Source organism: Jatrophihabitans sp. YIM 134969, assembly GCF_054456675.1.
This window is the reverse complement of sequence record NZ_JBTJEQ010000005.1, coordinates 1-56,480: the sequence shown is the minus strand read 5'-3', so window position 1 is coordinate 56,480 and position 56,480 is coordinate 1. Positions and strand designations below refer to the sequence as shown.

The window sequence follows — 56,480 nt, the reverse complement described above, 5'->3', positions numbered from 1 at the left end:
CCCGCGACCAGGCGGTGCTGCTGCGCGCCCTCGAGGCCGACAAGGCCGTGTACGAAGCGGTCTACGAGGCCCGCAACCGGCCCAGCTGGCTGGGTATCCCGCTCGCGTCGCTCGGGCGCATCGCCGACGCCGCGACCACCGACACCCCGGAGGGGTAGGAACCACCATGAGCGACAAGGACGGCAAGTCCTCGAAGAAGAAGGCCGACAAGTCCGAGAAGGGCGGCGGCAAGGCGGCGGCGAAGGCCGCGTCGCCGGAACCGACCGCGACGCCCGCGGCCGTCGTGCCCGCGACGCCCGGCGCCGACCCCCACTCGCTCGACCTGCTCGTGGGCGGCGCCCACCACAACCCGCACGCGCTGCTCGGGCCGCACGCCACCGGCGACGGCCACACGGTGATCCGCGCGTTGCGTCCGAACGCCACCGCGGTGTCGGTGGTCCTCGACGGTGAGCCCGTCGCCATGGAGCAGGTGCACCCGTCCGGCGTCTGGGGTGTCGTCGTCCCCGGCGACCCACGCGACTACCGGTTGTCGGTCAGCTACGAGAACGGCGACACGTTCACGGTCGACGACCCCTACCGGTGGCTGCCCTCGCTCGGCGAGATGGACACCTACCTCATCGGCGAGGGCCGGCACGAGAACCTCTGGGAGGTCCTGGGCGCGCACGTGCGCACCTACGAGACCCCCGGCGGCGTCGAGGCGTCGGTCACCGGCGTGACCTTCGCGGTGTGGGCGCCCAGCGCCCGCGGCGTCCGGGTCGCGGGCGACTTCAACTGGTGGAACGGCGCCGCGCTCCCGATGCGGTCGCTGGGCTCGACGGGCGTCTGGGAGTTGTTCGTCCCCGGCATCGGCGAGGGGGCCCACTACAAGTACGAGATCCTCGGTGCCGACAGCGTGTGGCGCGAGAAGGCCGACCCGATGGCGTTCGCCACCGAGGTCCCGCCCGCCACCGCCTCGGTCGTCGCCACCGACCACCACCGGTGGGGCGACTCGGAGTGGATGACCACCCGGGTCGACAAGCCGTGGCACGCCTCGCCGATGAGCGTCTACGAGGTGCACCTCGGGTCGTGGCGCCAGGGGCTCTCGTACCGCGAACTGGCCGACGAGCTGGTCGCCTACCTGGACGAGACCGGCTTCACGCACGTCGAGTTCCTGCCGGTGTCGGAGCACCCGTTCGGCGGGTCGTGGGGCTACCAGGTGTCGTCGTACTACGCGCCGAGCTCGCGCTTCGGCTCCCCCGACGACTTCCGGTACCTCGTCGACACCCTGCACCAGAACGGGTACGGCGTCATCGTCGACTGGGTGCCGGCGCACTTCCCGAAGGACGAGTTCGCCCTCGCCCGCTTCGACGGCACGCCCCTCTACGAGCACGCGGACCCGCGCCGCGGCGAGCAGCCGGACTGGGGCACGTACGTCTTCGACTTCGGCCGCACCGAGGTGCGCAACTTCCTCGTCGCCAACGCCCTGTACTGGTGCGAGAAGTTCCACATCGACGGGCTGCGGGTCGACGCCGTCGCCTCGATGCTCTACCTCGACTACTCCCGCAAGGAGGGCGAGTGGCTGCCGAACATCTACGGCGGCCGCGAGAACCTCGACGCCGTCGCGTTCCTGCAGGAGATGAACGCGACCGTCTACAAGCGGGTGCCCGGCGTGGTCACCATCGCGGAGGAATCCACGTCGTGGCCGGGGGTTTCGCGTCCCACCCACCTCGGCGGCCTCGGGTTCGGTTTCAAGTGGAACATGGGCTGGATGCACGACACGCTGGACTACATCTCCAAGGAGCCGGTCTACCGGCAGTACCACCACGGCGAGATGACCTTCTCGATGGTCTACGCCTACTCGGAGAACTTCGTCCTGCCGATCAGCCACGACGAGGTCGTGCACGGCAAGGGTTCGCTGCTCAACAAGATCCCGGGCGACCGCTGGCAGCAGATGGCGACACTGCGCGCGCTGTACGCCTACATGTGGGCGTTCCCCGGCAAGCAGCTGCTGTTCATGGGTCAGGAGTTCGGGCAGGGCGCGGAGTGGAGCGAGTCCCGCTCGCTGGACTGGTGGCTGCTCGACGCCCCCGACCACCGCGGCGTGCAACGGTTGATCAGCGACCTCAACCGGGTCTACAAGGACACCAACGCGTTCTGGAGTCAGGACATCGACCCGGCGGGCTTCGCGTGGATCGACGCCAACGACGCCTCGGGCAACACGTTCTCGTTCCTCCGGTACGGCACCGACGGCTCGGTCGTGGCGTGCGTGGCGAACTTCTCGCCCGTGCCGCACGAGGCGTACCGGCTCGGGCTGCCGAAGGCGGGTGCGTGGGACGAGGTCATCAACACCGACGCCGAGGCCTACTTCGGCTCCGGGGTGGGCAACTTCGGCCGCGTGCAGGCGTCCGACGAGTCGTGGCACGGCCAGCCCGCGTCGGCGCTCGTCCGGGTGCCCCCGCTGGGTGCGGTCATCCTGCGTCACGCGGGCTGAGGCACGTCGCACAGCACGCGGGAACATCGGACCGGTAACCTGGGTTCAGAGCGATAGTTGAACGCTTGACCATCTTGCGTTCGCCGATCCGAGGAGCCGCGTCATGCCTGCCGTCACCGCCGACACCGTCACCCTGCCCCGCGTGCCCGGCGCGTCGCTCGGCGACACCGACCGACCGGTCCGCTCGATCACGTCCGGTCCGCGTGGCTACGAGGGCGAGGGTTTCCCGGTCGTCCGGACCATGGCGGGCGTGCCCGCCGGCGCCCTCGACCCGTTCATCATGATGGACGAGATGGGCGAGGTGGACTACGCGCCGGGCGAGCCCAAGGGGACGTCGTGGCACCCGCACCGCGGTTTCGAGACCGTCACCTACATCATGGAGGGGACGTTCCTGCACCAGGACTCCCACGGTGGTGGCGGGGTCATCTCGAACGGCGCCACCCAGTGGATGACGGCCGGCGGCGGCATCCTGCACATCGAGACGCCCCCCGAGGACCTCGTGATGTCCGGCGGGTTGTTCCACGGCGTGCAGTTGTGGGTGAACCTCCCGGCCGCCCGCAAGTTCATCGAGCCCGCCTACCAGAACCTCGAGCCGGGTCAGGTCGCGTTGGCCGCGAGCGCTGACGGCGGCGCGTTGCTGCGCGTCATCGCCGGTGAACTCCCGACGGCCGACGGCACCCCGGTGCGCGGTCCGGGCTCGACCCAGACGCCGATCACCATGGTGCACGCGTCGATCTCCCCCGGCGCCTCGCTCTCACTGCCGTGGCCCGCGGAGTTCAACGGTCTCGCCTACGTGCTGTCCGGCTCCGGCACCGTCGGTCCGCAGGCGTCGGCCATCCGCGGTCAGCAGTTGGCGGTGTTCGGCGCGGGCGACCGCATCACGCTCACCGCGGACAGCAGCCAGGAGTCGCGTCACCACGCGCTCGAGGTCCTGCTGCTCGGCGGGGAGCCGATCCGCGAGCCGGTCGTGCAGTACGGCCCGTTCGTCATGAACACGCGGCAGCAGCTCATCGAGGCCGTCGAGGACTACCAGGCCGGGCGCCTCGGGGTCATCCCCGAGGGCGCCCTCATGCCCCACACCGGGCGCTGAACCCCCGAATCCTGTGTGGTCCTGCGGCCTGAGGCCGCAGGACCACACAGAATTCGCGCCTTCCCGGCGTGTCGGCACCGGATCGCGGGCGGGGTGCGTGATGCTGAAGGGTCCGCTGGTGCGGTTGTGACTCGTGGGACCAGCCCGTACGGTGACCCCGTGACCGATCCGCGCCCCCACGCGTCCCCCGGCTTCTTCGCCTCCGACTTCGACGCCTGGGCGGCCACGCCCGAGGCCCCGGCCGACGACGCCCCCCGTCGTCGTCGTCGCGGGCCGATGGTCGTCCTCGCGCTGGCAGCAACCCTCCTCGGCGCCACCCTGCTGGGTCCGGCGGCGGCCAACGCCGACCCGTCGGCCGATTCCTGGTACCGGCTGCGGATGTGCGAGTCGAGCAACAACTACCGGATCAACACCGGCAACGGCTACTACGGCGCCTACCAGTTCGACCTCGCCACCTGGCGCAGTGTCGGCGGCTCCGGGTACCCGAACCAGGCCTCGGCCGCCGAGCAGGACGCCCGCGCGTTGCAGCTCTACCGCAACCGGGGCTGGCAGCCGTGGACGTGCGCCCGCATCCTCGGCCTGCGTGAGGACGGCGACGCCCGCTCCGGCCGCCCGGTGACGATCCCCGGCACGCCGGGCACGCCGACGACCCCGCCCCGCCCGCCGGCGAGCTCCACCGCACCGGCCTGGCCCGGCGTGTACTACTCCTACGGCGACCGCACGGCCGGCATCGCCACGTTCCAGCGGCAGATGGCCACACGCGGCGCGCCGCTCACCGGGACCGGCCAGTTCGGCCCGAACACCCTGGCCGTCGTCAAGCGGTTGCAGGCGGCCAACGGCATCGCCCAGACCGGCCTGCTCGGCCCGGTCACCTGGAAGCTCGCCTGGAACGGCCGGTACTGACCGCGCCGCTCAGCCCTGGACCGGCGGCGCGACGAGGAAACTCCACGCGTTGACCACCCCGCCGACCAGCGCGGCGAGGACGGCCGGGACCAACCACGCGAGCCCACCGCCCGCTCCCGCGATGACGGTGACGCCCGCGACCGCCGTCAGCGCGGTGGTGGTGACGTTGGGGGTCCGACGGTCGACCAGCCGCCAGGCCACCGAGTCGGCGTGCCGGTCCGCTACCGGCCGGTGGTGCCGGTGCGCGACCTCGCGCTGCTTGCGGCGGTCGTTGACGAGCAGGACCACCCCGGTGAGCACGGCCGCCCCGAGCAGTTCGGTGCCGAGCGCCCACGACGGTTGACCCGGGACCAGCACCAGCACGCAGAGGACCAGCGGCAGCGTGAACAGCGTGAGCGTCTGGGCCGCCGCGGCGAGCAGGGACGGGTGACGCCCGATCACGTCACGGTTGAGCGAGACACCGACGAACAACAGCCCGGTCAGGGCTGCACTCGCGCCGCCGACCATGACCGCGAAGTCGTGCCAGCTCTCGGTCACCGGGTGCGGCGCTCAGGTCTGCGGCGGCGGGGACGGCGCAGCGGTCAGAACAGGGCGGCGGCGAGGCGACGGCGCGCCGGCCCCACGCGGGGGTCGTCGGGGCCGAGGATCTCGAAGTACTCGACCAGCCGCGCCCGGACGGCGTCGCGCTCGTCGCCGGACAACCGGGCGAAGGCGTCGAGCAGGGTGTTCAGGGCGTCGTCGACCTTGGCCGCGGCCAGGTGGGTGTCGGCGGCACCGAGGACGGCCTCGACGTCGGTGGGGTCGGCGGCGGCGCGGGCCACGGCGTCCGGCGGGAGCGTCGCCAGGCGGCTCATGACCCGGACCTGGGCGATGGCGTCCTTGGCCTCGGCGTTCGCGGGTTCGGCGTCGAGGATCGCCTGGTAGCGGCTGATCGCGAGGTCGTAGTCGCCGTCCTGCAGCGCCTGCTCGGCCGCGTCGAAGCGGGGATCGGCGGGCGGGCCGGCAGGTACCTCGGGCTGCTCACCCTCGGGCGCAGCGCCCGGACCGGTCAGCCCCTGCTGCTCCCCCGCCTGCAGCACCGCGGCCACGAACTCGCGCAGCTGCGCCTCGGGCAGCGCGCCCTGGAAGCCGGGGACGAGCTGGCCGCCGATGACGGCGAACACGGTCGGGATCGACTGCACCTGCAGCGACTGGGCGATCCGCGGGTTCGCGTCGACGTCGATCTTGGCCAACACCCACGAGCCGTTGCCCTCGTGCGCGAGCTTCTCCAGCGCGGGCGAGAGCTGCTTGCACGGCTCGCACCAGTCGGCCCAGAGGTCGAGCAGCACCGGCACCTGGAAGGAACGGTCGAGCACCTCGGCCTGGAAGGTCGCCTCGCTGACGTCGATGACGCTCGCCGCCGCGGTGGGTGGCGGTGCCGAGGCCGCACGGGCCTGGGCCTCGGACCGGGCCTTGACGGCGGCGAGGTCGACGGCGCCGGACATCGCGGCGGTCATGGCCGAACTGGGGGCCGCGCCGCGGCCGGACGGGGACGGAGCTCCGGGACGCATGTCGTCCATTGTTCCAGCCCGGGGCCCCGCCACCGCGTCGCGTTCGCCGTCAGCAGGCCTTGCGGGTCAGGTCGCAGGTGATCGCTGCGATCCTCGGAGTGCCGAAGCCGGTCACGTAGTCCCAGCCCGGCTGGGTGACGTACGCGCCGTTCGAGGCCGGCAGCCCGGTGGTGGGGTCGGTCGAGCTGACGTCGAAGAAGTCCCGGGCGTACGTCGTCGGGTTCTTGCCCAGGCGGTACAGCGCATAGTTGGCGAAACCGTTGCCCGCTGCACCCTTCGCGCCCTGGACCCGGGCCCACATGCCCTGCCAGAGCGGCGCTGACAGCGACGTCCCGCCACCGGCGCTCGGACCCGACGCCGTCTGGATGGCGTAGCCGTTGCCCACGACGTCCCCGGACTGGGCGGCGACGTCGGCGATCCCGCGGCACACCTGGGTCGGGTCGGTGAGGCAGGAGACGTAGAGGCCCTGGGTCCCGCGCTGGTAGTCCGGAGCCGGGGTGAACAGGGTCGAACCGCCGCCGGAGAACGCCCAGCCGTACTCCCGGCTCCGCGCTCCGGCACCGTCGGTGTACAGCACGGTGCCACCGACCGCGGTCACGTACGGCAACGACGCCGGCGAGTTGGTGATCGGCACGCCCTGGTTGAGGACGCCGTTGCCGGCACCGATGACCGCGGCGAACGCGACCGGGCACGACGACCCGGTGTCGCCGGTCGAGACGAACACCGTCTTGCCCTCGAGGGCGGTCTGGCGGGTGATCTGGCCGAGGGTGTAATCGCTGTTGTTGCCCAGTCCCTGCCCGACCGGCAGCGACGGGTTGAGCAGGGGGATGCCCGCGATCGGACTCACGACCGGCACCGTCTCGCACTCGCCGTAGCTGGCCGACGCCTGCTTCGGGCCGTTGGCGTCGTCGGTGAACTGGCTGAACACCGCCTGGACGTCGGCGTCGGAGAGGTCGTGGCCGAAGTACAGCGTCAGCTTCGAGGCGTTCGGCGCCATGCCGCTGCTCGCCTGGGTGTCGATGTTCCACTCCTCGGCACCCGCGTCGTCGGTGAAGTCGGTGTCGCCCGCGGGGTGTTTGACCGCGACCGGGATCGTCGGCAGGCCGTGGGCCCGCTCGAAGGTGCGCAGCTCGGTGATGACGTGGTCGCTCTGCCCCTCGCCGAACACGGCGAGCTGCTGCCCCTTGCCGGCGTACCCCGCCGGCTGGTCGTAGACCGACCAGAGGTCCTGCGGGGTGGTGAGGCCCGTGCACGTCGTCGAGACGCAGGTGTCCTGCGCCGGCGTCGCCTTGGACGGGGTCGAGTAGTGCTGCAGCGTGTTCAGGCCGCTGATGTTCACGATGCCGAGCGATGCGGGTGAGATCGGCGCGGAGGTGTTGGCGACGAACGTGGTGCCATCGAGGGCGTAGGAATGGAACGTTGTCGCGAACAACGATCCGATCCGAGCCGTGGTGCCGTGGACGCGGACGATGTCCCCCGCCACCGAGGTGCTGTCGACGCTGAGCCCACCACCCGTGAGGTAGCTGCGCACCGCCTGCTGCCGACCGGCCGGGACCCCGAACCGCGCGGCGAACTGTGCCGGCGTCAGGTAGGTGCCGTACGCCGACGACCCCGGCGTGTGCTCGGCGGTGAGCAGCGCCTGCTCCCCGGCGGCGTCCGGCCGGGCCAGGGTGATCGTCAGGGTCAGCGGCGTCGAGGCGGCGACGGTGCCGAGGTCCGTGGCGTTGGCGAGACCCGGCAGCACGTTCTGGGTCACGGTGGACAGGACGGACGCCGAGGCCGGGGCCGCGACGACCGCCACTCCACCGACGGCGACTGCGGTGACCAGCAGGCCCGTCAGGGCGGGGCGAGGGATCGGCATGCCACCCCAACGGGCCGCCCGGCGCCCGGTGACGAGTCGACCAGAAGTTTCCGCAACCCTGACGGGAACCTGATCGCGGTGAGGTCCGGGTCAGGTCGCCGCGGTCCAGCCCTCCGGTCCCACCCCTCCGCCCGGTACCGGCGCGCTCGGGTCGTACGGCTCACGGGTGAAGACGAACGAGCCGAGGTCGAGGTGGGTCGGCACGCCGTCGGCGTCGCGGAGCACCTCGAGGGTCTCCCGGCGGTAGTAGCCCTCACGGCCGGTCCAGACGTCGTCGGTGCCGGTGGGGAGGAAGCGGGACTCGCGTCCGCCGCCGCGCAGCGCGACGATCTCCAGCTCGCGACCCGCGAGGATCCGGACGGCGAAGGGGGTCGGTCCCCAGTACCAGGGGCCCGCCACGGCGAGCAGCCGCGGGTCGGCGTCGGAACGCGGCGCCCACGTCTCGGGCAGCCGCGGTTCGGCCACGGCGACCAGGTCGATCAGGTCCGCGACCAGCCGGGAGATCTTCGGGCCCGAGGTCGCGTTGGCCATCGCCACCGCGGCCAGCCGGTCGTCGGGCGAGACCCAGAGTGTGGCGACGAACCCGGGCATGGAACCGGTGTGACCGGCGAGCCGCCTCGGGGACTTCCCGGCCCGGCTGCCGGCGGGGTCCATGAGCAGTTGCAGCCCGAGGCCGTGGCCGCCGTTCCAGCCGTGCGGGTCGTCGCCGACGGCCGCGAGCCCGCGCATCTCGGCGGCGGTGTCGGCGGCCAGGACGTCCGGCCGTTCCCCCGCGAGCACCCTCGCCCAGGTCGCGAGGTCGGTGAGGGTCGACCACAACTGCCCGGCCGGGGCGAGGACGCCCGCGTCGTGCTCGGGTTCGGGGAGCACGAGGTCCGCCCACGGGTGGACGGCGAGGCCGCGGGCGTGCGGCACCTCCGGGCGCAGGGTGGTGCGCCGCATCCCCAGCGGCTGCAACAGGTGCTCCTGCAGCGCGGCGCGCCACGACGTACCGGTGAGGGCCCCGACGATCTCGCCGAGCACGCCGAAGCCGGTGTTGGAGTAGTGGTACGCCTCGCCCTCGCGCGACACCGTCGCCCGCTCGCCCAGCACGTCCCCGAGCGAGCGGGGGGTGCCGTCGGTCCGTTCCCACCACGGCGGGGTGGTCTCGGCGGCGAGGCCCGCGGTGTGCGCGAGCAGGGCGGCGATCGTGCGGTCCCCGACCGCCGTGCCGGGCAGGTGCTGCTCGACGGTGTCGGTGAGAGCGAGCCGCCCCTCGTCGCGCAGTTGCATGATCAGCGCGGCGGTGAAGGTCTTGGTGATGGAGCCGATGCGGAAGCCGAGGTCGTCCGCCCGGCCGGAACCCTCGAGACCCGTGGTGCCGCGGCCGTCGGACCAGGTGAGGGTGCCGTCGCGCACGACACCCGCGACGATCGCGGGCGCGCGACCTTCGGCCTGCTCGCGGGCGAGGCGGTGCTGCAACGCAGCGATGGTCGGGGGCAACAGGGGCATGGTGACGATCCAACACGAACCCGGTTGTCGGGCGTGTCAGGCTCGGGGAATGCCGATCCGACCACCGGTCCTGCGTCCGGGCGACACCGTGGCCGTCATCTCGCCCTCGGCCGGTCTGACCCAGGTCTTCGCACCCCGCTTCGGGCGCGGCCTGGCCGCACTGCGGGCGAAGTTCGACGTCGAGGTCGTGCTCGCACCGAACGCCGGGCGTGACAACGCCTTCCTGCACGACCACCCGGAGGCCCGGGCCGACGACGTCCACTGGGCGCTCGGCGAGCCGTCGGTGACGGCGCTGGTGTGCGCCATCGGCGGTGACGACGCCGTGCGGCTCGTCCCGCACCTCGACCTGACGCTGATCCGTGAGAACCCCAAGGTCCTCATGGGGTACTCCGACCCGACGATCCTGCACCTGGCCTGGCGCGCCGCGGGCGTCGTCAGTTTCTACGGTCCGGGCATCCTGGCCGGCTTCGACGAGAACGGCGGGTTGTGGGAGCACACCGAACAGTCGGTGCGGCAGACCCTGTTCTCGACGGAGCCGGTCGGACCGTTGCACCCTGCACCGGAGTGGACCGAGGAGTTCCTCGACTGGCACGACGAGTCGCTGCAACGTCCCCGCCGACGCGTCCCGAACGGTGGGTGGACGTGGCTCGGTGGTGACGCCGTCGTCGAGGGTCCGCTGGTCGGCGGTTGCCTCGAGGTGCTCGCGATGGCGCTCGCGTCGCCCGTGTGGCCGGCCGCGGAGTCGTTCGACGGCGCGGTGCTGTTCTTCGAGACCAGCGAGGAGGCGCCGTCGGTCGACCAGGTGAAGTACTTCCTGCGGGCGATCGGGGGCGGGGGTGTGTTCGAGCGGCTGGGCGCCGTCGTGGTCGGGCGCCCGATGCACTACCCGCTGCGCGACACGTTCGCCCAGTACGAGGTGACCGCAGCGGTCGCCCGGGAGTTCGGACGTCCGGACCTGCCGATCGTGGCGGGGTTCGACATGGGCCACACCGTGCCGCACACCGTCCTGCCGCTCGGGATGCCGGTGCGGCTCGATCCGGTCTCCCGCACGGTCACGCTGCCGGAGGCGGCGGTGGTCAACCGCTGAAGTCGCCGGCGTCGACCCGCAGCTTGCGCAGCAGGGCGAACAGCGTGCGCAGGTCGTCGGCGTCGAGGGCGTGCAGTCCGAAGACCCGCTCGTTGAGCACGGCCGTCGACCGCTCCGCGACGGTCCGGCCCTCGTCGGTGATCGTGGCGAGCACCCCGCGACCGTCCTGCGGGTTGGGTCGGCGCACCACCAGGCCGGCACCCTCGAGGCGGTCGATGACGTTCGTGACCGAGGTCGCGTGTACCTGCAGCCGCTCGCCGATGCGCGACAGCGACAGCGCCCCGTCGCGCGAGAACGTCAGCAGCACCAGCGCCTCGTAGCGGGAGAAGGTCAGCCCGAACGGCCGCAGCGCGCCGTCGAGGTCGGCGAGCAACACCTGCTGGGCCCGCATGATCGAGGTGACCGCGCGCATGGCGTCGTAGACCTCGGGCTTCTCCCCCGGCCAGTGCCGCTCCCACAGCTCACCCGCGCGGGCCACGGGATCGAACGACAGCGGCATGGTCACAACCCTAGGCGGTGGTGCGGAACGGCCGCGCGTCGCGAGCGGTCGGGTCAGAAGCCCTGGTCGTTGCCGGGGCGGTACTCGGCGACCTGCTCGAGCAGGTGCGCGAGGTCGTCGGCCGATCCGGGCGGCGCGGCGACCACCGGCGTGCCGACCCGTTCGGCCTCGGCGCACTCGGCCGCGGTGCCGTCGGCCGGGACACCGGGCGGCGTCAGGTCGATCATGACGTCGGCCATGTCGATCGCGGCGTCGTTGACCGACTGCGCCGCCTCGTGCCACGCGCCCTGCCACGCCCGGTGCGGCGAGTACACCAGGCACCCGTCCTTGACGAGCGCGACCCGGACGGCGTCGCGCCAGGTGGTGTACTCGACGTGGCGGGGGCTCTCCCACTCCACCCACCAGTGCTTGATGGGGCCGGCGAGCATGACCCGTACCGGGAGGTCGGTCGCCTCGTCGACCTCGACGGCACCGTGGCCCTCGATCGCGAGCTGGGCGGGATCCAGACCGGACGTCATCAGCTACTCCTGATCAGTGGTGGGTGCAGGGTGGTGGCGGGCCCCCGACGGTAGAGCGCGGCCGGTCGACCCACCTCACGGGTGGTGGTCTCCCCGGTCGCGACGAGGAAGCCCTCGGCGCCGGTGACCTTGCGGTGGAAGTTGCGGGGGTCGAGCGGTCGCCCCCAGACGATCTCGTACACGCGCCGCAGCTCGGCGACCGTGAACGTCTCCCCGCAGAAGGCCGTCGCGAGCGGGGTGTACTCGAGCTTGGCCCGCGCGCGCTCGATGCCGTCGGCGAGGATCCGGGTGTGGTCGAACGCGAGTGACCGGACCCCGTCGACCGGCGTGTAGCGGGCGGACGCGGCGTCGGTCCCGGCGACGGCCTCGGGCAGGTCGGGCACGAAGGCCAGGTAGGCGACGGTCACGACCCGGCCGCGGGGATCGCGGCGCGGGGTGCCGTAAGTCTGCAGTTGTTCGAGGTGGGCGGGCGCCCGCAGTCCGGTCTCCTCCCGCAGTTCCCGCCGGGCCGCGGCCGGGAGGTCCTCACCGACCAGGACGAACCCGCCGGGCAGGGCCCACTTCCCGCGGTGGGGCTCGACTCCTCGACGCACGAGCAGGACCTGCAGCGCGTCATCGCGCACGGTGAGCACGACGACGTCGACGGTGAGCGTCACCACGCTTTGCGTCATGGTGACGACAATAGCAGGAGGTCGGCGTAGCGTCTGAGTTGTCGTCAAGTCGACGACAAAGCGAGGCGGCTCTCCAGCCGTCCACGAGAGGAAGGCCAGCCGATGGCCGACATCAGCCGGTACCCGTTCACCCGTCACCTGCGTGCCACCGCGACGACCTGGATCCGGCACACGCGCCGCGGTCAGGTGGTCCACGAGGGCCGCGAGCAGTCCTTCTGGTTCCGGCCCCTGTCGGCCGTGCTCTCGGAGGTACCGGTCGACGACCGCGAACTGCCGATGCTCTTCCACGCGCGGACGCTGGACTTCCAGGACGTCACCGTGCAGGCCACGGTGACCTACCGCGTCCACGCGCCCGAGCTCGCCGCCGACCGCCTCGACTTCGGGCTCGATCCGGAGACCGGCCGGTGGCGGGCCGATCCGTTGTCGACGCTCGCCGGGCTGCTGACCGAGAGCGCGCAGCAGCACGCCCTCGAGGTGCTGGCCCGGATGCCGCTCGCCGCGGCCCTGGCCGGCGGGGTCGCGGCGGTGCGCGAGGCCGTCGCCGGGGGCCTCCGTGCCGATCCCCGGATCGACGCGACCGGCCTGCACCTCGTCGACGCCCGGGTGGTGGCCGTCCGCCCCGAACCCGAGGTCGAGCGGGCGCTGCAGACCCCCGCGCGCGAGCAGGTGCAGCAGGACGCCGACAAGGCGACCTACGGGCGTCGCGCCGTCGCGGTCGACCGCGAGCGCGCCATCGCCGAGAACGAGATGCAGAACCAGATCCTGTTGGCGCGCCGCGAGGAGGAACTGGTCGTCCAGCGCGGCGGCAACGCCCGCCGGCAGGCCGAGGAGGCCGCGGCCGCCGCCGGCATCGAGGCCCGAGCCGCCCTCGAGCGGACCGAGCTCGCCACCCGGGGGCAGGCCACGGCGACCCGCGAGGTCGGAGCCGCCCGAGCCGAGGCCGAGGCCGCGAAACTGCAGGCCTACGCGCAGATCCCGGAGGGCGTGCTGGTGGCGCTGGCCCTGCAGGACCTGGCCGCGAACCTGCCGAAGATCCAGAGCCTCGTGCTCACCCCCGACCTGCTCGCGCCGGTGCTGGCCAAGCTCGGCGCGGTGGGCACGCCGGGAGACGGCGGCGGGCGGTGAGCGCGACCCTGGCTCCGCGCGCGGTGGTGGTGTACCGGCGGACCGAACTCGCCGACCTGCTGGCCCGGCACGGCACGCGCGGAGGGGCTGCGTTCTACCTCGCCCAGCGCGGCCGCGACATCGCCGACGTCGAGGCCGACGACGCCGCGCACCGTGCCGCCCGGCAGGCGGTGTCGGCAGCGGTCCCGGTGGAGTGGCGGCGCGGCGAGGTGGAACGGGCCGACCTCGCACGTTTCCTGTTCGCGCCCGGGGACGTCGTCGTCGCGGTCGGCGCGGACGGCGTGGTGGCGAACGTCGCCAAGTACCTCGCCGGGCAACCGGTCGTCGGCATCGACCCGCAACCGGGTCGGGGGGTCGGCGCGCTCGTCTCCCCCGCTTCGCCGCGGCTACGAACGTTGCTCGAAGCAACGGTGCACGACGAGGTCGGGATCGAGCACCGCACGATGGTCCGGGTCGTCACCGACGACGGCCAGGAGCTCACCGCCCTGAACGAGATCTACCTCGGGCACGCCTCGCACCAGACCGCCCGCTACCGCCTCACGGTCGACGGGCGGGAGGAACGGCAGGCGTCGTCGGGGTTGCTGGTCGGTTCGGGTACCGGCGCGACGGGGTGGTGCGCGTCGACCGCGGGCGAGCGGCACAGCACGCTGGCGCTGCCGACCCCGACCGAGCAGCGCCTGGCGTGGTTCGTCCGGGAGGCCTGGCCGTCGCCCACCACCGGCACCACGCTCACCGAGGGCGTCCTCGAGGGCCGCGGGCTGGACCTGCAGGTCGAGAGCGACCACCTCGTCGCGTTCGGCGACGGCGTCGAGGCCGACCACCTCGACCTGCTCCGGGGCCAGCGCGCCCGCCTCGACGTCTCCCCCCGCACCCTCACCCTCGTCCGCCCCTGAAACCCCGAATTCTGTGTACTCCTGCGGCCTGGCGCTGCAGAAGTACACAGAATTTGGCCGTCAGAGGCCGTCAGAGGCCGTCGAGCAGGCGGTCGGCGGCGGTGAACGGCGACAGCTCACCGGCGGCGACGGCCACGGCGGCGCGCGACAGGCCGTCCGGTCCGCGCGCCGCGAGCAGTCGGGCGTGGACGACGTCCTGCACCAGCGCCTCGACCTCGACTTCCGCCCGGGCCGCACGCCGGGCCGCGAGCCCGGACCCGTCGCCGCGGCGCAGCCACGCGGCGTGGGCGTCCAGCGCGGCCAGGACGTCGTCGACACCACGCCCCTGCGAGGCCACGGTCTTGACGATCGGTGCCCGCCACACCTCGGGATCGTGGTCGCGGGCCATGGCGAGCACCTGCCGCAGTTCGCGCGCCACGACGTCGGCACCGTCGCGGTCGGCCTTGTTGACGACGTAGACGTCGGCGACCTCGAGGATCCCGGCCTTGGCCGCCTGCACGCCGTCGCCGAGGCCGGGCGCGAGCAGCACGATCGTGGTGTCGGCAAGCGAGGCGATCTCGACCTCGGCCTGGCCGACCCCGACCGTCTCGACCAGGACGACGTCGAACCCGGCGGCGTCGAGCACCCGCAACGCCTGCGGCACCGCGGCGGCGAGACCACCCAGCCGGCCGCGTGAGGCCAGCGAGCGGATGTAGACACCGTCGTCGGACGCGTGCTCGCCCATGCGGATCCGGTCACCGAGCAGGGCGCCGCCGGAGAACGGCGACGACGGGTCGACCGCGAGGACCGCGACCGTGTCGCCGCGGGCCCGCAGCACCCCGACCAGCGCCGACGTCGAGGTCGACTTGCCCACCCCGGGCGGGCCGGTCAACCCGACCACCCGTGCGGAACCCGCGTGCGGGGCGAGCAGATCGGCCGCCCGGCGCGCGTCGGGCCCTGCCCCGTCGACCTGCTCGACGAGCGTCAGGAGCCGGGCGATGGCGCGGCGTTCACCGCGTCGGGCGCCCTCGACCAGGGCGTCGACGTCGGGCGTCGGCACTCAGGAGGCGGGAACGGTGAGCAGCAGCGCGTCACCCTGACCGCCGCCACCGCAGAGCGCGGCCGCGCCGAGACCGCCGCCGCGGCGCTGGAGTTCGAGCGCGAGCGTGAGGGCGAGCCGCGCGCCGGACATGCCGATCGGGTGGCCGAGTGCGATGGCGCCGCCGTTGGGGTTGACCTTGGCCGGGTCGATGCCCAGGGCCGCGGTCGAGACCAGGCCGACCGCGGCGAACGCCTCGTTGATCTCGACCAGGTCGAGGTCGTCGACGGTCTTGCCGGCCTTGGCCAGCGCGTGCTTGATGGCGTTCGACGGCTGCTCCTGGAGCGAGTTGTCCGGGCCGGCGACGTTGCCGTGTGCACCGATCTCGGCGAGCCAGGAGAGCCCGAGCTCCTCGGCCTTGGCCTTGCTCATGACCACGACCGCGGCCGCGCCGTCGCTGATCGGCGAGGACGAACCGGCGGTGATCGTGCCGTCCCTGCTGAACGCGGGCTTGAGCTTGGCGAGGGTCTCGGCGGTGGTGTCGGGGCGGATGCCTTCGTCGGCCCGGACCTCGAGCGGGTCGCCCTTGCGCTGGGGTACCTGGACGGTGACGATCTCCTCGTCGAACACACCGTTCTTCTGCGCCAGGGCCGCCTTCTGGTGCGACGCGGCCGCGAACTCGTCCTGCTGCTCGCGGGTGACGGTGTAGCGCTTGTTGTGCTCCTCGGTGGACGCCCCCATCGCGATGTGGTCGAAGGCGTCGGTGAGGCCGTCGTGGGCCATGGCGTCGACCATCTCGATCGCGCCGTACTTGGTGCCCTTGCGCGAGTTCGGCAGCAGGTGCGGCGCGTTGGTCATGGACTCCATGCCGCCCGCGACGACGATGTCGAACTCGCCGGCGCGGATGAGCTGGTCGGCCAACGCGATGGCGTCGAGACCGGACAAGCAGACCTTGTTGATGGTCAGCGACGGCACGCTCATCGGGATGCCGGCGTTCACCGCGGCCTGGCGGGACGGGATCTGACCCGCGCCGGCCTGCAGCACCTGGCCCATGATCACGTACTCGACCTGGTCCGGCGCGACCCCGGAACGCTTCAAGGCGCCCTTGATGGCGAACCCGCCGAGGTCGGTGCCGGAGAAGGACGTCAGTTCGCCGAGCAGCCGGCCCATCGGGGTGCGGGCACCGCCCACGATGACCGAGGTGCGGGGGGCGGGGGTGGACGTCATCGGTGACTCCGTTCGACGGCTGCCGGGTGTCTCGCGAGCGTATCGGCGGCGGGCGTGCGGGCGGTGTGAGACCTCGCACGTCGGTTCCGCAGCGCCGCGGGCTGCGCCACGATGACCCGATGGACGCCGCCGTCGCCAGCCTGTTCCTCCGGATCGACCACGTCGGGATCGCTGTCCCCGATCTCGACGAGGCCATCGCCTTCTACCGCGACACGTTGGGGATCGTCAGCGTGCACGAGGAGACCAACGAGGAACAGGGCGTCCGCGAGGCCATGCTGGCGGTGGGTGACGGCACCAGCCGCATCCAGTTGCTGGCCCCGCTGTCGGAGACCTCGACGATCGCGAAGTTCCTCGACCGCAACGGCCCCGGCCTGCAGCAACTGGCCGTCACCGTCGACGACGTCGAGGCTGTCGCCGCCACGTTGCGCGGTCGCGGCCTGCGACTGCTCTACGACGCCCCCAGGCGGGGCACCGCGGGGAGCAGGGTCAACTTCGTCCACCCGAAGGACGTCGGGGGCGTGCTGCTCGAACTGGTCGAGCCCGCCGCGGAGGCCGCTCACTGACCCGTGAGGGCGGCCACTTCGCTGTTCCCGTAAGGGTTACCGCTCGGTAACTTCTGCCCATGCCAGCCGCCGACGCCATGGCCGCCATCCGCGACGTCCTCGCCCGAGCCGAGCAGACGACGTCCGATGCCGAGCTCCACACCCTGCTGACCGGACTCGCCGACCTCGAGGTGCCCGACACCTACAAGGGCGTCGTCGTCCGTGCCGACGAGGCCGACATGTTCGCGGGCCTCGAGACCCGCGACAAGGACCCGCGCAAGAGTCTGCACGTGCAGGACGTCCCGACGCCCGAGGTCGGTCCGGGTGAGGCGCTGGTCGCCGTCATGGCGAGCGCGGTCAACTACAACACCGTCTGGACCTCGATCTTCGAGCCGGTGTCGACGTTCTCGTTCCTCAAGCGCTACGCCAAGGCGGTGCCATCCGCGGCCAAGCACGACCAGCCGTTCCACGTCGTCGGCTCCGACCTCGCGGGCGTCGTCGTGCGGGTCGGCGAGGGCGTCACGAAGTGGAAGCCGGGCGACCGCGTCGTCGCGCACTGCCTCTCGGTCGAACTCGAGGACCACCAGGGCCACGACGACACCATGCTCGACCCGCAGCAGCGGATCTGGGGCTTCGAGACCAACTACGGCGGCCTCGCCGAACTGGCCCTGGTCAAGAGCAACCAGCTCATGCCCAAGCCCGAGCACCTCACCTGGGAGGAAGCCGCCTGCCCCGGCCTGGTGAACTGCACCGCCTACCGCCAGCTCGTGAGCCACCACGGCGCGAACATGAAGCAGGGCGACGTCGTCCTCATCTGGGGCGCGTCCGGTGGCCTGGGTTCCTACGCCACCCAGATGGCGCTCAACGGCGGTGCCGTGCCGGTGTGTGTCGTGTCCTCGCCGGAGAAGGCCGAGATCTGCCGGCGGATGGGCGCGGAGTTGATCATCGACCGCACCGCCGAGGGCTACAAGTTCTGGAACGACGAGGGCACCGAGCAGGACCCGCGGGAGTGGAAGCGGTTCGGCGCGAAGATCCGTGAGCTGACCGGGGGCGACGATCCCGACATCGTGTTCGAGCACCCGGGCCGTGAGACCTTCGGCGCGAGCGTCTACGTCGCCAAGAAGGGCGGCACGATCGTCACCTGCGCGTCGACCTCGGGCTACCTGCACGAGTACGACAACCGCTACCTGTGGATGAACCTCAAGCGGATCGTCAGCTCCCACTTCGCCAACTACAAGGAGGCGTGGGAGGCCAACCGGCTCATCGCCCGCGGTCTGATCCACCCGACGCTGTCCAGGGCCTACCCGATGGCCGAGACCGGGCAGGCGGCGTACGACGTCCACCGCAACGCCCACCAGGGCAAGGTGGGCGTGCTGTGCCTCGCGCCCACCGAGGGCCTGGGCGTGCGTGACACCGCCCTCCGGGCGAAGCACGAGGACGCGATCAACCGCTTCCGCGACGTCTGAGACCGGCGCGTCCGGTCGGACGGTTCGAGATGACGACTGACGCTGTCTCGGGAAGACTTGTCGCCAGTAGGGTGCAGCCCTGCCAGCCCACGCGACATCGGTCGTGAGCGCACCGCGGAAGAGGACGACATGATCGAGGACGACAGCCGGCCCGACGTCGACGAGCTCGACACGACCGTGGAGTCGGACGACGACGACGGCGGCCTGCTGGGCGACGACGGCTTCGACCCCGACCTGCAGCTGGCCCGTTCGCGCCGTCCGGGCCGGGCCCGGCGGGTACGGCCGTCGTTCGAGAGCGCGATGCGCGGCTACGACCGCACCCAGGTCGACACCTTCGTCGCCGAACTCGAGGAGCAGCTGCGGATCGCGGACTCCGACCGCGACGAGGCGGCGGCCCGCGCGGCCGACCTCGCGACCCAGCTGGCGTCGAACTACTCGACCCTGGAGAGCCTGCGCAAGCAGGCGGCGAGCAAGCCGCCGGCGGCGGCGCCCGCCCCGGAGAAGCTCGACCTCGACAACGTCGATCCGTACGTCCAGGACATCATCAACAGCGCCCAGCAGGTCGCGAAGCGCACCCGCACCGAGGCCGACAGCTACTCCAACCGCGTGCGGACCGCCGCCGACGAGGAGGCGCAGCGCGTCGTCGAGGAGGCCCAGCGCGACGCCAGCAGCATGCTGGTGCAGGCCCGCAAGCGTCACGCCGACCTCGACAAGCTGGTCGCGGACAAGACCCGTGACGCCGACGAGTACGCCGCGCGGGTCCGTTCCGAGGCCGACGCCGACGCCGAGTCGATCCGCGCCGAGGCGCAGGTCCGCATCGACGCCGCCCTCGAGTCCGCCACCACGGCCCAGCGCAACGCCGAGGCGCAGTACTCGGCTCGCGTCGGCGAGGCCGAGACCGTCGCCGAGCGGGTCCGCGCCGAGGCCGACGCGTACTCCCAGCGCCTGCACGCCGAGGCCGACACGTACGCCGAGGAGCAGCGCGGCGCGGCCGACAACGACGCCGAGGCCGCCCGCGACGCCGCGCGCGCCGAGGCCGCCCAGATCGTCGAGGCCGCCGCCGCCCGCAAGAGCGAGGCCGACAAGGACCACGCCCGCCGGGTGGCCGCGCTCGAGGCCGAGACCGGTCGCAAGCGGCAGGAGGCCGACCAGCACGCGGCCACCGTCACCTCGCGCGCCCGCGCCGAGCTCTCGAAGGCGCAGGAGGAGTCGACCGCGCTGCGGGCCGAGGCCAAGGCCGACATCGACAAGGCCAACCGCGAGGCCGCCGAGGCCCGCGCCAAGGCCGAGCAGGCGTCCAAGGAGCGTCGACAGACGGCCGAGGAGGACTTCGAGATCGCGTTGCGCCGTCGCCGCAGCCACGAGGACGAGCAGGCCCGCCGCCGCGCGGCCCGCGCCCAGACCGAGGCCAACCAGCTCGTCGACGCCGCCCGGATCGAGGCCGAGCGCATCGAGCGGGAGGCCAAGGCCCGGGCCGACGCCCTCGAGGCGGCCCGGCGGCAGACCGAGCGCGCGCTGTCCGAGCTGCACGTCAAGCTGGGGGCGTTGCTGCCCGAGAACGTCGGCGCCGGGGCGGAGTAGCCCGCTCCCGGCGCGACGCCGCCGTGACGCAGCGGTGGCCGGACTGCAACCTGGCAACGGCTTGGGTGGGTCGTCGAGGTCTGGGAAACTGGTCCCCATGGCAGACCGGCTCCCCGAACGCGACGACGAGACGATGATCATGGGTACGCCCGCCGCCGGCGACACCCAGACCATCCCGACCATCAACGCGCCGGTGGCCGACGACGCGCTCGGCGGACTGCTGCCCATGCTCGACGACCCCCGCCGCCGGTTCGACACCGTCATGCGGGGCTACGACCGTCACCAGGTCGACGTCTACGTCGCGAAGCTCGAGGACGACAACCGGTCGCTCGCCACCGGCCGCAGCGAGAACTCGACCCGCGTGTCCGACCTCGCGGCCCAGCTCGCGAGCGCCCAGGCCGAGATCGAGTCGCTGCGCCGACGGGTCGCCGCGGCCGTCGAGACCATCGACCCCGACAACGTCGACTCCCGGGTGCAGGAGGTCGTCGCGCTCGCGCAGCAGGTGGCGCGCCAGACCCGCGCCGACGCCGAGAACGACGCCCGACGCATCCGCGAGTCGGCCACCGCGTCCGCGGAGACCGCGAAGGCCGAGGCCAAGGCGGAGTCCGACCAGGTCATGTCGGCCGCGACCCAGCGCATGGCCGAGGCCGACCAGACCTACACCCGCAAGGTGTCCGAGGCCGACGCCCACGCCGCGGAGGTCGGCGCCCGTGCGGAGGAGGAACTGCGCCTCGCCCGCGAGGAGGTCGCCGCCCTGCGCGGCACCGCCACCCAGGAGGTCGCCCAGCTGCGCGCCACCGCGGCCGAGGAGATCGCCGAGGCCGCGACGGCGTCGAGCGCCGCCCGCACTGAAGCCGACCGGGTCTCCCGCGAGGCCCGCGAGCGCGCGGACGCCGAGGCCGCCGCGAAGCGTCGGCAGGCCGAGGAGGACTTCGAGATCACGCTGCGGGTGCGGCGTCGTCGCGAGGAGGAGGAGGACCGCGAGCGCCGTGCGGCGGCGCTGCGCGAGGCCACCGGGATCGTCTCCGACGCGGGTGACACCGCCGACCGGATCACCCGTGAGGCCAAGGCCGAGGTCGAACGCCTGGACCACGAGCGCCACCGCGTGCACGCCGAACTCGGCACCATCGCGGGCCGGATCCAGGGCATTGTCAGCGACCACGACCCGGCGCGGAACCCGCTCGCCACGTCCTGACCCGCTCTCCCCGACCGGCGAGTGGTCACCTCTCCCGGTGAGTGGTCACCTCTTCCTGCCCACTCGGCGGTGGAACCGACCACTCACCAGATCAACTCCAGCGACGCGTGACGGTGCGGCGCTCGCGGTTCGCCCAGCAGGCGGTGTGCCAGTGGCGGCGGTCGTCGCCGTCGCCGTCGGCACGCCAGGCGACGACGTGACCCAGACCGGCGTTGATGAGCTGGTCGCACCCGGGGCAGCGGTAGGTGCCGTCACCGACCGTGGTGGTGCGCACCTCGTACGCCTCGCCGCGGTAGGACTCGACCCGGCTCACTCCCCCGCGCGGCGTCGGCGGCGCCTGCCGCAGGGCACGGTTCTTCCGGGGCACGCCCTCCAGCGTACGAACCGCGTGTGTCAGCTCCAGTCGCGGAAGCCCTGGCCGGTCTTGCGGCCCAACCGACCGGCCGTGACCAGGTGTTCGAGGAGCGGGGCGGGGGCGAAACCGGGCTCGCGGAACTCCAGGTAGAGCTCGCGCTGGATCGCCAGCGACACGTCCAGTCCGACGACGTCGAGCAGCTCGAACGGACCCATCGGGTAGCCGCAGCCGACCTTCATCGCGGTGTCGATGTCGTCGGCGGTCGAGTAGTGCGACTCCAGCATGCGGACGGCGTCGTTGAGGTACGGGAACAGCAGCGCGTTGACGATGAACCCGGCGCGGTCGCCGCAGCGCACGGCGTGCTTGCCGATCCGCTCGCACACCGCGACCGCCGTGGCCTCGACCTCGGGGTCGGTGCGCACGGTCGAGACGACCTCGACCAGCTTCATCACCGGCGCCGGGTTGAAGAAGTGCAGGCCGACGACGTCGCGGGCGCGGGTGGTCGCCGCGGCGCACTCGATCACCGGCAGCGACGACGTGGTGGTCGCGAGGACCGCACCGGGCTTGCAGATCTCGTCGAGCGCGGCGAACAGCGTCTGCTTGACCTGCAGGTCCTCGACGACGGCCTCGACGACGAGGTCGACACCGGCGAGGTCGTCGGGCGACGCAGTGGGCGTGATCCGGGCGATCGCTGCATCACGCAACGGTTGCTCGAGCTTGCCGCGGGCGACGGCCTTGTCGAGCGAACGCGTGACGCCGGCGACGATCTTCTCGGCCTTCTCCGGCGTGCGGGCGACGGCGAGGACGTCGTAGCCGCCCTTGGCCAGCACCTCGACGATGCCGGTGGCCATCGTGCCGGACCCGACCACGCCGACCGTCTGCACCGGCCGCGGGGTCGCCGAGGCATCCGGCAACCCGGCCGCGGGCTCCGTGCCGACCGAGGAATCCCCCACGACGGTCGGGGAATCCGGCCGGTCGTAGGCGTAGAAACCGCGCCCGGTCTTCCGGCCGAGGAGCCCGGCGGTGATCATCTGCTTGAGCACCGGGGTCGGCGCGTGCAGGCGGTCCCGGCCCTGCTTGTACATCGTGTCGAGGATCTCGTACGCGGTGTCGAGGCCGATGAGGTCCAGCAGCGCGAGCGGCCCCATGGGCAGTCCGCACCCGAGCTTCATCGCGGCGTCGATGTCCTCGCGGGTGGCGTACCGCGACTCGTACATCGACGCGGCGTGGTTGAGGTAGCCGAACAGCAGCGCGTTGGCGACGAAACCCGCGCGGTCGCCGATGGTGACGTCGTTCTTGCCGAGCTTCTCAGCGAACGCGGCGACGTCGGCGATGACCTCGTCGTCGGTGACGACACTGCGCACGACCTCGACCAGCTTCATGACCGGCGCGGGGTTGAAGAAGTGCATGCCGATGACCTTGTCCGGCCGCGACGTGGCGACCGCGATCTCGGTGACCGACAACGACGACGTGTTGGTGGCCAGCACCGCCTCCGGCGGACAGATCCGGTCGAGTTCGCCGAACACCGCCCGCTTGAGGTCGAGCGACTCCGGGACGGCCTCGACCACGAGGTCGACCTCGGCGAGCTGCTCCATGTCGGTCACGAACGCGATCCGGCCGACCAGCGACGACGCGTCGCTCTCGGTGAGCTTGCCGCGCTTCACGGCGCGGTCGACCGAGTGCTGCACGTGGCCGCGGCCGCGCTCCAACGCCGGCTCGTCGCGCTCGACCGCGACGACGTCGAGGCCGTTGCGGGCGAAGACCTCGGCGATCCCGGCGCCCATCGTCCCGAGGCCGACGACACCGACCTTCTCGAACGTCCTGCTCATGATCGTGACCCCTTCGTCCCGGCGGCTCCCCGCCCCCACACGGTGCGCACCATGCGCACGAGAGTCGGCACCGCCCACCGCGGGCGCTCGTACGAGGTCACCGTCAGCGGCGCCTTCATCCGCTGCGAGGCGACCGAGCGCTGCCAGACGAACTCCCGCAGCCCCTCGCGGCCGTGGATGCGTCCGAAGCCCGACGCCCCCACACCGCCGAACGGCAGTTCCGGGACCATCGCGTACGACAGCACCGAGTTCACCGACACCATCCCGGTGCGCAGCCGGTTCGCGATCCGTTCGCCGTCGTGGCGGCTGAAGACCGCGGCGCCGAGGCCGAAGTCCGTGCCGTTGGCGCGCTCGACCGCCTCGTCCTCGTCGCGGACCCGCGCGATCGTCAGCGTCGGGCCGAAGGTCTCCTCCTGCACCGCGGCCGACCACTCGGGGACGTCCACGAACACCGAGGGTTGCACCAGGAAGCCGTCGACGGCGCCCGACACGACCGCCCGGCCCCCGTCGGCCTCGGCCGCGGCGAGATGGCGGCGGATGACGTCGACCTGGCCCGGCATCGTGATGGGGCCGTAGTCGCGGCCCGCCCGCAGCCTCGACGCCCGGCGGGTGACGGCCGCGACGAACGCGTCGTGGACGGCCTCGACGGCGTAGACCCGCTCGATGCCGATGCAGGTCTGGCCGGCGTTGGTGAACCCGCCCCAGACCGCGGCGTCGGCCGCGGCCTCGACGTCGGCGTCGGCCGCGACGATGAGGGCGTCCTTGCCCCCGCACTCGATGACCACCGGGGTGAGGGTGTCGGCGCACGCGGCCATCACCTTCTTGCCGGTCGCGGTGGACCCCGTGAAGGCGAGTTTGCCGACACCCGAGCGACACAAGGCGTCGCCGGTGGCACCGAAGCCCGTGACCAGGGAGAAGACCGGGTGCTCGGGGACGACCTCGGCGAAGGTGTCGACGAGCCACGCGCCCACGGCCGGGGTGTACTCGCTGGGCTTGAACACCACGGCGTTGCCCGCGGCCAGGGCGTAGCTGATCGAGCCCATCGGCGTGTGGACCGGGTAGTTCCACGGCCCGATGACGCCCACGACGCCGAACGGGCGGTTCTGCACCCGGGCCCGCATGTTCATCGCCAGCAGACCGGGACGCACGGCGTGGTCGGCCAGGACCTTGCCCGCGTGCTTGGCCGCCCAGTCGAGGTGCTCGACGGCGAGCGCCGCCTCGCCCACGGCGTCGTCGTACGTCTTGCCGTTCTCGCGGTGCATGAGGTCCGCGAGCTCGGGCAGCCGGGCCGCGAGGATGCGCCGCCAGGCGAGCAGCCGGGCCTTGCGGCCGTCGAACCCGAGGTCGGCCCACCAGGCCGCGGCCGGCCGGGCCGCGGCGACGACCTCCGCCACCCGCGCGGCGTCGTCGACCGGGAAGCTCGCCACGACCGCACCCGTGGCGGGGTCCAGGCTGTCGAAGGTCGAGGCGGTGGGCGTGCTGGTCGGCGCGGCGATCTGGTCCGTGGTCACGCGGGTCTCCTGACGGTCGGCTCCGCGCAGACGTTACCGGCGGGTAACACGCCGCGGCCAGAGTTGCGGACACGCGCCACACCCCGTCGATAGGGTGGCGCGACGGTCACCACCAACGGGAGGACGACGCCACCGATGCGCATCGGGATGGTCTGCCCGTACTCGTTCGAGGTGCCCGGCGGCGTGCAGTGGCACGTCCGCGACCTGGCCGAGTACCTCATCGGCCACGGCCACGAGGTCAGCGTCCTCGCCCCGGCCGACGACGACACCCCCCTGCCGCCGTACGTCGTGAGCAGCGGCCGGGCCGTCCAGATCCCCTACAACGGGTCGGTGGCCCGGGTGAACTTCGGCCCGCGCGCCATGGCCCGCGTCTCGCGGTGGGTCGAGAGCGGCAGCTTCGACCTGCTGCACCTGCACGAACCGATCACGCCCAGCATCTCCCTGCTGGCGCTCTGGGCGGCCGAGACGCCCGTCGTGGCGACGTTCCACACGGCGTCGGTCCGCTCCCGGGCCATGCAGTCGGCCCGCCCGGTCATCGGCGCCAGCCTGGACAAGATCGTCGGCCGGATCGCGGTGTCGGCCGAGGCGCAACGCACGCTGCGCGAGGGCATGCACGCGGACGCGGTGGTCATCCCCAACGCGGTCTACACCAGTGCGTTCGCCGACGCCGAGCCCGAACCCGCGTGGTGCGGCACCCCGGACCGGCCCACCATCGGCTTCCTCGGCCGCATCGACGAGTCCCGCAAGGGCCTCGCGGTGGTGCTGGCGGCCCTGCCCACCGTGCTCGCCCGCTTCCCGGGCGCCCGGCTGCTGGTGGTCGGGCCGGGCGACCAGGCCGAGGCCGTCGAGGGCGTGCCCGAGGACGTCCGGAGGCACGTCGAGTTCCTCGGGGCGGTCTCGGACGAGGAGAAACACCGCTTCTACCGCTCGATCGACGCGTTCGTCGCCCCGCACACCGGCGGCGAGAGCTTCGGCATGGTGCTGGTCGAGGCGATGTCGGCGGGCGTGCCGGTGGTGGCGAGCGACATCCCGCCGTTCGCCGACGTCCTCGGGCCGGACCTGTCGCACCTGTCGTTCCCGGTGCAGGACGCCCCCGCCCTCGCCGGGCGGGTGCTCCAGTTGCTCGCCGACCCCGAGCTGCGTGCCGACGCCGCCGCCACCGGACGCCGGGTGGCCGCCCAGTACGACTGGTCGACCGTGGCCGCCCGGATCGTCGAGGTGTACGAGCTCGCTCGGCTGTCCTGGGCCAGCATGGCCGAGGCGTTCGAGGCCGAACCGGCGCGCACCGCCCGGCTGCCGGGCGAGCGGCGCCGTGACCGCGCCGTCTCGTGGATCCGCCGCGGCGAGCTGTAGAGGACCATCGTCGAGGTGGACGCCCTGTTGATCGCCGTCACCGTGGTCGGCGTCGTCATCCTGCTGGCGTGGGTGCTGTCGTACCGCGCCTCGCGCATCGACCGGCTGCACGCCCGCATCGAGGGCTGCTGGCACGCCCTCGACGCCATGTTCGTGCGCCGCAGCGAAGCCCTGCTGGAGCTGGCCAACTCCGCCACGCTCGACCCCGCCAGCTCGCTGCTGTTGAGCTACGGCGTGAGCGACGTGCTGGAGCTGCAGGACGCCGACCCCGACCACGCCCGGCGGGTCGCGGGCGAGAACGAACTGGCCGCCACCGCCACCCTGCTGCTCGCCGAGGCCTCGCCGGCCGCGCTGGCCGAGGTCGACCCGGTCATGCGGGCCACGGTCCAGCAGACCGTGCGCCAGGTCGACGTCGCGGCCTCGTTCTACAACGACGCGGTGTCCGACGTCATCGCCATCCGCGACCAGGCGCTCACCAAGGTCGCGTGCCTCGCGGGCAAGGCCCCCCGCCTGCACCGCATCGAGGTCGCCTCGGTCGACGTCGCCCCACTGGCCGGCGCCACCGGCGCGGACGTCCGCGACCCGCTGTCCCGCTGACGTCTCGTCAGAACAGGCGCAGCGACGGGTCGTCGGTGCCGCGCAGGGCCTCGTAGTCCAGCACCAGCGTCTCGATGCCCCGGTCGTGGGCGAGGACCCGGGCCTGGGGCTTGATCTCCTGGGCCGCGAAGACCCCGCGCACCGGCGCGAGGAGCGGGTCGCGGTTGAGCAGGTCCAGGTAGCGGGTCAACTGCTCGACACCGTCGATCTCGCCGCGTCGCTTGATCTCCACCGCCACCGAGACCCCCTCGGGCGAGCGGGCCAGCAGGTCCACCGGACCGATCGGGGTCGGGTACTCGCGCCGCACCAGCCGGTAGCCCGGGCCGAGCGTCTCGATGTGCATCGCGAGCAGCGCCTGCAGGTGGGCCTCGACGCCGTCCTTGACCAGGCCCGGGTCGATGCCGAGGTCCTCGGAGTGGTCGTGGAGGAACTCGTCGATGGTGATGACGAGCTTCTCCCCCGCCTTGTTGGTGACCGTCCACTCCGCCCGGCCGTCGAGCGCCTCGCCCTCGACCAGCGTGCAGGGCGGCGACATCCAGTTCAGCGGCTTGTACGCGCGGTCGTCGGCGTGGATCGACACGCTGCCGTCGCGTTTGACCAGCAGCAACCGGGTGGCGGGCGGGAGGTGGGCGGTCAGGCGCCCGAGGTAGTCGACGCTGCAGCGGGCTATGACCAGACGCACGGGCGCGGACCCTACCCGGTGAGGTGGGTGGGACCGGCTGGGTAGAACTGGAGCATGACTTCCGTTCCCACCATCACCCTGAACGACGGCAAGGCCATCCCCCAGCTCGGCTTCGGGGTCTTCCAGATCAAGCCCGAGGAGACGGCCGAGGCGACCACCACGGCGTTCGAGCTCGGCTACCGCCACATCGACACCGCCGAGATGTACGGCAACGAGGCCGGGGTCGGCGAGGCGTTCGCGAGCTCCGGTCTCGACCGTGACGACGTCTGGATCACCAGCAAGCTCAACAACGGCTTCCACGAGCCCGACGCCGCCCGCAAGGCGTTCGACGACACGCTCGCCGCGCTGAAGATGGACCACGTCGACCTGTTCCTCATCCACTGGCCGCTGCCGACGCGCTACGACGGCGACTTCGTCTCGACCTGGAAGACGCTCGAGGAGTTCTACCGCGACGGCCGGGCCCGCTCGATCGGCGTCTCGAACTTCCAGGTCAAGCACCTGCGCCGCCTCGCGGCCGAGACCGAGATCAAGCCCGCGGTCAACCAGATCGAGGTGCACCCCTTCTTCACCAACGAGGAGGTGCGCACCTACTGCCGCGAGAACGAGATCGCGGTCGAGGCCTGGTCGCCGATCGCGCAGGGCGGGGTGCTCGACGACCCCACCATCGTCACCATCGCCGAGCGCGTCGGCCGCACGCCCGCCCAGGTCACCCTGCGCTGGCACATCGAGCGCGGCGACATCGTGTTCCCGAAGTCGGTCACGCCCGCGCGCATGGAGGAGAACTTCGCGCTGTTCGACTTCGAGCTCACCGGCGAGGACCTCGCGATGATCTCGGCGCTCAACAAGGGCGAGGAGGGCCGGACCGGCCCGAACCCCGACAAGTTCGACTACATCCCCGACTGATCTCCCGGCCTGGGCCGAACGGAGCAGGACCACGGTGACCGCCGTCCTGGAGCTGCGCGCACGAGGCGTGCGCGACGGTTCCGGGGCGGCGGTCGCGTTCCTCACCGGCCGCAGCCCCGGCGTCACCGTCGAGGACCCGGACGGCGTGGTGCTGCTGCGGGTGGAGAAGCCCGCGCTGGACCCGTGGTACGCCCGCCGGCCGGACGGCTGGGCGTTGCTCTGCATCGACCCGAGCGTGGGCACGCGGCACGCGATCACCTACGCCGACGGCCGCACCGGCAGCTTCGACGCCGCACCGTCGTCCGGTGCGTGGGAACTGCACGTCGGCGGGGGCCTCGCGGTGCACGCCCGCGCCCTCGGCGCCGGGGTGGGCTCGGACTGGACGTGTGCCCAGGACGGCACCCTGGAACTGCTCGACTTCCTCGCCACCGTCGTCACCTACCGGGAGGTCCGCATGCTGCGCAGCCGTCGCGCCGAGGTCGCGGAGGGGCTGACGTGACCGGCGCGATCGCGATCCTGCGTCTCCCGCGCCGGCTCGCCCAGGCCAAGGGCCGGTTCGCGGTGACGACGCCCGAGGGCGCGGTGGTGCTCGCGGCCGAGGTCGGCACGCGGGGGCGGATCGTCGACCTCGCCGGCCCGGACGCCACGCCGGCCGGCCGGATCCTCGAGGTGCGCGGGCGGCACTGGCAGTTGCTCGACCCCGGGACCGGGCTCCCGGTGGCCCACGCGGAACTGCGCAACGGGGTGCAGGTCTCGATCGCCGGCGGGCCCTGGGCGGAGGTCGACGGCCGGGGTGACGAGTGGGACCTGGTGTGGGAACGCACCACCCTGCTCGCGGTGCGCAAGACCGACCGCAAGATCGCCAAGCGTTCCCTGGACGTCTGGGTCACCGACCCGGCGTGCACCCCCGCGGTGGTCGCGTTCGTCGTCCACGTCCGCACCTGGGCCGTCGCGGCGAACGAGGCGGCGACCGCCGCCCTGACCTGAGTCCGGACGAGGTGGGTCAGAGCCGCTTCGCGGCCGTGATCGCCTCGACGATCTCGCCCAACATCTCGGTGATGCCGAAGTCCTTCGGCGTGAACACCTTCGCGATGCCCCCGGCGCGCAGGGCGGCGGCGTCGGCATCGGGGATGATGCCTCCGACGATGACCGGGACGTCGTCCATGCCCTGCGCCTGCAGGCCGGTCACGACGTCCGGCACCACCGACAGGTGCGAGCCGGACAGCACCGACAGGCCGACGACGTCGACGTCCTCCTCGACGGCCGCGGCGACGATCTGCGCCGGTGTCAGGCGGATCCCGGAGTAGACGACCTCGAAGCCGGCGTCCCGGGCGCGCACCGCGATCTGTTCGGCGCCGTTGGAGTGGCCGTCGAGGCCGGGCTTGCCGACGAGGAACTTCGGCGGACGCCCGAGCTGCTGGCCGAGCGACTTCACCGCGGCGCGCACGGCCGTCATGCCTTCGGTGCCCTCCCCCGCGCCGGACGACGACGACGCATTGACACCGGTCGGCGCGCGGTACTCGCCGAACACCTCGCGCAGGACGCCCGCCCACTCACCGGTCGTCACCCCGACCCGTGCACAGTGCAACGACGCTTCCATGAGGTTCTCGTCGGTCTTCGCTGCATCACGCAACGATCGCAGCGCGGTGTCGACCTCGCCGGCGTCGCGCTGCGCCCGCCACGCCTGCAGCGACTCGACCGCCGCCGCCTCGACCGCCGGGTCGACGCGCTGGATCGAGGCGTCGATGTCGGCCAGCAGCGGGTTGGGCTCGCTCTCGACGTACTTGTTGAGCCCGACCACAACGTCCTCGCCGGACTCGATGCGGCGCCAACGCTCGGCGAGCGAGGCCACCAACGACGACTTCAGGTACCCGGTGTCGACGGCCGCCACGGCGCCGCCCATCTCGAGCACGGTGTCGATCTCGGCCCGGGCGCTGTCGACCAGCTCGGCGACCTTGGCCTCGACGACCCGTGATCCCTCGAACAGGTCGGCGTAGTCGAGCAGATCGGTCTCGAAGGCCAGCACCTGCTGCATGCGCAGCGACCACTGCTGGTCCCACGGCCTCGGCAACCCGAGCGCCTCGTTCCAGGCGGGCAACTGGACGGCCCGCGCCCGGGCGTCGCGCGACATGGTCACGGCCAACATCTCGACCAGGATCCGGTAGACGTTGTTCTCCGGCTGGGCCTCGGTCAACCCGAGCGAGTTGACCTGCACGCCGTAGCGGAACCGCCGCTGCTTCGGGTTCTCGATCCCGTAGCGCTCGCGGGTGATCTCGTCCCACAGCTGGACGAACGCCCGCATCTTGCACAGTTCCTCGACGAACTTCACGCCCGCGTTCACGAAGAAGGACATGCGTGCCACGACGTCGCCGAAGCGTTCGGGCGGGACCTGTCCGGACTCCTTCACGGCGTCGAGCACCGCGATGGCGGTCGACAGCGAGAACGCCAACTCCTGCGTGGGGGTCGCCCCCGCCTCCTGCAGGTGGTAGCTGCAGATGTTGATGGGGTTCCACTTCGGGACGTGGGCGACGGTGTACGCGATCATGTCGGTGATCAGCCGCAGCGACGGCCCCGGCGGGAAGACGTACGTCCCGCGTGAGAGGTACTCCTTGACGATGTCGTTCTGGGTCGTGCCGGTCAGCTTCGCGGGATCGGCGTCCTGCTCGTCCGCGACGGTGAGGTAGAGCGCGAGCAGCCACATCGCGGGCGCGTTGATGGTCATCGAGGTGTTCATGGTCTCGAGCGGGATGCCGTCGAACAGCGCGCGCAGGTCACCGAGGTGCGCCACGGGCACCCCGACCTTGCCGACCTCGCCGCGGGCGAGTTCGGCGTCGGGGTCGTAGCCGGTCTGCGTGGGCAGGTCGAACGCCACGGAGAGGCCGGTCTGGCCCTTCTCGAGGTTGCGCCGGTAGAGCGCGTTCGACTCCGCCGGCGAGCTGTGGCCGGCGTAGGTGCGCATGACCCAGGGAGGGTCGCGGCGGTCGTCGTCGGGGTACGGCATGTCCGGGACCTCCTGCGGGACGGCGCTGTCTCGGCGACCGGCGGGGTGCACCAGCTGCACGGCGTCCCGCCGGATCGGCTGCCCGCGAGTGTCCCCCAGGTGGCTACCCGCTGGTAACCCGCTGTGGCGGGGGCCTCAGAGCGCCCGTCGGGTCACGGCGCGGGCTGGGCCGGACCCTCGACCTGGGGGGCGCGCGGGCGCGTCGGCGGGGCCTCAGGGGAATGACCGAGCCCGTCGGGTCGCAGCACCGGGAGGGTGTCGGAGGTGTGCTCCGGGGCGAACTGCACGTGGACCTGCTCGAAACCCTTGAGCCGCTCGATCGCGGGATAGCTGCCGTAGGCGCGCTGGTCGGCCGGGGTGAGCACCACGTCGTCGGTGAAGGGCGTGAGCAGGGAGCGAGGGTAGAGCCGACGGTCGCGGACCACGTTGAGTTCCGCGGACATCACGAACAGGATCGACCCCACGAACAGGAAGCCCAGCAGACCGAGGACGACCCCGAACACGCCGTACGCGGTGTTGGCGCCGGCCAGTTGCTGCTGGGCGAGGTACGTCCCCGCCCGCTGGATGACCCACCAGCCGACCGCGGCGGACAACGCCCCCGGCCACAGCTGCCGGTACTTCAGGTCGCGCGCGGTGGAGAGCCGGAAGCCCTCCCAGAAGATGAGGAAGTTGCCGCCGATGGTCACCAGGTAGGCGACGACCGTCAGCGTCGTGCCGAGGGCGAAGCCGAAGTTGCCGGTGTTGGCGATCAACGTGCTCAGGGCGGTCGTCACGACGACCCCGCCACCCACCACCGTCACCAGCAGCAGGCTCTTGCCGCGGGCCTTGAACGGGTTGGGGCGCGAGTTGCGCGGGACGCCCCACGCCCGGTTCATCGCGTTCTGCGCCGCCTGCGCCACCCCGATCGAGCCGTAGAGCGCGACGAGGAAGCCGATGACGACGGCGGGCACGCTGCCCTGCAGGCCCTGCGAGATGTCGGTGCCGCCGATGGTCTGCGACAGGATGGGGATCTGGTTGAACGCCGAGTCCTGGATCTGGTCGCGCAGGGTGTCGTTGCCGCCGAGCACGAAACCCAGGACCGAGGTCAGCAGCAGGAGCAGCGGGAAGATCGAGAGGAACCCGTAGTAGGCGACCAGGGCGGCGAGGTAGGCCCCCTGGTCGTCGAAGAACTTGTAGACCACGGCGAGCGGGAAACCCACCACGGGGTGCCTTTGCTGGAAGCGGTCGAGCGAGGCGACGAACCCGCCGCCTCCCGCCACGACCGCGAGGATAGGCCACACCGCTCCCCGACGGCCGTTCCGGCGCCTACCATCGAGTCATGTCCAACGACCCGTCGGCGATCTTCGTCGCCCTCGGCGTCGTGCTCCTGCTGGGCCTGATGCTGCGCTGGATCTTCAAGCCGTCGCACCCCCGGGTCGGCGCCCGCGGCCTCATCGACGCCTCCGAGTCCTCGGCCGCCGGCAACCTCGGCATGCTCGACGTCGTGGCACCCGCTATCCCCCGCGCCCGCGCGCTCACGCTGCGCAACACCCTCACCGAGGCCGGGATCCGCTCGTCGATCTCGCGCCGCAACGACGGCGCGGTCGACGTCCTGGTCTTCCGCGACGACGCCGAGCGCGCCCGCGACCTGCTGCGGCTGTAGCGGCGGCCTCGAGGCGCGTCAGACCTCGACGCGCTGCACGTCGGCCCCGAGCGCCCGCAGTTGCTCGTCGAGGCGGACGTACCCGCGGTCGATGTGGTGCACGCCGCTGACGTCGGTGACCCCCTCGGCCACCAGACCCGCGATGACCAGCCCGACCCCGGCGCGGATGTCGGACGCCACGACCGGTGCACCCGACAGTCGCGTCCGGCCGCGGACCACGGCGTGGTGGCCGTCGGTGCGGACGTCCGCGCCCATGCGTGCGATCTCGTCGCAGAACATGAAGCGGGCCTCGAACAGGTTCTCGGTGATCATCGCGACGCCGTCGGCGACCGAGAGCATGGCGATCGCCTGCGGCTGCAGGTCCGACGCCAGCCCGGGGTACGGCAACGTGACGACGTCGAAACTCCGCGGCCGGTCGGGCATCTGCACGCGGAACCCGCCGCCCTCGGCGGCGTCGTAGACCTGCACCACGCCGCCGGCCCCGTCGAGTTTGTCCAGCAGCAGCCGCAGGTGCGACGCGTCGGCGCCGGTGACCCGGATGTCGCCGCGGGTGGCCATCGCGGCGCAGGCCCAGGTGCCGGCCACGATCCGGTCGGGAACCGCCACGTGGGTGACGCCGTGCAGGGCGTCGACACCCTCGACCGTGAGCTCGGACGTCCCGATGCCGTCGATGCGGGCGCCCATCGCGACCAGCATGCGGCAGAGGTCGACGATCTCCGGCTCGCGCGCGGCGTTGTCCAGCACGGTCGTGCCCTTGGCCAGCACCGCGGCGGTGACGATGTTCTCGGTGGCGCCCACGGACGGGAAGTCCAGGTAGATCGAGGCACCGTGCAACTGTCCGGCCCGGGCCACCACGAAGCCGTGCTCGATGTCGATGTCCGCGCCCATCTTGCGCAGACCGGCGAGGTGCATGTCGATCGGCCGCGAGCCGATGGCGTCGCCGCCGGGCAGCGCCACCCGCGCCACCTCGCAGCGGGCGACGAGCGGGCCCAGCACCGCGATGGACCCGCGGATCTGGCGGACCAGCTCGTAGGGCGCTTCGTCGGCGAGGTCCTCGGGGACCTCGATGGTCACCGAGTCCGAGCCGTCTGCGGCGTGCGACCCGGTGACGGTGCACCCCAGCCGCTCCAGCAGCTGGGTCATGATGCCGACGTCCGAGATCGCCGGGAGGTTGTGCAGCGTCGTCGTGCCGGGCGCGAGCAGGCTCGCCGCCATCAGCTTGAGCACGCTGTTCTTCGCGCCGACCACCGGGACCGTCCCCGCCAGCCGCGCCCCGCCCTGGACCCGCAACACCTGCACGAGGCCCGATCGTAGGTCAGCGGCAGTCGCCGACCCCCTGGCGCACCAACCCGCGGTCGGTCACGACGTAGAACGCCGAGGAGGTCCGCAGCACCTGGCCCGTGATCGTGGCGTCGGGAAGGGCCGGGCCGACGTCGATCTCCGAGGACGCGAAGCCACCCGGGTCACGGCAGGTGACCACCGACGAGTCCGGCGCGACCGACAGGATCGCGGCGAACCCGCTGCCGCCGTCGTAGATGCGGGTGCCCGGGGCGAGCGGCGGCCGGATCGAGGTCTCCGGGCTCCGGTCCAGCACGCTCGCGAACCCCTCCGTGACCGGCGGGTCGTCGGAGGTCGTCACCCACGTCAGGAACCTCGCAGTCGCGACGTCGGTGACGTGCGGGATCGGCGGACCGAACCGCGCCTGCTCGGTCGCCGGGTCCACCCGGACGAAACGGGAGACCACGGCGTCGGAGCCCGCCGTGCCGGTGACCAGGCCCACGACGTACGGCTCGTCGCTGCTGGTCTGCTCGACCTGCATGCGCAGGTGGTCGGTGGTGATGACCCCCGGCATGTCCACGGTCGACAGCGTGTCGAGGCTGTCGAGGTCCAGGCGCAGCAGACGCGAGCCGCTCGCCGCCCAGACGGCGTCGGTCGACACCACCATCGCCGCGATGCTGCCCTCGATCGCCCGTGACCGGCCCGGCTCCAGCGTGGTCGCGTCGAACACCTGCACCGCCGGCCGGCCGACGGCCGTGGCCACGTAGAGCCGGTCCCCCAGCGGGCTCACGGCGATGGCGCTCGCCTGCGACTCGAGCAGCTGCACCGCCGTCACCTGACCGTTCTGGATGCGGACGATCCCGGCCCCGCGGTCGAGCATCCACACGATGTCGTCGCCGCTCGCGCTCGCGACCAGCTCGCGCGGGGTGCCGATCGCCCGCGGCAGCCCGACCAGGCCGACCACCGGGGCGGGCGGCAGGGGCGAGCCGCGACCGGACACCGACGGCGACGCGGACGGCGACGCCGTCGGAGTCGGGGAGCCGCCGACGGCCCGCCCGACCAGCACGGCTGCGACCAGCACGACCACCGCGGCGCCGACGGCGACCAGGGGCGCCCGGCCGGCCGGACGGCGACCGTGTGGCGCGTCCGGCCGCCCGACGTCGAGGACGTCGTCGACGCTGCCGCCTGCGGAGCCGGGCTCCGCGTCGACGAACTCGACGCGGTCGCGGGGCACGGGATCAGTGTGCCCCGGCCCGTCCGACCTCAGCCGTGGCAGGAGCCGTGGCCGCCGCGCGACAGCCTGCCGTCGGCGGTGGCGGCGTAGACCGCGCGTCGGGTGGTGGCGACCGGTCCGGTGATCCCCCGGCCCCGGTCGCCGACGGTCATGCGTCCGACCAGGTCGCCGGCGGCGTCGAAGCAGTCGAGGGTGGCGCTGGTCGGCGTCGCGACCATCCAGGTGCCCGACCCCGGCACCGGTCCCGGCCACAGGGTGGCGTCGGCCGGCAGCGGCCGGCGCGGGGTGGCCGCGCTGGGGTCCGACGGGTCCGGGGCGACCTCCACCGCCCCGCGCGCGCCCACGTGGGCGACGAGCGCCGGGATGCCGGGGACGACGCTCACGGGGTCACGGAACGTGGAGGTCAGGCGGGCGCCGCCGCCCGGTGGCTCGAGCCGCAGCAACGCGCTCACCCCGGGCGTGGTCGCGACGACCGCCTGCAGGCGTGCCCCGACGACCGCGAGCGACCGCACCGAGGTGACCTCCACGGGGACGACCATCGGCCGCAGGGCGCGTCGGAGGTCCGTGGTCCATCCCTGGACGCCCGAGGAGGTGGCCGCCCACACCGAGCCGACCCCGGCCGCGAGCGCGGTCACAGGGGCGGCCGCCGGGGCCTGCCCCCGGGCCTCCAGGGTGAGCGGGTCCAGGGCGACGACGACCGGGGCGAACCGGCCGGTCGTGACGAACACGCCGCGAGCGTCGGGCCGGACCGCCACGGCCCCGTACCCCCGCTCGACCGTGACGGTCGCGACCACGCCGTCGACGACCCGGGCGAGCTGGCCGCCGCTCCCGAGGACCCAGACGACGTCCTCGGACCGGGCCGCGGCGGCCACGATCTGGACCGGCGACCCGAAGTCGGCCGGCAGTGCGACGTGGCCCGCGAACACCGGTGCCTCGGTGGCGACGGCGGGCGCGACCGGCGGGGGTGCCCCGACGACCCGGGCCGCGGCGAGCAGACCCCCCACGACCACCAGGGCCGCCACGACGGCGCGCCACCGGGGACCGGGACGCTGCGGTGCGTCGTCGCCTGCATCCGGCGCCGGCTCGGTGCCCGGCCCACCGCGCATGTCGACGACAGGGTCGAGGAATTCGACCCCCTCGTGTGCGAGCGTGGCCACGTTCGTCAGTGTGATGCCTGGACAGGGATCCGTCACGGCTGCGCCGCCGACCTAAGGTCGGTGCATGTCCGTACACCTGACCCGCATCTACACCCGGACCGGCGACGACGGCACGACCGGCCTCGGCGACATGTCCCGGGTGGCCAAGACCGACCCGCGGGTGGTGGCGTACGCCGACTGCGACGAGACCAACGCGGCCCTGGGGGTCGCGATCGCGCTCGGGCGGCCGTCGGTCGAGCTCGAGGCGGTGCTGACGGCGCTGCAGAACGACCTGTTCGACGTCGGCGCCGACCTCTGCACGCCGGTCGTCCAGGACCCCACGTACCCGCCCCTGCGGGTGACCGACGCGTACGTCGACCGGCTCGAGGAGTGGTGCGACGAGTACAACGCCCGGCTCCGCAAGCTCGACAGCTTCCTGCTGCCGGGCGGGACGCCACTCGCGGCCCTGCTGCACACGGCCCGCACGGTGGCCCGACGGGCCGAGCGCAGTGCGTGGGAGCTGCAGGCCGCGCTCCGCGCCGCGGACGAGGGTCAGGTGGTCACGCCCGCGGCGCTGCGGTACCTCAACCGGCTCTCGGACCTGCTGTTCATCCTGGCCCGGGTCGCGAACCCCGACGGCGACGTGCTGTGGAAGCCGGGCGGCGGCGCGGCCTGAACGGGCTGCACGTCGAGCTCAGGTCTCGACGGCCGTCCCCGAGGCGTCCGGCGAGCTCGAGGCGTCCGGTGAGCTCGACGAGCCCGGCGTGGCCGAGACACCGGTCAGGGGGCAGAACCCGGACGTGACGGCGTCGGCCACCGCCTGCTGCTGACCGGCCGAGAGGTCGACGTCGGGGAACGTCGCGGGCACGGCCGTGGCCGGGTCGTCGCCATCGCGCAGCGCCCCGCACAACGCCACCGAGTTCTGGACCGCGTCGGTGTCCACGACCGCGAGCGCCGGGTCGACAGCGGTCAGCGCGGCGAGCAGCGCGGCCGTCTGGGCGGTGTCGGGAGTCGGCAGGGCGGTGGTCTCCGAGGGGATGGGATCGGGTGCGGAACTCTGCGGCCCGGTCGAGGTCGGCTGCCCCGCTCCGTTGCCGTTGCCCTTGCCGCCGTTGTCGTCCCCGCAGCCGGCCAGCACGGCCAGCGCGAGCGCGGCCGTGACCAGGACGGTGGAACGTCGTGTCGAGGTGCCCATACCTCAGCCGTGCCCAGCCCGGACCGGCCTCAGACAGCCCCGCCCCGCATCGTGACGGCGACGCTCACCAGCGGGGTGCCGACGCCTCGAGCCAGGACAGGAACCCGGTCACGGCGCCCTCGCCGAACCCGAGGGAGACCGTGCCGGCCGGGTCACGGACCTCGACGACGGTGGCCGAGGCGGGCAGCGCCGACACCTCGTCGGCGCGGGGCGCCCGCTGGCCGACGACCTCGATCTCGGCGCGCAGCAACGTCCGGTTGGGCTTCGAACCGACGCCCATGGCGCGGTACCAGCGCAGCTCGTCGCCGTGGTACTGCGCGACCCCGTAGAGCCACCGCTTGGTGGCCGGGGTCTCGGTGCGCAGGGCGAGCGGGATGCCGCCGACCCCGCGCAACATGAACCGCTGCCGCGCGAGCACCCCGGCGAACAGCAACACCACCAGGACGACCACCACCACGACGACCACGTCGACGATCATCGGCACGGTGACGCGCTCCGGGGCGGCGGGACGGTGGCGGACTCGACCGGTCTAGACCGAGACTTCCTCGCCGGCAGCACGCAGTCGGGCCCGGGCCCGGTCGCGGGCCGCGAGGGCCACCTCGGAGTCGGCGTCGGAGGCGAGTTCGCCCTCGGCCCGCTGCAGGGCGTCCCGGGCGCGGGCGACGTCGATCTCGTCGGCCGGCTCGGCGGTCTCGGCGAGCACCGACACCGCACCCTCGCGGACGGCGAGGAAGCCGCCGTGCACGGCGACGCGCAGCGGCTCCTCACCCTCGCGGTCGATGCGCACGACGTAGCCCGGGGCGAGCGCCGCGATCATCAGCTCGTGGCCGGGCAGCACCCCGATGTCGCCCTCGACCGTGCGGGCGTTCACCGCGGTGGCCTCACCCGACCACAGCGCGCGTTCGATCGAGACCAGCTCGACGTGCATCGTGGCCACGGCGTTGCCCTACCTGTTCCTCGTGTCGTGTCTGGCGTGATCGGGGCGGAGCAGCTCAGTCGCTGCTCTCGCGGAGCTTCTGCGCGTTGCGCTCGAGGTCCTCGATGCCACCGCACATGAAGAACGCCTGCTCGGGGTACTCGTCGAACTCGCCGTCGCAGAGGCGCTTGAACGCGTCCACCGTCTCCTCGATCGGCACGAACGAGCCGTCGATGCCGGTGAACTGCTTGGCGACGAACGTGTTCTGCGAGAGGAACCGCTCGATGCGCCGCGCGCGGCCCACCAGGATGCGGTCCTCCTCGGAGAGCTCGTCGATGCCGAGGATCGCGATGATGTCCTGCAGTTCCTTGTAGCGCTGGAGGATCTGCTTGGTGCGGTTCGCGACGTCGTAGTGCTCCTGCCCGATGTACTGGGCGTCGAGGATGCGCGAGGTGGAGTCGAGCGGGTCCACCGCGGGGTAGATGCCCTTCTCCGAGATCGGCCGCGACAGCGTGGTCGTGGCGTCGAGGTGGGCGAAGGTGGTGTGCGGGGCCGGGTCGGTGATGTCGTCGGCGGGCACGTAGATCGCCTGCATCGAGGTGATCGAGTGACCACGGGTCGAGGTGATCCGCTCCTGCAGCTGGCCCATCTCGTCGGCCAGCGTGGGCTGGTAGCCCACCGCGGACGGCATGCGGCCGAGCAGCGTCGACACCTCGGAACCGGCCTGCGTGAACCGGAAGATGTTGTCGATGAACAGCAGGACGTCCCGCTTCTGCACGTCGCGGAAGTACTCCGCCATCGTGAGCGCGGTCAGGGCGACGCGCAGGCGGGTGCCCGGCGGCTCGTCCATCTGACCGAAGACCAGCGCGGTCTTCTCGAGCACGCCGGAGTCGGTCATCTCCGCGATGAGGTCGTTGCCCTCACGGGTGCGCTCGCCGACACCGGCGAACACCGACACACCACCGAAGTTCTCGGCGACGCGGTAGATCATCTCCTGGATGAGCACGGTCTTGCCGACGCCCGCACCGCCGAACAGGCCGATCTTGCCGCCGACCACGTAGGGGGTCAGCAGGTCGATGACCTTGATGCCGGTCCAGAGCGGCTCGGTCTTGGACTCCAGCTGGTCGAACGCCGGCGGCTGCCGGTGGATCGGCCAGGTGTCGTGCTCGCCGAGCTCCTCGACGGTGACGTCGAGCGGGCGGCCGAGGACGTCGAAGACGTGGCCCTTGGTGACGTCACCGACCGGCACGGTGATCGGCTTGCCGGTGTCGGTCACCTCGGTGCCGCGGACCAGGCCGTCGGTGGGGGCGAGCGCGATGGCCCGCACCATGTCGTCACCGATGTGCTGCTCGACCTCGAGCCACAGCTGCTTGGTGGTGTCGCCCAGGGTGATCGGGACGGTGAGGGCGTTGAAGATCTCGGGCATCGAGTCGCGCCCGAACTCGACGTCGACGACCGGGCCGATGACCCGCACGACCCGGCCGCGGCCGGTCACGTGCTCGTCGCGGTTGACGATCTCCTCGGTGATGGTCATCGGTCGTCTCCTCCTGCTGATGCGAGAGCATCGGCGCCGCCGACGATCTCGCTGATCTCCTGGGTGATCTCCGCCTGGCGCGCCTGGTTCGCGAGACGGACGTAGGTCTTGATGAGTTCGTCGGCGTTGTCGCTCGCCGACTTCATGGCCTGCCGACGGGCCGCGGACTCCGAGGTCGCGGACTCCAGCAGCGCCGAGTAGATCCGGGCGCCGACGTAGCGCGGCAGCAGCGAGTCCAGCAGCGCCGAGGCGTCGGGCTCGAAGTCGTACTGCGGCTGCGGGCCGTCGGACGTGCGCTCGTCGTCGTCGTCCGTCTGCTCGACCTGCACGGGCGAGATCTTCGACGCGGTGACGATCTGGGTGACGCTGTTCTCGAACCGGGTCGAGACCAGGTACAGCTCGTCGATGCCCATCGGGGCCGATTCGTCGCCGTGGACGTGCCGCTCACTGGTGGCGAGCAGCGCGGCCACGACGGTGTCGATGGCCTCACGGGCGAGGTCGAAGCTGGGCTGCTCGGAGAACCCGGTGAAGGCGCCCGCGACCTCGATGCGACGGAAGCGGTAGTACCCGACGCCCTTGCGGCCGATGACGTACCGGACCGGCTCCTTGCCCTCGGACTCGATCCGCGCGGCGACGTCGTTCGCCCGCTTGATCGCGTTCGAGCTGTAACCACCGGCGAGACCGCGGTCCGAGGTGATGACCAGGATGCCCGCCCGCTTCGGGTTCTCGACCCCGGTGAGCATCGGGTGCTGCAGCGAGGCGTTGCCACCGAGCGCCGCGAGCGCGTTGGTCATCTCCTCGGCGTACGGGCGGGCAGCCCGCATCCGCGCCTGCGCCTTGGCGATGCGCGACGCGGCGATGAGCTCCATCGCCTTGGTGATCTTCTGGGTCGACCGCACAGCGCGAGCGCGCTGGCGGTAGACCCGGAGCTGGCCGGCCATGGGTCAGGAGGCCTTCTTGTCGGTGTCGACCTTGTTCTCGTCCGCCGCCCGCTGCGAGTCCTTCTCGGCCTGCCAGTTGGCCTTGACCTCGGCCACGGCCTTCTCGAGCTGGCCGACGGTGTCGTCCGACAGCTGACCGCTCTCGTTGATGGCGTCGTAGATGCCCGGCTGGTTGTGGGCGACGTAGTCGAGGAACGCCTTCTCGAACGGGCGGATGTCCGCGACGTCGATGTCGTCGAGCTTGCCGGTGGTGCCGGCCCAGATCGACACGACCTCACGGTCGGTCGGGTAGGGCGAGCTCGCCGGCTGCTTGAGCAGCTCGGTCATGCGGGCGCCTCGGGCCAGCTGGTCCTGGCTGGCCTTGTCCAGGTCGGACCCGAAGGCGGCGAACGCCTCGAGGTCGCGGTACTGGGCGAGGTCGACGCGCAGGCGACCGGCGACCGACTTCATGGCCTTGGACTGCGCCGCGCCACCGACGCGCGACACCGAGATGCCGACGTTGATGGCCGGACGCACACCGGCGTTGAACAGGTCGGTCTCGAGGAAGCACTGACCGTCGGTGATCGAGATGACGTTGGTCGGGATGTACGCCGAGACGTCGTTGCCCTTGGTCTCGATGATCGGCAGGCCGGTCATCGAGCCGCCACCCAGCTCGTCCGAGAGCTTGGCGCAACGCTCGAGCAGGCGGGAGTGCAGGTAGAAGACGTCGCCCGGATAGGCCTCGCGGCCCGGCGGGCGGCGCAGCAGCAGTGACACCGTGCGGTAGGCCTCGGCCTGCTTGGACAGGTCGTCGAACACGATGAGGACGTGCTTGCCGTCGTACATCCAGTGCTGGCCGATGGCCGAACCCGTGTACGGCGCGAGGTACTTGAAGCCTGCGGAGTCGGCGGCGGGCGAGGCGACGATGGTGGTGTACTCCATCGCGCCGGCCTCCTCCAGCGTGCCGCGGACGGACGCGATGGTGGAGCCCTTCTGGCCCACGGCGACGTAGATGCAGCGCACCTGCTTCTTCGGGTCGCCGGACTTCCAGTTGTCGCGCTGGTTGATGATCGCGTCGACGCAGACGGTGGTCTTGCCGGTCTGCCGGTCGCCGATGATCAGCTGACGCTGGCCGCGGCCGATGGCGGTCATCGCGTCGATGGCCTTGATGCCGGTCGAGAGCGGCTCGCGGACCTCCTTGCGCTGCACCACGGTGGGCGCCTGCAGCTCGAGGTCGCGGCGACCCTCCGCGGCGATCTCGCCGAGGCCGTCGATGGGCTGGCCGAGGGCGTTGACCACGCGGCCCATGAAGGCGTCGCCGACCGGGACCGAGAGGATGTCGCCGGTGCGCTTGACCGGCTGGCCCTCCTCGATCGTCGCCGGGTCACCGAGGATGACCACGCCGATGTCGCGCACGTCGAGGTTCTGCGCGAGGCCGAGGGTGCCGTCCTCGAAGCGCAGCAGCTCGTTGGTCATGACGCTCGGCAGGCCCTCGACGCGGGCGATGCCGTCGCCGACCTCGGCGACGACGCCGACCTCCTCGCGCGTCGCGGTGGTGCTGTACGAGGAGACGTAGTCCTCGAGTGCGCTGCGGATCTCGTCCGCAGAGATCGTCAGCTCAGTCATGACCGTCCCTGGTTCGTCGTCGGTGTGGTGCGGATGGTGCTGTCCATGGTGCGCGCTCGGCCGCGCGGGTCCATCAGGCGCCGAGTCTCGACCGGGCGGCCGCGAGGCGGGTGGCCACGCTGCCGTCGATGATCTCGTCGCCCAACCGGACGACGAGGCCGCCGCGGATGCGCGGGTCGACGTCGACCCGCACCGCGATGTCACGGCCGTACAGCCGGCTCAGCGTGGCCGCGAGCCGTTCGGTCTGGGCGTCGCTCAACGCGACCGCACTGGTGACGCTCGCGATCGAGCGCTGCCGGCGGGAGGCGGTGAGTTCGAGCAGGTCGTCGACCGCGAGCTCGACGCTGGGGTGCGAGGTGGAACGCACCCCCTGCGTCACGAGCGCGACGGTGACGGGGTCGGCCCGGCCGTCGAGCAACCGGGTCGCGAGCGTGGCCCGCTGCTCCCCGGGCACCGTCCGGTCGTCGAGCGCACCGCGCAGGCCGCTGTCGCCCGCGACGATCCGTCCGAACCGGAACAGCTGGTCCTCGACCGCCTCCAGGTGACGGGCCTGCTCCGCCTCGATGAGCAGGAGCTGGTTGCCCGCGCCCTCGAGCGCGTCGACCAGGTCCCACGGGTTCGACCAACGCTTGCCGACCACGTCCGACGCGATGTCGAGCGTGGCGGCCGGCACCCGGCCGTCGAACAGGCGGCGCAGGAGCCCCGCCCGGTCGTCGGACTCGACGCTGGCCTCGGCCAACGTGCGGCGCAGGCCGGCGTTGCCGGAGAGGACGCCGACGATCCCGAACAGACCCCCGGCGACCGCGGGGCGGTCGGACAGACCACCCGCGGTGGCGTCGAGGTCCTCGAGGACGCGCGCGGTCGACTCACGACTGGCGGCGTTCAAGACGGGCACGGGCTACGTCACTCCCCCGCCGGGCTGGCGGTCGCGGCGTCCTGGGTGATCGCGTCCTGGGACTCCAGGCCGGCCAGGAAGTCGTCGACCGTGCGCTGCACCGCGGCGTCGTCGGCCAGGCGCTGGTCGACGATGCGGCCGGCCAGGTCGACCGCGAGCACGCCGATCTCACCGCGCAGCTCGCGCACGATCTGCTCGCGCTGCTGGGAGAGGGCCTCCTCACCGCGGGACACGATGCGGGCGGACTCCTCCTGCGCCTGCGTGCGGAGGTCCTCCACGATGTGCTGCGCCTCGGCGCGGGCACTCTCGCGGATCTGCGCGGCCTCGGTGCGGGCCTCGGCCAGCTGCTGCTGGTACTGGGCCAGCGTGCGCTGCGCTTCCTCCTGCGCCTGCCGGGCGCGTTCGATCCCGCCCTCGATCTCGTTGCGCCGCGCGGCGTAGGCCTTCTCCAGCGCGGGCACGACGTACTTCCGGATCAGGAAGAACAAGATCCCGAAGACGACCAGGACGAGGATGATCTCCGACAGGTGCGGGAGGATCGGGTTGATCTCACCCTCCGCCGCCAAGAACCTGGCGCTCATCGACTACCTCCCACCGTGTGACTCGATCGATCCGTTGACGACGCGGCCGTCTAGAGGACGAACGCGAGGGCGATACCGATGATCGCGAGCGCCTCGGCGAGCGCGAAGCCGAGGATCGCGATCTGCTGCAGGACGTTGCGCGCCTCGGGCTGACGGGCGGTGCCCGCGATGTAGGCCGCGAAGATCAGGCCGATGCCGATGCCGGGGCCGATCGCCGCGAGACCGTAGCCGATCATGTTCAGCGAACCGAGGTCGCTGATGTTTCCTTGAAGCATTGCTGGGTTCCTTTCGAGGTGATCAGCGAGCGGGTGCGCGCCGAGGACCGCCGGTCAGCGGAAGGGGATCAGTGTTCTTCGGACAGCGCGCCGCCGATGTACGTCGCGGTGAGCAGGGTGAAGACGAAGGCCTGCAGGAACTCGACCAGCAGTTCCAGGAAGCCGACCAGGACGCCGAGGACGAACGACAGCACGCCCGCGATGTGGTTGACGAAGCCGGCAGCGTCGATGAGCAGGTACTCGGCGCCGGTGGCGAACAGGATGATCAGCAGGTGGCCCGCGAACATGTTCGCGAACAATCGCAACGACAGCGTGGCCGGCCGCACCAGGATGTTCGAGAGGAACTCGAGCGGGATGACCAGCAGCAGCACCGGGCCGGTGACGCCGGGCGGCACGGTGACGAACTTCAGGTAGCCGAAGAACCCGTGCTTGCCGATGCCGACGGCGTTGTAGATGACCCACACCATGATGGCGAGCCCGTACGCGAACCCGACGCGCGAGAAGCTCGGGAACTCCAGCACGGGGAACATGCCGAAGATGTTGTTGACCAGGATGAAGAAGAAGAGGCTGACCAGCAGCGGCACCCACCGCAGGAAGTCGCGGGTGCCGATGATGTCGCGGCCGATGGAGTCGCGGACGAAGTTGTAGCTGGACTCCAGCACGAACTGGCCCTTGCTGGGAACCAGTTGCAGCTTGCGTGTGCTGATGAGGAAGTACGCGGCGACGACGACCGCCGCCAGCACCAGCAGGAAGGAGGACTTGGTCAGCAGCTGACCCAGCTCGCCGGTCTGGTTGCCGAACAGCGAGGGGAACTCGAAGTCGTTCGGTCCGGGCGGCGTGAAGTCCGCCAGGTACGTCACGTCAGCGCTCACGCGTCAGCTCCTCGGCTGGTCGTCTGTCGGCCGTCGGGACCGGTGGGTCCGTCGCTCGACTGGCGGTCGGTCGGGGTGGTGGGCGACACTGCGTTCACGTCGTCGTGCTCGCCACCCGCCACGGAGTCCAGGTGGGCCATCCCCACGCGGAAGCGGGCGATGACCATGTAGATCCCGAGCACGGCACCGAAGACGACGCCCACGGGGATCAGCCAGGCGGCACCGAGCCAACGGCCCAGACCCCACCCGGCGAGCCCGTAGACCGCCACACCGGACACGATGTAGCCGAACGCCGCCCACGGATCGGTGGTGACCGGCGCTGCGCTCGGAGTTCGGCCGCTCATGTCCACCCGGACTGTAACAGGGCTGGAACACAGCCCCGACCACCAGGTACGGGCCTTGCAAACGCCGCCGCGAGCGCCTCGGTGACGATCACCGCGAGCGCGGTCCGCGGTCGTGGCGCACGTGCACGACCAGCAGCGCGACCGTCCAGCACAGCACCACCCCGAGCACGCCCGCGCCGACCCCGGCCGGCTGCAACGGTCCGTCGCCGCCCGCGACGGGACGGGTCACGACGGCGAGGACGAACAGCCCGATGACCGCGAGCAGGTAGAGGCCCAGCGCGAGGAGCAGAGCGACCGGCGGGGTGGCCTTCCGGGTGCCCGCGATGAGCACCCGCGCGCTCCCCCACAGCACGAGCAGCACGGTCCCGCCACCGAGCGCGACCGACAGCGCCCAGGTCCAGCCCCCGACGAAGGCGACCAGCGCACCGAGCACCACGCCGGCGAGCGCGACCCGGCTCGAGGTCGCCACCGCGACACGGGAGGGCAGGCTGCCGCGGTCCCAGAGCGCGCTCACGGTGCGACCTGCGGCGGATGACGACGCACACCGATGCGCGGGACCAGCGACCCGACGAGTCCGATGACGGCGAGGACGGCGACCACGACCCCGACCAGCAGCGGCCGGGTGGTGATCGAGAGCGACACCCCGCCGACCGCGAGCAACGCCGACCAGAAGTACAACATCAGCACCGCCCGCCGGTGGCTGTGTCCGCGCTGCAACAGCCGGTGGTGCAGGTGCTGCTTGTCCGGCTTGAACGGCGACTCCCCGCGCGAGATGCGCCGGATGATCGCGAGCACCAGGTCGACGAACGGCAGCGCCAGCACGAAGACCAGGGTGAGCAGCGGGACGTAGAGCGGGAAGGCCCCGAGGGCGGTGCCGTAGGTGCCGGGGTCGCTCTGGGCCACCGCCGAGGCGGCCGCGGCCGAGAGGACCAGCCCGACGAACATCGAGCCGGAGTCGCCCATGAAGATCCGGGCCGGTGCGAAGTTGTGGGCGAGGAAGCCGGTGCACGCTCCGGCCAGCGCCGAACTGAGCAGCAGGGCCGCGCTGGTGACCTCGGTCTGACCGGTGTCGGCCAGGTGGTACGCGTAGGCGAAGAACGACAGCGCGGTGATCGCCGAGACCCCGGCGGCGAGGCCGTCGAGGCCGTCGATGAAGTTGAGCGCGTTGATGGTGACGACGGTGAACAGCACGGTGACCGGGAACCCGACGTCGAGCCCGAAGGAGACGAAGCCGGGCCCGAACGGCAGGTAGAGCGCGGTGAACTGCACGCCGCCGTAGATCACCATGACCCCGCTCGCCAGCACCTGACCCGCGAGCTTGGTCAACGAGTCGAGCTCGTAGCGGTCGTCGAGCATGCCGAGCACGAGCAGGACACCGCCCGCGGCCATGACGCCCGCGATCTGGTTGCCGTTGGTGAACGTGGTGCGCAGCGTCGGCAGGCTGTGCGCGACCAGGATGGCGAGGCCGAACCCGGCGTAGATCGCGACCCCGCCGAGGCGCGGGATGGCGAAGGCGTGCACGTCGCGGTCACGCGGACGCGCGATCGCGCCCCACCGCAGGGCAAGCACCCGCGCGAACGGGGTGAGCATGAGGACGCCCGCGGCGGCGACGCACCAGACGAGGGCGTACTCGAGGCTGGGGTGCACGGGCGCTCAGCTCAGCCCTGCACGTCCGGGAGGACCCTGCGCAGTGCGTCGATGTCGACGGCCCCGCTCCGGAGGACCTTGGGGATCTCGGTGGTGACGTCGATGATGGTCGACGCCACGCCCTTCTGGACCGGTCCGGCGTCGAGGTAGACCGAGACCAGGTCGCCCAGCTGGTCGCGGGCCTCCTGCGCGGTCTTCGCGGGCGGCTGGCCGCTGCGGTTCGCGCTCGAGACCCCCATCGGCCCGACCTCGCGCAGGACGTCGAGGGCCACGGGGTGCAGGGGCATGCGCAGGGCGACCGTGCCGCGGGCGTCACCCAGGTCCCACGTCAGGGAGCGGGCGTGCTCGACGACGATGGTGAGACCCCCCGGCCAGAAGGCCTCGACGAGGTCGCGCAGCCGGTCGTCGACGTGCGAGACCAGGCCGTCGACCGTCTCCCAGCTGCCGACCAGCACCGGGACGGGCATGTCGCGCCCGCGGCCCTTGGCCGAGAGCAGACCGTTGATCGCGGCGCTGTCGAACGCGTCGGCGCCGATGCCGTAGAGGGTGTCGGTCGGCATGACCACGAGTTGGCCCGCACGCACCGAGCGCACGGCCGCCTCCACGGCGGCCTCACGGGTGCCGGGGTCGATGCAGTCCAGGTTCACTCCCACGAGCGACCATCCTGCCGCGCGGGTGTCGCGCCGCTGCGACGGCCCGTCGCGAAGCGCGCCCGCCCGGCCAGGTCGTGCTCGGTCACGACGCCCTCGAAACCCGCCGCGGCGACCAGGTCGCGGACGGCGTCGGCGTGCGTCTCGTCGTGCTCGACGACCAGCAACCCACCCGGCCGCAGCAGCCACGCGGCGGTGGCGGCGAGCCCCGGGACGAGCGCGAGACCGTCGCGTCCGGCGAAGACCGCCTCGGGCGGGTCGGCGTGGACCTCGGCGGCGACGTCCGTGGTGGTGGGCACGTAGGGCGGGTTCGCGAGGACGACGTCGACCCGGCCCTCGAGGCCGGCGGGACGCCAGGTCACGACGTCGGCCGCGGCGACCTCGACCGGCGGGTCCCCCGCGGCGGCCCGTTCGGCGGCGTTGCGGCGCAGCCACGCCAGGGCCTCGGGCGAGCGCTCGACGGCCGTCACGGACGCCTGCCGGTGTTCGTGGGCCACGGCCAGGGCGAGGGCGCCCGACCCCGCGCAGAGGTCGACCACGGTGTGAGCGGTGCGCAGGTCGTCCGCGGCGAGGTCGACGACCAGTTCGGTCTCGGGCCGCGGCACGAACACCCCGGGCCCGACCGCGAGCTCGATCCAGCGGAAGGGAGCGCTGCCGGTGATGTGTTGGAGCGGTTCCCGCCGGATCCGCCGGGCCACGGCCTCGGCGAACCGTTCCCGGGCCGAGTCGTCGAGGTCGTCGCGCAGCAGCAGCTGCCCCCACTCCACGTCCAGGGCGTGGGCGAGCAGCAGTTGCGCCTCGACCCACGCGGCGTCGACCCCCGCGTCCCGCAGCTCCCGCGCGGCCTCGCCCAGCAACGCGCGCCGCGGCGTGGGCCCCGCGACTCCCTCCGTCACCGGACCCGTCCCGACGTGGTGCGCCGCCACCCCGAACGGGCGAGTGGGCAGCTCCCCCGCCGAGTGGTCGGAAAGATGTGACCACTCGCGGGGGTACATGACCACTCACCAGACCCGGACCGGGACCGCGGGGCGGAGCGGGGAGCGGAGCCGGGGGCCGAGCGGGGTAACACGGGTCAGGCGTCCTCGTCCGGGGCGTCACGGTCGGCCCGTTCGAGCGCGTCGATGACGTCGTCGAGGGCGCCGTCGAGGACCTGGTCGAGGTTGTGGGCCTTGAAGCCGACGCGGTGGTCGGCGATCCGGTTCTCGGGGAAGTTGTACGTGCGGACGCGCTCGGAGCGGTCGACGGTGCGGACCTGCGCGCGGCGGCTCGCGGACGCCTCGGCCTGGGCCACGTCCTGCGCTGCGGCGAGCAGCCGGGCCCGCAGGACGCGCATGGCGGCGGCCTTGTTCTGCAGCTGGCTCTTCTCGTTCTGCATCGACACGACCGTGCCGGTGGGCCGGTGCGTGATGCGGACGGCGCTGTCGGTGGTGTTGACGCTCTGACCGCCGGGGCCCGACGACCGGAAGACGTCGATGCGCAGGTCGTTCGGGTCGATGTCGACCTCGACCTCCTCGGCCTCGGGCAGGACGAGGACGCCGACCGCCGAGGTGTGGATGCGGCCCTGCGACTCGGTGACGGGCACCCGCTGCACGCGGTGCACCCCGCCCTCCCACTTCATCCGCCGCCACACCCCCTCGGACGGCCCGACGGCCCGACGGTTGCGCACCGCAACGGTCACGGAGCGGTAGCCGCCGAGGTCGGTGGGTTCCTGGTCGAGGACCTCGGCGACCCACCCGCGGGCCTCGGCGTAGCGCAGGTACATCCGCAGCAGATCTCCGGCGAACAAGGCGGATTCCTCGCCGCCCTCCCCCGCCTTGACCTCGAGCAGGACGTCCTTGGCGTCGTCCGGGTCCTTCGGCGTCAGCAGCTCGTGCAGGGTGTCCGAGAGTTCGTCGATGCGCACGGCCAGGGCGTCGGCCTCGGCGGCGAACGAGTCGTCGTCGGCGGCCAGCTCCAACGCGGTGTCGCGGTCGGCCCGCGCGGCGTCGAGGTCGTCGGCGGCGGTGACGACCGGGGCGAGTTCGGCGAAGCGCCGACCCAACGCGCGGGCGGTCGACTGGTCGGCGTGCACGGCGGGGTCCGCGAGCGTCTGCTCCAGGTGTTGGTACTCCGCCCGCAGCGCCCCGAGGTCCGCCACCGTCTGCTCCCGTCCCTCTCGTCCGTTCACTGCCCCCGACACGACGACGGCGCCCGACCCCGGGTGGGGTGGGCGCCGTCGGTGGTGGAGCTACTTGGCGTCGGTGGCCTTGCCGGCCCGCTTGCCGTAGCGCTGCTCGAAGCGCGCGATGCGGCCGCCGGTGTCCATGATCTTCTGCTTGCCCGTGTAGAACGGGTGGCAGGCGGAGCAGACCTCGACGCGCATCTCGCCGGACCCGACCGTGCTGCGGGTGTGGAACTCGTTCCCGCACGAACAGGTGACGGTGGTGTCGACGTACTCGGGGTGGATGCCGGTCTTCATGTTCTGGATCCCTTCGTGCGGCCCGCCTCGTGCGGGCCGAGTGGTGGCTCCGGGTCGGCAAGAGAACGAGCCGTGAACCGGGTCCGGGTGGTGGTACAGCGCTCCAGTGTGCCAGAGGACCGACACCACGCCTTCCGGGTGGTGGAACGGCGACGGGCCGGCCGGCATTCCCGGTGAGGGAGTGCCGACCGGCCCGGTCGCCGGGTGCCGTCGCCGGGGGCCGGATCAGCCCTTGACGCCGCCGGCGGTGAGGCCCGAGACGATCCGGCGCTGGAACAGCAGCACGATGATGACCAGCGGGATCGTGACGATCACACCGGCGGCCATCGGCTGTGCGAACGGGGTCTGGTTCGGCCCCACCGAGAACCGGGCGATCGCGACGGTGACCGGCGCGAGGTTCGGCTTGTTGCTGTACATCAGCACCGAGATCAGGAAGTCGTTCCAGCTGGCGAGGAACACCAGGATCGCGGTGGTGAACATGGCGGGCGCCGCCAGCGGCAGGATCACCATGCGGAACGCCTGGAACGGGGTCGCGCCGTCGACCTTGGCCGCCTGCTCGAGCTCCCACGGCATCTCGCGGAAGAAGCTGGTCAGCGTGTAGACCGACAGCGGCAGCGCGAACGCGATCTGCGGCACGATGATCGCCTGGTAGGACCCCAGCCACCCGATGTTGGTGAACAGCTGGAACAGCGGGGTGATGAGCGCGACCTGCGGGAACATCGACGCCGCGAGCATCGCGCCGAGCAGGACACCCTTGCCGCGGAACTGCAGCCGGGCGGCCGCGTACGCCGCGAAGACGCCGAACACCATCCCGACGAGGGTCACGACGGCGCCGATGAACAGGCTGTTGAGCAGCGCGCGCCCGAAGTTCCCCTCCTGGAACGCGTACGTGTAGTTGTCGAACGTGACGTTGCTGAAGAAGAACCCACCCTGGAACACCTCGTTGTTGGGCCGCAGCGACAGCACCAACATCCAGTAGAAGGGCAGCAGACACCACAGCGCGATCAGCACGATCGCGGCGGCGTTGCGGATCATCGGCCACGGCGACTTGCGCGGCGGGGCGTACTCGCCCGAACCCGCGGTGGCCGTGGCGGTGGGGACGGCGGTGGCGGTCATGGTCGTCCTCCTCAGACCTTCGCCGCGGGAGCCGCGGCCTTCTCACGGGCGGCCTCGCGGCGTTCTGCACGCGACGGCTTCTTCGGCTTCTCGCTCTGGCTCAGGTCCGCACCCAGCGCCTTGATGAGGATGAAGGCCAGCAGGAAGATGAAGATGAACGTGATCGTCGACAACGCCGACGCCTCGTAGGTCCGGCCCTGCTGCAGTTGCCGGTAGACCAGCACCGACAACGTCGAGGTGTCGGGGTTGTTGACACCGGTGAGGATCGCCGGGAGGTCGAACATGCGCATGACGTCCATGGCCCGGAAGATCACCGCCACGACGAGCGCCGGCTTCACCAGCGGCAGGGTGATCTTGTAGAAGCGCTGCCAGGCCGTGGCACCGTCGACCTTGGCCGACTCGTAGAGGTCGGCCGGGATGATCTGCAGACCGGCGAGGATGAGCAACGCCATGAACGGCGCGGTCTTCCAGCTGTCGGCGATGAGGATCGCGGCCCGGCTGGGCCAGCCGCCGGACAACCAGACGGTGTCCAGGCCGAAGATCTTGTTGAACACACCCTCGCTCTGGAAGATGACGTACCAGAGCTTGGCGGTGACCGCCGTGGGGATGGCCCACGGCACGAGGATCGCCGCGCGCACCAAGGCCCGACCCTTGAACGCCTTGTTCATCATCAGCGCGAACAGCAGACCGATGATGGTCGTGATGAGGACCTCGACGATGGTCAGGCCGAAGGTGAAGGTGGTCGACTTCCAGAACAGGCCACCGGTGTTGCCGGGCGGGCACTTGGTGTCGCCACACCGCTGGCCGAGCCAGTGGATCCAGTTGGTGAGCCCGATCCACTGCCCACCCTGGTTGAACAACTTGGTGACCGGGTCGAGCCCCTTGTCACTGCGGAAGCTGTTGATGATGGCGGCGATGAGCGGGTAGCCGACGACGACGGCGAGGACCAGCACGGCCGGGGCGACCAGGATGGCCGCGAACTTCCCCTCACCGGAGTTGATCTTGCGTCGGCGCTCGTTCCCGCCACCGGAACCCGGTGTGGCGTTGCGTTCGGCGTTCTCGGCTGCCTGGCCGGCAACTGCTGTCACGGAGGTGCCTCCTCGGGGACCCGCGGACGGTCCGGTGGGCCGTCCGCACGGTGAGCGACGTCACGAAGGTGTGGCGTGGAGCCACGCTAGCCGCGCCGGGCGCGGACCGGAACCTCGCGGTTCCGGTCCGCGCCCGGGCGGATCAGCCGGCCGGGACGGCCGGTCTCGACTCAGTTGCCGTTGGTGGCTGTCGTGAGAGCCGATTGCAGGTCTTTCAGCGCCTGGTCGACGCTCTTGTTGCCCTGCAACGCTGCGAAGATGTTCTGCTGGATCGCCTGCGTGACGGCCGGGTAGAACGGCGTGACCGGACGCGGCACGGCGTTCTCGATGGCGGTCTTCAGGGTCGACAGGTAGCCGAACTTCGACTGCAGCTCGGTGTCGCCGTAGAGGCTCTCGCGCACCGGGGCGAGCGAGGACTCCTCCAGCAGGAACTTCTGGGTGGCCTCCGAGGTGTAGAACTCGAGGAACTTCTTCGCGGTCTGCTTGTGGTCGCTGAACTCGCTGATCGCGATGCTGTGACCGCCGAGGCTGGACGAGCCCAGGCCGTCGAGACCCGGCAACGGCGCGACGCCGAACTTGCCGTTGACCTTCGAGCTGCCGTCGGTCGCCGAGAGCAGGCTGTAGGCGTAGGGCCAGTTGCGCAGGAACAGCAGGTTGCCCTGCTGGAAGTCGTCCAGGCTCTGGGTCTCCTGGAACGTCAGGCCGTTCGAGGGGATGTAGCCCTGCTTGAAGCCGTCGGTCAGGAACGACAGACCCTTCTTCGCGGCGTCGGTGTCGACGTCGGGCTTGCCCGAGTCGTCGAGGATGTGGCCGCCGGCGCTGTTGATCGCCTCGGCCGCGTTGACGGTCAGACCCTCGTACTGCGCGAACTGGCCGGCGTAGCAGTCACGGACCGACCCCTTCTTGGCGCAGTCGGCGATCATGTCCGCCCACGTCGTGGGCGCCGTGGGGATGATGTCCTTGCGGTAGTAGAGCAGGCCGCCGTCCGAGGTGCCCGGGGCTGCGTAGAGCTTGCCGTTGTAGGTGGCGGCGTCGACGGTCGGCTTGAGGAAGCCCGTGGTGTCGATCTTGTAGTCGCCCTCGAGGGGGACGAGCCAGCCCTGCGCCGCGAACTCGGCGGTCCACACGACGTCGACCGAGACGACGTCGTAGTCGGCGTTCTTGGCCTGGAAGTTCTGCACCAGGTCGTCGTGCTGCGCGTCGGCCTGGTCCGACTGCTCCCGGATGGTGACCTGCTCGTCGGGGTGGTCCTTGTTCCACATCTCGGCGAGGGGCTTGAGGATGCCGTTGTTGTCCTTGCCCTGGACGTAGGTGATCGGCCCGGTCGAGTTGCCGGAGTCCGACCCCCCGCCGCCACTCCCGCCGCCACAGGCGGCGAGCAGGCTGGCCGCCAGGCCGGTCAGCGCGACTGCGCCGACGATCCGCGTGGCGCGACGGGTGCTGCCCGCGCCACGGAAGTGCGTGGTCCATCGAGAGCCGGTGGACGTCCCCATGCGTGGTCCTCTCGTTTTCGTGTGTCCCGCGCCGCTGCGGAAGGTGCACGGCGACCGGTACCGCTTACAGCCGATCTCTGCACCCAAGCACCCGGGGCAGCTCAGAGGAAGGGCGCCACGTGTGCGGATGCACAACTGTTACCGGCAGGTTGCGAAAGTGTGCTGGGAGCGCACGGGACGTGTCGGCGCGTCGTCCGTGTCGTGCTCGGGGCCGACCAGCGTGCAGGCGGTCGGAGCGGGCCGCCACGACCACCGGAGACCCGGGAGACGACCGGGGGCGGCCGACGGTCGCCCGTCGACCGCCCCCGTGTGGCCGTCGTGAAGTGCAGTCGTGTCAGTCGCCGCCGGGCGTCGTCTTCGCGATCTGCATGAGGAACTCGTAGTTGTTGCGGGTCTTCTTGAGCCGGTCGGTGAGCAGGTCGATCGCCTGCTGCGGGTCGAGGGCGTGCAGCACCCGCCGCAGCTTCATCACCACCGCGAACTCGTCGGTGGCGAGCAGCAGCTCCTCCTTGCGGGTGGAGCTCTGGTCGACGTCGACCGCCGGGAACACGCGCTTGTCCGCGATCTTGCGGTCGAGCTTGAGCTCGGCGTTGCCCGTGCCCTTGTACTCCTCGAAGATCACCGTGTCGCCCGCGGAACCGGTCTCGACCAGCGCGGTGGCGATGATCGTCAGCGAGCCGCCGTTCTCGATGTTGCGCGCCGCACCCAGGAACCGCTTGGGCGGGTAGAGCGCCGACGAGTCGACACCACCGGACAGGATGCGTCCGCTGGTCGGCGCCGCGAGGTTGTACGCGCGGCCCAGGCGGGTGATCGAGTCGAGCAGCACGACGACGTCGTGGCCCATCTCGACCAGGCGCTTGGCCCGCTCGATCGACAACTCCGCGACCATCGTGTGTTCCTGCGGCCGGCGGTCGAAGGTCGAGGCGATGACCTCGCCCTTCACCGACCGCTGCATGTCGGTGACCTCCTCGGGCCGCTCGTCGACCAGGACGACCATGAGGTGGCACTCGGGGTTGTTGGTCGTGATGGCGTTGGCGATCGACTGCAGCACCATCGTCTTGCCGGCCTTCGGCGGCGAGACGATGAGGGCGCGCTGGCCCTTGCCGATCGGCATCACCAGGTCGATGACCCGGGTGGTGAGGATGTTGGACTCGGTCTCCAGCCGCAGTCGCTCCTGCGGGTAGAGCGGCGTGAGCCGGGTGAACTCCGGACGACCGCCCGCCTCGCTCGGCGCCGCACCGTTCACGGTGTCGAGCCGCACGAGGGGGTTGTACTTCTCGCGGCGTTCACCGTCGCGCAACTGCCGCACGGCACCGGTGACGGCGTCGCCCCGACGCAGGCCGAAGCGGCGCACGAAGGAGTTCTGGACGTAGATGTCGTCCGGGCTGGCGAAGTAGCCGTTCACCCGCACGAACCAGGCGTTCTTGTCCTCGATCGCGTCGACGATGCCCGCGATCGGGACCAGGACGTCGTCCTCGCCGACGGTGGGCTCGCGGTCGTTGCCGCCGCCCTCGTTCTGGCCGCCGCCCTGACGGTCGCGGTTGCGGTTGCGGTTGCGGTCGCGGTAACGACGGCCGCGGCGACGACCGTTGCCGTCCTCGTCGTCGTCGTCGTCGTAGCGGTCGTTGCCCCGGTCCCGGTCGTTGACGCGGTCGTTCACGCGGACGTTGCCCCGGTCGTTGCCCCGGTCGTTGCCGCCCTGCCGGTTCTGGTTGCCCTGACCGTTCTGGTTGCCCTGGCGGTCCTGGTTGCCCTGGTTGCCCTGGCGGTCCTGGTTGCCCTGACCGTTCTGGCCGTTCTGGTTGCCCTGGCGGTCCCCGCGCTGGCCCTGCTGGCCGTCACGCCCGTCCCGGGTGCCGCCGTCACGGTTCTGGTTGTCACGGCCCTGGTTGTCACGGTTCTGGCCGTCACGGTTCCCGTTGTCGCGACCCTGCTGGCCGTCGCGCTGGGCGTCACGGCTCTGGCCGTCACGGTTCTGGGCGTCACGGTTCTGGTTGTCACGGTCGCGCTCGCCGCGCTCACCGCGGTCGCGGCCCTGACGCGGCGGGCGCTCGGTGCGGGTGGGCGCGGAGTCGGCGACCTCGGCGGCCGGCGCCGTCGTGGCGTCACCGGACGTCGTCGGCGTGGCGGTGGCCGGGGCGTCGACGGTGGCCGCGGCGGAG

Annotated in this window: 57 protein-coding genes (1 of these 57 running past the window's edge); 18 read left to right on the top strand and 39 right to left on the bottom strand. The window is 71.9% G+C overall.

Translation table 11 applies throughout. The annotated features are described in order from the left end of the window. The 4 genes from ACXR2U_RS04470 to ACXR2U_RS04455 all read left to right on the top strand — a co-directional run. Positions 1-158 carry the final stretch of a maltokinase N-terminal cap-like domain-containing protein gene (locus ACXR2U_RS04470; protein ID WP_458823729.1) on the top strand. 1,363 nt of this gene lie to the left of the window's left edge, so only the last 158 of its 1,521 coding nucleotides appear in the window; its start codon lies off the left edge, out of view; the stop codon is at positions 156-158. Positions 159-166: 8 nt separating this feature from the next. After that, positions 167-2,470 carry a 1,4-alpha-glucan branching protein GlgB gene (glgB, locus tag ACXR2U_RS04465; protein ID WP_458823728.1) on the top strand — a complete coding sequence of 768 codons (2,304 nt, stop codon included), beginning with the start codon at positions 167-169 and terminating at the stop codon, positions 2,468-2,470. A gap of 103 nt (positions 2,471-2,573) precedes the next feature. After that, positions 2,574-3,560, top strand: coding sequence for a pirin family protein (locus ACXR2U_RS04460; RefSeq protein WP_458823727.1), 987 nt, complete (start codon positions 2,574-2,576; stop codon positions 3,558-3,560). 276 nt (positions 3,561-3,836) lie between these two features. Beyond that, entirely contained in the window at positions 3,837-4,463 is a 627-nt protein-coding gene (locus ACXR2U_RS04455; RefSeq protein ID WP_458823812.1) for a transglycosylase family protein, read from the top strand. A gap of 9 nt (positions 4,464-4,472) precedes the next feature. Here the strand turns inward: ACXR2U_RS04455 and ACXR2U_RS04450 are convergent, their stop codons facing one another. The 4 genes from ACXR2U_RS04450 to ACXR2U_RS04435 all read right to left on the bottom strand — a co-directional run bounded on the left by ACXR2U_RS04450 (position 4,473) and on the right by ACXR2U_RS04435 (position 9,365). Beyond that, positions 4,473-5,000 (bottom strand): hypothetical protein, encoded by a 528-nt coding sequence (locus ACXR2U_RS04450; protein WP_458823726.1) that lies wholly within the window; start codon positions 4,998-5,000, stop codon positions 4,473-4,475. Between the two features lie 44 nt (positions 5,001-5,044). Then, positions 5,045-5,959, bottom strand: a complete 915-nt coding sequence (locus ACXR2U_RS04445) for a tetratricopeptide repeat protein (RefSeq protein WP_458823725.1) — start codon at positions 5,957-5,959, stop codon at positions 5,045-5,047. Positions 5,960-6,062: 103 nt separating this feature from the next. Continuing rightward, the gene (locus ACXR2U_RS04440) at positions 6,063-7,874 is read right to left on the bottom strand and encodes a S53 family peptidase (protein ID WP_458823724.1); all 1,812 of its coding nucleotides are present in this window, start codon (positions 7,872-7,874) and stop codon (positions 6,063-6,065) included. A gap of 90 nt (positions 7,875-7,964) precedes the next feature. Next, positions 7,965-9,365: a serine hydrolase domain-containing protein gene (locus ACXR2U_RS04435; RefSeq protein ID WP_458823723.1), complete on the bottom strand. Its 1,401-nt coding sequence runs from the start codon at positions 9,363-9,365 to the stop codon at positions 7,965-7,967. Positions 9,366-9,414: 49 nt separating this feature from the next. Between ACXR2U_RS04435 and ACXR2U_RS04430 the strand changes: the two genes are divergently transcribed. Next, positions 9,415-10,452 (top strand): S66 family peptidase, encoded by a 1,038-nt coding sequence (locus ACXR2U_RS04430; protein ID WP_458823722.1) that lies wholly within the window; start codon positions 9,415-9,417, stop codon positions 10,450-10,452. On the opposite strand, the gene ACXR2U_RS04425 is transcribed toward ACXR2U_RS04430, so the two are convergent. From ACXR2U_RS04425 to ACXR2U_RS04415, 3 genes are read right to left on the bottom strand one after another with little or no spacing between them, the layout of a single operon-like run. After that, the gene (locus ACXR2U_RS04425) at positions 10,442-10,951 is read right to left on the bottom strand and encodes a MarR family winged helix-turn-helix transcriptional regulator (protein WP_458823721.1); all 510 of its coding nucleotides are present in this window, start codon (positions 10,949-10,951) and stop codon (positions 10,442-10,444) included. The genes ACXR2U_RS04430 and ACXR2U_RS04425 overlap by 11 nt on opposite strands. 53 nt (positions 10,952-11,004) lie before the next feature. Continuing rightward, complete coding sequence (locus tag ACXR2U_RS04420) at positions 11,005-11,469, bottom strand: hypothetical protein (protein ID WP_458823720.1); 465 nt, start codon at positions 11,467-11,469, stop codon at positions 11,005-11,007. Continuing rightward, positions 11,469-12,140, bottom strand: a complete 672-nt coding sequence (locus tag ACXR2U_RS04415; RefSeq protein ID WP_458823719.1) for an NUDIX hydrolase — start codon at positions 12,138-12,140, stop codon at positions 11,469-11,471. The genes ACXR2U_RS04420 and ACXR2U_RS04415 overlap by 1 nt, the downstream gene beginning before the upstream one ends. A 102-nt stretch (positions 12,141-12,242) precedes the next feature. Between ACXR2U_RS04415 and ACXR2U_RS04410 the strand changes: the two genes are divergently transcribed. After that, the gene (locus ACXR2U_RS04410) at positions 12,243-13,265 is read left to right on the top strand and encodes an SPFH domain-containing protein (RefSeq protein WP_458823718.1); all 1,023 of its coding nucleotides are present in this window, start codon (positions 12,243-12,245) and stop codon (positions 13,263-13,265) included. Next, positions 13,262-14,158: an NAD(+)/NADH kinase gene (locus tag ACXR2U_RS04405; protein ID WP_458823717.1), complete on the top strand. Its 897-nt coding sequence runs from the start codon at positions 13,262-13,264 to the stop codon at positions 14,156-14,158. The genes ACXR2U_RS04410 and ACXR2U_RS04405 overlap by 4 nt, the downstream gene beginning before the upstream one ends. A gap of 70 nt (positions 14,159-14,228) precedes the next feature. Here ACXR2U_RS04405 and meaB read toward each other — a convergent pair whose 3' ends face one another. Further along, a complete protein-coding gene (gene meaB, locus ACXR2U_RS04400) occupies positions 14,229-15,197 on the bottom strand; it encodes a methylmalonyl Co-A mutase-associated GTPase MeaB (RefSeq protein ID WP_458823716.1) in 969 nt (322 codons plus the stop codon). Then, positions 15,198-16,403: an acetyl-CoA C-acetyltransferase gene (locus ACXR2U_RS04395; RefSeq protein WP_458823715.1), complete on the bottom strand. Its 1,206-nt coding sequence runs from the start codon at positions 16,401-16,403 to the stop codon at positions 15,198-15,200. It abuts the gene before it with no gap. Positions 16,404-16,522: 119 nt separating this feature from the next. Here ACXR2U_RS04395 and mce point away from each other — a divergent pair, with 119 nt between their 5' ends. From mce to ACXR2U_RS04375, 4 genes are all read left to right on the top strand, one after another. Next, a complete protein-coding gene (gene mce, locus ACXR2U_RS04390) occupies positions 16,523-16,966 on the top strand; it encodes a methylmalonyl-CoA epimerase (RefSeq protein ID WP_458823714.1) in 444 nt (147 codons plus the stop codon). A gap of 59 nt (positions 16,967-17,025) precedes the next feature. Next, positions 17,026-18,411 (top strand): crotonyl-CoA carboxylase/reductase, encoded by a 1,386-nt coding sequence (ccrA, locus tag ACXR2U_RS04385; protein ID WP_458823713.1) that lies wholly within the window; start codon positions 17,026-17,028, stop codon positions 18,409-18,411. 129 nt (positions 18,412-18,540) lie between these two features. Then, positions 18,541-19,992: a hypothetical protein gene (locus ACXR2U_RS04380; RefSeq protein WP_458823712.1), complete on the top strand. Its 1,452-nt coding sequence runs from the start codon at positions 18,541-18,543 to the stop codon at positions 19,990-19,992. Between the two features lie 97 nt (positions 19,993-20,089). After that, positions 20,090-21,187 (top strand): DivIVA domain-containing protein, encoded by a 1,098-nt coding sequence (locus tag ACXR2U_RS04375; RefSeq protein ID WP_458823711.1) that lies wholly within the window; start codon positions 20,090-20,092, stop codon positions 21,185-21,187. Between the two features lie 91 nt (positions 21,188-21,278). Here the strand turns inward: ACXR2U_RS04375 and ACXR2U_RS04370 are convergent, their stop codons facing one another. From ACXR2U_RS04370 to ACXR2U_RS04360, 3 genes are read right to left on the bottom strand one after another with little or no spacing between them, the layout of a single operon-like run. Then, positions 21,279-21,554 carry a hypothetical protein gene (locus ACXR2U_RS04370; protein ID WP_458823710.1) on the bottom strand — a complete coding sequence of 92 codons (276 nt, stop codon included), beginning with the start codon at positions 21,552-21,554 and terminating at the stop codon, positions 21,279-21,281. Between the two features lie 26 nt (positions 21,555-21,580). Continuing rightward, positions 21,581-23,371, bottom strand: a complete 1,791-nt coding sequence (locus tag ACXR2U_RS04365; RefSeq protein WP_458823709.1) for a 3-hydroxyacyl-CoA dehydrogenase family protein — start codon at positions 23,369-23,371, stop codon at positions 21,581-21,583. After that, positions 23,368-24,882, bottom strand: a complete 1,515-nt coding sequence (locus ACXR2U_RS04360; RefSeq protein WP_458823708.1) for an aldehyde dehydrogenase family protein — start codon at positions 24,880-24,882, stop codon at positions 23,368-23,370. The genes ACXR2U_RS04365 and ACXR2U_RS04360 overlap by 4 nt, the downstream gene beginning before the upstream one ends. 135 nt (positions 24,883-25,017) lie before the next feature. Here ACXR2U_RS04360 and ACXR2U_RS04355 point away from each other — a divergent pair, with 135 nt between their 5' ends. Beyond that, positions 25,018-26,235 carry a glycosyltransferase family 4 protein gene (locus tag ACXR2U_RS04355; RefSeq protein ID WP_458823707.1) on the top strand — a complete coding sequence of 406 codons (1,218 nt, stop codon included), beginning with the start codon at positions 25,018-25,020 and terminating at the stop codon, positions 26,233-26,235. Positions 26,236-26,250: 15 nt separating this feature from the next. After that, positions 26,251-26,832 (top strand): hypothetical protein, encoded by a 582-nt coding sequence (locus ACXR2U_RS04350; RefSeq protein ID WP_458823706.1) that lies wholly within the window; start codon positions 26,251-26,253, stop codon positions 26,830-26,832. A gap of 7 nt (positions 26,833-26,839) precedes the next feature. On the opposite strand, the gene nucS is transcribed toward ACXR2U_RS04350, so the two are convergent. Continuing rightward, positions 26,840-27,514 carry an endonuclease NucS gene (gene nucS / locus ACXR2U_RS04345; RefSeq protein ID WP_458823705.1) on the bottom strand — a complete coding sequence of 225 codons (675 nt, stop codon included), beginning with the start codon at positions 27,512-27,514 and terminating at the stop codon, positions 26,840-26,842. 54 nt (positions 27,515-27,568) lie between these two features. Between nucS and ACXR2U_RS04340 the strand changes: the two genes are divergently transcribed. The 3 genes from ACXR2U_RS04340 to ACXR2U_RS04330 are packed head-to-tail and all read left to right on the top strand — an operon-like array spanning position 27,569 to position 29,404. Next, complete coding sequence (locus ACXR2U_RS04340) at positions 27,569-28,417, top strand: aldo/keto reductase (RefSeq protein WP_458823704.1); 849 nt, start codon at positions 27,569-27,571, stop codon at positions 28,415-28,417. Positions 28,418-28,451: 34 nt separating this feature from the next. Then, entirely contained in the window at positions 28,452-28,916 is a 465-nt protein-coding gene (locus tag ACXR2U_RS04335) for a hypothetical protein (protein WP_458823703.1), read from the top strand. Then, the gene (locus tag ACXR2U_RS04330) at positions 28,913-29,404 is read left to right on the top strand and encodes a hypothetical protein (RefSeq protein WP_458823702.1); all 492 of its coding nucleotides are present in this window, start codon (positions 28,913-28,915) and stop codon (positions 29,402-29,404) included. Before ACXR2U_RS04335 ends, ACXR2U_RS04330 begins: the two co-directional genes overlap by 4 nt. Positions 29,405-29,420: 16 nt before the next feature. On the opposite strand, the gene ACXR2U_RS04325 is transcribed toward ACXR2U_RS04330, so the two are convergent. Further along, positions 29,421-31,418: a methylmalonyl-CoA mutase family protein gene (locus tag ACXR2U_RS04325; RefSeq protein WP_458823701.1), complete on the bottom strand. Its 1,998-nt coding sequence runs from the start codon at positions 31,416-31,418 to the stop codon at positions 29,421-29,423. A gap of 152 nt (positions 31,419-31,570) precedes the next feature. Beyond that, on the bottom strand, positions 31,571-32,677 hold the full coding sequence (locus tag ACXR2U_RS04320; protein ID WP_458823700.1) for a YihY/virulence factor BrkB family protein: 1,107 nt from the start codon (positions 32,675-32,677) through the stop codon (positions 31,571-31,573). A gap of 59 nt (positions 32,678-32,736) precedes the next feature. On the opposite strand from ACXR2U_RS04320, the gene ACXR2U_RS04315 reads away from it, so the two are divergent. After that, positions 32,737-33,060, top strand: a complete 324-nt coding sequence (locus tag ACXR2U_RS04315) for a hypothetical protein (RefSeq protein ID WP_458823699.1) — start codon at positions 32,737-32,739, stop codon at positions 33,058-33,060. Positions 33,061-33,078: 18 nt separating this feature from the next. On the opposite strand, the gene murA is transcribed toward ACXR2U_RS04315, so the two are convergent. From murA to ACXR2U_RS04300, 3 genes are read right to left on the bottom strand one after another with little or no spacing between them, the layout of a single operon-like run. Then, positions 33,079-34,359 carry a UDP-N-acetylglucosamine 1-carboxyvinyltransferase gene (murA, locus tag ACXR2U_RS04310; RefSeq protein WP_458823698.1) on the bottom strand — a complete coding sequence of 427 codons (1,281 nt, stop codon included), beginning with the start codon at positions 34,357-34,359 and terminating at the stop codon, positions 33,079-33,081. A 16-nt stretch (positions 34,360-34,375) separates the two neighbouring features. Then, positions 34,376-35,572, bottom strand: a complete 1,197-nt coding sequence (locus ACXR2U_RS04305) for a hypothetical protein (protein WP_458823697.1) — start codon at positions 35,570-35,572, stop codon at positions 34,376-34,378. 29 nt (positions 35,573-35,601) lie between these two features. Beyond that, positions 35,602-36,729 carry a hypothetical protein gene (locus tag ACXR2U_RS04300; RefSeq protein ID WP_458823696.1) on the bottom strand — a complete coding sequence of 376 codons (1,128 nt, stop codon included), beginning with the start codon at positions 36,727-36,729 and terminating at the stop codon, positions 35,602-35,604. Between the two features lie 64 nt (positions 36,730-36,793). Here ACXR2U_RS04300 and ACXR2U_RS04295 point away from each other — a divergent pair, with 64 nt between their 5' ends. Further along, positions 36,794-37,384, top strand: coding sequence for a cob(I)yrinic acid a,c-diamide adenosyltransferase (locus ACXR2U_RS04295; RefSeq protein ID WP_458823695.1), 591 nt, complete (start codon positions 36,794-36,796; stop codon positions 37,382-37,384). Between the two features lie 18 nt (positions 37,385-37,402). On the opposite strand, the gene ACXR2U_RS04290 is transcribed toward ACXR2U_RS04295, so the two are convergent. From ACXR2U_RS04290 to rho, 21 genes are all read right to left on the bottom strand, one after another. Further along, positions 37,403-37,903, bottom strand: a complete 501-nt coding sequence (locus ACXR2U_RS04290) for a hypothetical protein (RefSeq protein WP_458823694.1) — start codon at positions 37,901-37,903, stop codon at positions 37,403-37,405. A 64-nt stretch (positions 37,904-37,967) separates the two neighbouring features. Beyond that, positions 37,968-38,381, bottom strand: a complete 414-nt coding sequence (locus tag ACXR2U_RS04285) for a DUF2550 domain-containing protein (protein WP_458823811.1) — start codon at positions 38,379-38,381, stop codon at positions 37,968-37,970. A gap of 51 nt (positions 38,382-38,432) precedes the next feature. Further along, a complete protein-coding gene (gene atpC / locus ACXR2U_RS04280) occupies positions 38,433-38,840 on the bottom strand; it encodes an ATP synthase F1 subunit epsilon (protein WP_458823693.1) in 408 nt (135 codons plus the stop codon). Positions 38,841-38,895: 55 nt separating this feature from the next. Continuing rightward, entirely contained in the window at positions 38,896-40,353 is a 1,458-nt protein-coding gene (gene atpD / locus ACXR2U_RS04275) for a F0F1 ATP synthase subunit beta (RefSeq protein ID WP_458823692.1), read from the bottom strand. Then, complete coding sequence (locus ACXR2U_RS04270) at positions 40,350-41,294, bottom strand: F0F1 ATP synthase subunit gamma (RefSeq protein ID WP_458823691.1); 945 nt, start codon at positions 41,292-41,294, stop codon at positions 40,350-40,352. Before ACXR2U_RS04270 ends, atpD begins: the two co-directional genes overlap by 4 nt. A 3-nt stretch (positions 41,295-41,297) precedes the next feature. Further along, positions 41,298-42,899, bottom strand: a complete 1,602-nt coding sequence (gene atpA / locus ACXR2U_RS04265; protein ID WP_458823690.1) for a F0F1 ATP synthase subunit alpha — start codon at positions 42,897-42,899, stop codon at positions 41,298-41,300. Positions 42,900-42,972: 73 nt separating this feature from the next. Then, a complete protein-coding gene (locus tag ACXR2U_RS04260) occupies positions 42,973-43,794 on the bottom strand; it encodes a F0F1 ATP synthase subunit delta (protein WP_458823689.1) in 822 nt (273 codons plus the stop codon). An 8-nt stretch (positions 43,795-43,802) separates the two neighbouring features. Further along, complete coding sequence (locus tag ACXR2U_RS04255; RefSeq protein ID WP_458823688.1) at positions 43,803-44,375, bottom strand: F0F1 ATP synthase subunit B; 573 nt, start codon at positions 44,373-44,375, stop codon at positions 43,803-43,805. A gap of 50 nt (positions 44,376-44,425) precedes the next feature. Next, a complete protein-coding gene (locus ACXR2U_RS04250) occupies positions 44,426-44,650 on the bottom strand; it encodes a F0F1 ATP synthase subunit C (RefSeq protein WP_458823687.1) in 225 nt (74 codons plus the stop codon). A 68-nt stretch (positions 44,651-44,718) separates the two neighbouring features. Next, positions 44,719-45,522 carry a F0F1 ATP synthase subunit A gene (gene atpB, locus ACXR2U_RS04245; RefSeq protein WP_458823686.1) on the bottom strand — a complete coding sequence of 268 codons (804 nt, stop codon included), beginning with the start codon at positions 45,520-45,522 and terminating at the stop codon, positions 44,719-44,721. Continuing rightward, positions 45,519-45,866 carry an AtpZ/AtpI family protein gene (locus ACXR2U_RS04240; protein WP_458823685.1) on the bottom strand — a complete coding sequence of 116 codons (348 nt, stop codon included), beginning with the start codon at positions 45,864-45,866 and terminating at the stop codon, positions 45,519-45,521. Before ACXR2U_RS04240 ends, atpB begins: the two co-directional genes overlap by 4 nt. A gap of 88 nt (positions 45,867-45,954) precedes the next feature. Then, positions 45,955-46,380, bottom strand: a complete 426-nt coding sequence (locus tag ACXR2U_RS04235; RefSeq protein WP_458823684.1) for a hypothetical protein — start codon at positions 46,378-46,380, stop codon at positions 45,955-45,957. Next, positions 46,377-47,513, bottom strand: a complete 1,137-nt coding sequence (locus ACXR2U_RS04230; protein WP_458823683.1) for a glycosyltransferase family 4 protein — start codon at positions 47,511-47,513, stop codon at positions 46,377-46,379. The genes ACXR2U_RS04235 and ACXR2U_RS04230 overlap by 4 nt, the downstream gene beginning before the upstream one ends. Positions 47,514-47,524: 11 nt before the next feature. After that, complete coding sequence (locus tag ACXR2U_RS04225) at positions 47,525-48,166, bottom strand: L-threonylcarbamoyladenylate synthase (protein WP_458823682.1); 642 nt, start codon at positions 48,164-48,166, stop codon at positions 47,525-47,527. Beyond that, a complete protein-coding gene (gene prmC, locus ACXR2U_RS04220) occupies positions 48,157-49,059 on the bottom strand; it encodes a peptide chain release factor N(5)-glutamine methyltransferase (RefSeq protein WP_458823681.1) in 903 nt (300 codons plus the stop codon). Before prmC ends, ACXR2U_RS04225 begins: the two co-directional genes overlap by 10 nt. A gap of 176 nt (positions 49,060-49,235) precedes the next feature. Beyond that, positions 49,236-50,300, bottom strand: coding sequence for a peptide chain release factor 1 (gene prfA / locus ACXR2U_RS04215; RefSeq protein ID WP_458823680.1), 1,065 nt, complete (start codon positions 50,298-50,300; stop codon positions 49,236-49,238). A 90-nt stretch (positions 50,301-50,390) separates the two neighbouring features. Further along, positions 50,391-50,621 carry a 50S ribosomal protein L31 gene (rpmE, locus tag ACXR2U_RS04210; RefSeq protein WP_458823679.1) on the bottom strand — a complete coding sequence of 77 codons (231 nt, stop codon included), beginning with the start codon at positions 50,619-50,621 and terminating at the stop codon, positions 50,391-50,393. A gap of 225 nt (positions 50,622-50,846) precedes the next feature. Then, complete coding sequence (locus ACXR2U_RS04205; protein ID WP_458823678.1) at positions 50,847-51,737, bottom strand: carbohydrate ABC transporter permease; 891 nt, start codon at positions 51,735-51,737, stop codon at positions 50,847-50,849. 11 nt (positions 51,738-51,748) lie between these two features. Then, complete coding sequence (locus tag ACXR2U_RS04200) at positions 51,749-52,825, bottom strand: carbohydrate ABC transporter permease (RefSeq protein ID WP_458823677.1); 1,077 nt, start codon at positions 52,823-52,825, stop codon at positions 51,749-51,751. Positions 52,826-52,995: 170 nt separating this feature from the next. Beyond that, complete coding sequence (locus tag ACXR2U_RS04195; RefSeq protein WP_458823676.1) at positions 52,996-54,318, bottom strand: ABC transporter substrate-binding protein; 1,323 nt, start codon at positions 54,316-54,318, stop codon at positions 52,996-52,998. 334 nt (positions 54,319-54,652) lie between these two features. Continuing rightward, on the bottom strand, positions 54,653-56,480 hold a 1,828-nt coding region (rho, locus tag ACXR2U_RS04190), incomplete at its 5' end, for a transcription termination factor Rho (RefSeq protein WP_458823675.1).

Bases quoted from the DNA above. Each gene is read 5' to 3' on its own strand.
- glgB (WP_458823728.1), top strand. From the start codon at position 167: ATGAGCGACAAGGACGGCAAGTCCTCGAAGAAGAAGGCCGACAAGTCC.
- ACXR2U_RS04460 (WP_458823727.1), top strand. From the start codon at position 2,574: ATGCCTGCCGTCACCGCCGACACCGTCACCCTGCCCCGCGTGCCCGGC.
- ACXR2U_RS04455 (WP_458823812.1), top strand. From the start codon at position 3,837: ATGGTCGTCCTCGCGCTGGCAGCAACCCTCCTCGGCGCCACCCTGCTG.
- ACXR2U_RS04445 (WP_458823725.1), bottom strand. From the start codon at position 5,959: ATGACCGCCGCGATGTCCGGCGCCGTCGACCTCGCCGCCGTCAAGGCC.
- ACXR2U_RS04440 (WP_458823724.1), bottom strand. From the start codon at position 7,874: ATGCCGATCCCTCGCCCCGCCCTGACGGGCCTGCTGGTCACCGCAGTC.
- ACXR2U_RS04435 (WP_458823723.1), bottom strand. From the start codon at position 9,365: ATGCCCCTGTTGCCCCCGACCATCGCTGCGTTGCAGCACCGCCTCGCC.
- ACXR2U_RS04430 (WP_458823722.1), top strand. From the start codon at position 9,415: ATGCCGATCCGACCACCGGTCCTGCGTCCGGGCGACACCGTGGCCGTC.
- ACXR2U_RS04425 (WP_458823721.1), bottom strand. From the start codon at position 10,951: ATGCCGCTGTCGTTCGATCCCGTGGCCCGCGCGGGTGAGCTGTGGGAG.
- ACXR2U_RS04420 (WP_458823720.1), bottom strand. From the start codon at position 11,469: ATGACGTCCGGTCTGGATCCCGCCCAGCTCGCGATCGAGGGCCACGGT.
- ACXR2U_RS04415 (WP_458823719.1), bottom strand. From the start codon at position 12,140: ATGACGCAAAGCGTGGTGACGCTCACCGTCGACGTCGTCGTGCTCACC.
- ACXR2U_RS04410 (WP_458823718.1), top strand. From the start codon at position 12,243: ATGGCCGACATCAGCCGGTACCCGTTCACCCGTCACCTGCGTGCCACC.
- ACXR2U_RS04395 (WP_458823715.1), bottom strand. From the start codon at position 16,403: ATGACGTCCACCCCCGCCCCCCGCACCTCGGTCATCGTGGGCGGTGCC.
- mce (WP_458823714.1), top strand. From the start codon at position 16,523: ATGGACGCCGCCGTCGCCAGCCTGTTCCTCCGGATCGACCACGTCGGG.
- ccrA (WP_458823713.1), top strand. From the start codon at position 17,026: ATGCCAGCCGCCGACGCCATGGCCGCCATCCGCGACGTCCTCGCCCGA.
- ACXR2U_RS04380 (WP_458823712.1), top strand. From the start codon at position 18,541: ATGATCGAGGACGACAGCCGGCCCGACGTCGACGAGCTCGACACGACC.
- ACXR2U_RS04375 (WP_458823711.1), top strand. From the start codon at position 20,090: ATGGCAGACCGGCTCCCCGAACGCGACGACGAGACGATGATCATGGGT.
- ACXR2U_RS04365 (WP_458823709.1), bottom strand. From the start codon at position 23,371: ATGAGCAGGACGTTCGAGAAGGTCGGTGTCGTCGGCCTCGGGACGATG.
- ACXR2U_RS04355 (WP_458823707.1), top strand. From the start codon at position 25,018: ATGCGCATCGGGATGGTCTGCCCGTACTCGTTCGAGGTGCCCGGCGGC.
- ACXR2U_RS04340 (WP_458823704.1), top strand. From the start codon at position 27,569: ATGACTTCCGTTCCCACCATCACCCTGAACGACGGCAAGGCCATCCCC.
- ACXR2U_RS04325 (WP_458823701.1), bottom strand. From the start codon at position 31,418: ATGCCGTACCCCGACGACGACCGCCGCGACCCTCCCTGGGTCATGCGC.
- ACXR2U_RS04315 (WP_458823699.1), top strand. From the start codon at position 32,737: ATGTCCAACGACCCGTCGGCGATCTTCGTCGCCCTCGGCGTCGTGCTC.
- ACXR2U_RS04295 (WP_458823695.1), top strand. From the start codon at position 36,794: ATGTCCGTACACCTGACCCGCATCTACACCCGGACCGGCGACGACGGC.
- ACXR2U_RS04290 (WP_458823694.1), bottom strand. From the start codon at position 37,903: ATGGGCACCTCGACACGACGTTCCACCGTCCTGGTCACGGCCGCGCTC.
- ACXR2U_RS04285 (WP_458823811.1), bottom strand. From the start codon at position 38,381: ATGATCGTCGACGTGGTCGTCGTGGTGGTGGTCGTCCTGGTGGTGTTG.
- atpD (WP_458823692.1), bottom strand. From the start codon at position 40,353: ATGACCATCACCGAGGAGATCGTCAACCGCGACGAGCACGTGACCGGC.
- ACXR2U_RS04270 (WP_458823691.1), bottom strand. From the start codon at position 41,294: ATGGCCGGCCAGCTCCGGGTCTACCGCCAGCGCGCTCGCGCTGTGCGG.
- atpA (WP_458823690.1), bottom strand. From the start codon at position 42,899: ATGACTGAGCTGACGATCTCTGCGGACGAGATCCGCAGCGCACTCGAG.
- ACXR2U_RS04255 (WP_458823688.1), bottom strand. From the start codon at position 44,375: ATGAGCGCCAGGTTCTTGGCGGCGGAGGGTGAGATCAACCCGATCCTC.
- ACXR2U_RS04250 (WP_458823687.1), bottom strand. From the start codon at position 44,650: ATGCTTCAAGGAAACATCAGCGACCTCGGTTCGCTGAACATGATCGGC.
- ACXR2U_RS04240 (WP_458823685.1), bottom strand. From the start codon at position 45,866: ATGAGCGGCCGAACTCCGAGCGCAGCGCCGGTCACCACCGATCCGTGG.
- rpmE (WP_458823679.1), bottom strand. From the start codon at position 50,621: ATGAAGACCGGCATCCACCCCGAGTACGTCGACACCACCGTCACCTGT.
- ACXR2U_RS04205 (WP_458823678.1), bottom strand. From the start codon at position 51,737: ATGACCGCCACCGCCGTCCCCACCGCCACGGCCACCGCGGGTTCGGGC.
- ACXR2U_RS04195 (WP_458823676.1), bottom strand. From the start codon at position 54,318: ATGGGGACGTCCACCGGCTCTCGATGGACCACGCACTTCCGTGGCGCG.